Origin of the sequence: Marinobacterium sp. LSUCC0821 (assembly GCF_012848475.1) — a bacterium.
In the GTDB taxonomy this organism is placed as follows: Bacteria; Pseudomonadota; Gammaproteobacteria; order Pseudomonadales; family Balneatricaceae; genus Marinobacterium_E.
The window spans coordinates 606,056-663,056 of record NZ_CP051666.1; the positions used below are offsets into that span (position 1 = coordinate 606,056).

Genomic DNA, 57,001 nt, shown 5'->3' on the forward strand with positions numbered 1-57,001 from the left:
GTTGGGAGTGCTAGTGCTTGTGGTGCACAAGGGCCTATTTTATCCCAGTGGTTGGAGCGTCTAGTACCAGACAATGAACTACGTAATCGCTTGATTACACAGTCTGTGATGATCTCTGCTGATAACGCACACGGTATTCACCCTAACTATGCAGATCGTCATGACGAGAACCATGGGCCATTACTCAATAAAGGGCCTGTGATTAAGATAAACTCTAATCAGCGCTATGCAACCAACAGCGAAACCTCTTCGCTATTTCGTGATATTGCGCAGGAAGAGTCTGTTCCAGTTCAAGCATTTGTTGTGCGATCTGACCTGGGCTGCGGAAGTACGATTGGGCCGATCACTGCATCTGAAGTGGGTGTACGCACTGTTGATATTGGTGTTCCCCAGTTTGCAATGCACTCAATCCGTGAAATAGCAGGCAGTGAAGATGCTCACTATCTGTTCCGCATTCTTAAACGTTTTTATGTACGCGCTAAGGTTTAACAGTGATTCAGACAGTTGAAGGTTTAAATCAGTTTCTAACCGAACATTTTCCACAAGGTGAGGGGTTTGGTTATGTTGAAGAGGCTGGTGATGGTTGGGTATTAATGCGCCTTACTGTTGCCGATAGCCATCTACGTCCGGGCGGTACAGTGTCCGGACCTACCATGATGGGTATGGCAGATGTCGCTATCTGGTCGGCGCTCCAGACTAAAATTGGGCCATCCCCCATGACGGTTACGGGTAACTTGAATATCAACTTTTTGAGTAAGCCTGAGCCTGTTGATATGTTGGCTCGAGCACGTGTGCTGCGAGTTGGTCGTCGCAATGGTGTGGGCGAGTGTTATATCTACTCAGGCAGTGAAGACTCAATGGTAGCGCATGTTACCGCGACCTATTCGATTCCTGCTAAATAGTCTTCACACGATCTCTCGCTCTCTCCCAAAAGCCGCCAATCTGCTCTAGAGATTGGTGGTTTTTATCCCTCTTATACTTAGGTTTCAAATTACCTCGGTTTTATAGGCGTAACGCTGCTTAACATGCTAACGTTACGCGCCTTATTACACGCTATAGAGATTCAAGATATGCGCCCACATTCGCAGCAAAAAACCAACCAGAAACCAGTAGTTATAGCCGGCGCTGGTATTGGCGGTTTATCGCTGGCATTAACCCTTCAACAGCTCGATGTTCCTTGTTTGATTTTAGAGTCTGTTTCAGAGCTAAAACCTTTAGGTGTTGGTATCAACCTACAACCCAATGCTGTTCGAGAACTGTTTGAGATGGGCATCACTGCTGAACAACTTGATAAGGTTGGGGTGAGAACCCAAGAGTGGGCGCTGGTGGGTCGTAACGGGCGTGAAATCTATGCTGAGCCGCGTGGCGAAGCCGCCGGTTATAACTGGCCGCAATACTCAGTTCATCGTGGTCAGTTGCAGATGCTGCTTCACGATACCTTGATCAGTCGCGGGGGTGCAGATTCGCTTAAACTGGGTTTTAAAGTTGTCAGTTACACAAATCATACTGAAGGTGTATCGGTTATCGCAGAATCGAAAAGTGGCGAGCGTTTAGAGATAGAAGCCTCGCTTCTTGTTGGTGCAGATGGTTTGCACTCAAATGTGCGTGCTCAGATGTACCCTAATCAACCAGAGCCTCACTGGAGTGGTGCGATTATGTGGCGTGGCGTCACTATGGGTAAAACACTCCGTACGGATGCTTCATTTATTGGTCTTGGTCATCACGATCACCGCTTGGTTGTCTACCCAATTTCACAACCAGATGAGAATGGTCTCTCTGTCATGAACTGGATCGCAGAGATTACAGTCGATACAAAACAGGGCCTACCGACCGGCGACTGGAACCGTAAAGTTGAGCTTGAAGATTTCCTGGAGCACTTTGCTGATTGGGATTTCGATTGGTTGGATGTGCCTGCAATGCTTAAAGGTGCAGGGGATATCTACGAATACCCAATGATTGACCGTGATCCAGTACCAAGTTGGGTTGATGGTCGTGTCGTATTAATTGGCGATGCAGCACATGTTATGTACCCGGTGGGTTCAAATGGTGCGAGCCAGGCGATTGTTGATGCGCGTGAATTAGGTGCTGCGTTTATTGCACATGGTGTCGGTGTTGAGGCGATTAACGCTTACGATCAGAAGATGTGTGGTCCTATTTCAGCTCTAGTGCTGCGCAATCGTGGGTCAGGTCCATTTGGTCTGCTGCGTGAAGTAGATGAGCGCTGTGGCGGTGATTTTGAAGAGATCAGCGATGTAATTAGTCAGCAGGAGATGGATGAGTTCATGCATAACTATAAATCTGCTGCGGGTTTTGCCATGGAAGCGCTCAATGCTGCTCCATCAATCATTCCTGAAGGGGCGAAGGTTTAAGATGTTACAGCACTACATCACACTGAAGTTTAAAGAGGGTACACCCGAAGCACATCGCGATGAGTTTTGTCGTCGCATGTTGGCTTTGCAGGAGAGTATCGATGAGGTTAAAGAGATTCAAATAGGTCGCGATATCGTCAATGAGGCGCGCTCTTGGCATCTACTTATAAAGTTAGTTGTAGCAGATATTGATTCTCTTAAACGTTATCAAGCGCATCCTGAACATCAGGCACTCATTGCATTTAATGGTCCATATGTGGATGTGATAGGCGTAGTTGATTTTAATAACTTTATATAATTTCAATAATTTAAGCTATCTTTCTATTCTGATTTATGAGCAATACGATGTCCTTGGATACAATTAAAAATAACAAAATCAATGTTGAGACCTATGGCTCAGGAGATCGTAAGGTCGTTGCGCTCCATTGTGCGCTTGGTCGCGCAGCGAGTTGGAAACAGTATGGTGCAATGTTCGATAGCGAAATTACGCTAAAAGCTCCTGATTGGCCTGGTCATGGTAAAAGTGCACCTTGGCAAGATACAGGACTAATGCGTATGACCGCTCGCGATATTGTTGCAGAGTTGGTCGGCGATGAGTCTGTTGATCTCGTTGGGCACAGCTATGGAGGAATGGTCGCACTCGAGTATGCTGCACGCAATCCAGAGAAAGTGCGCTCGCTAACACTCATTGAGCCAATCTATCTTGCTGTTGCTGGTGAAGATGACCGCCCTGTATTAGATGACTACCTAGCTCAGATGCAGCCCCATTTTGATGCCCTTGCAGAGGGTCGCAATAAGGAAGCTGCTGAAATCTTTATGGATATCTGGGGTGGCGGTACACGCCTAGCGGATCTTCCCGAACCTGCACAGGTTGGACTGTCACATCAAATTCCAGTTGTAGATGCCTGTAAGCCTGGTGATGAAACAGGGGTAGAAGAGCGAGATACTTTAGCCCGTTTATCTTCACTCGAGATGCCGATGACTATGATCTATGGTGAGAAAACTCTGCCTGTTGTTAAAACAGTAATGACGGGATTGAAGGCACGTATGCCTCACGCGGCACTCGTTGAGGTGGCGGATGCTGCCCATATGGCACCAATGACGCACTCAAAAGAGATTAGTGAACAACTACAAGCGCTATGGGCATCTGACGTCGCTTAATAGTTGTTTTAATTGGTCTGAATAAAAAATGGCGTGCAGCTCTTCACTGCACGCCATTTTTGTTTTTCTATAGGTTTTTCTAGAGAGTTAAGCGAACTCTTCAGTATCTATCTCAACCTGTTGTGCTGCGCTGTAACGCTCACCCGCAATAGTTGATCGGTTAATAAGCTGTTCCAAATCTGCGACTATATCAGCACCTAGCGTAACCTCAGTAGCGCCAAGGTTATCACGCATGTGAGATACGAAACGGGTACCAGGAATAGATACGATCGATGGGTCTTTAGCGCGGATCCAAGCCAATGCAAGTTGAGCTGGTGTGCAGCCAGCGCGCTCAGCTATCGCTACGTACTCTTTCAGTAGCGCTTTGTTCTGGCCGAAGTTCTCAGGATAGAAACGTGGCATTGCACGACGAATATCCTTATCCGCTAGTGCGTCCACATCATCGATAGTCAGACTTAGGAAACCACGCGCTAGAGGGCTAAAAGCGACAAAGGTTACATCTAGCTCACGGCAGGTATCGAGTACTGCGATCTCTGCGTTACGAGTCCAGAGCGAGTACTCAGTCTGAATAGCAGCTACTGGGTGCTCTTTGTGAGCGCGACGCAAAGTTTCAGCAGACATCTCTGATAGGCCGTAGTTGGCAATCTTACCTTCAGCAATGAGATCCTTCATTGCGCCTGCGCTCTCTTCAATTGGTACATTGGCGTCCAAGCGGTGAAGGTAGTAGAGGTCAATCTGTTCTGTCTGAAGACGGCGTAGGCTCGCTTCACACTGTGCTTTAATTGTCTCTGGACGGCCATCTAATGCTTTGCCTGTTTGTGGGTCTACGTAGAGAACACACTTGCTGGCTAGGAATACTTCATCGCGGAAGCCTTTAATCGCTTCACCAACCAGTTTCTCATTCTTACCGCCGCCGTATAGTGTCGCTGTATCGTAGTGGCGGTAACCCATTTCAAATGCTTCACGGAATCCCTTAATTGCTTCATCGTCTGCAACAGGTGTGTTGTAGGCGTGGGACATATTCATACAGCCGAGGCCAATTGGGTTATTTCGTAGCATCGAAAGCTTGCTCATTGGAATTCCTTAAAGCGTTATAACAATAGTGGGTGCAAGGGTAACAGGGAATGGGGAATTATTGTAGAAGGGAGGTAGCAGGGAGGTGACTGTCCCAGAGGGGGAGTCACCTAAAGATCTTATCCTGCAGCTTAAGATTGCGCTGCAGCTAACGCAGCTTCGTAGTTAGGCTCTTGCGCAATTTCAGGGACTAGCTCGCCATGAATGATCTTGCCATCACGAATAACAACCACTGCACGAGCTAGCAGGCCTTTCATACCAGAATCGATAATCTCAACACCAAAGGTCTTGCCGAAATCGCTGTTACGGAAGGTCGATGCATTGCTGACCTTCTCTAGACCCTCTGCGCCACAGAAACGTGACTGTGCAAAAGGTAGGTCTGCAGATACGTTTATCACTTCAACACCAGCAACGTCGTTTAGTTTTGCATTAAAGGTACGAACAGAGGTCGCACAGGTTGGTGTGTCGATGCTTGGGAAGATATTTAACACCACAGTTTTACCGCTAAGATCAGCAAGGCTGAAGTCCTGGAGGTTTGCACCTGTGAGTGTGAAGTTAGGGCATGCGCTACCGGTTGCTGGTAGGTCGCCACAGGTATTTAACGCTTCGCCGCGTCGTGAGAGTAGTGCCATGGTAGAGCTCCTTTCTTAAATAACACTTTGTGTACGCAGAGCTTGCCAGCAAAGATCTCACAAAGCGACGAATAGTTGTTTCGTTGAGTGATTTTATTCACTCGCGCCCATCGCTTGTTTAATTTTCTGGTCTGTTTTGTATTGGCTGAGCGCATATACGGACCAAATGGCTGCTGGAATCCAGCCGATTAGAGTTAGTTGTAATATGAGGCAGATGATGCCGGCAAAAGGGCGACCGATGGTAAAGAATTGGAGCCAAGGTAGTAGAAGGGCGAGTAACAGTCTCATAAGTTCTCCTTTGTGTAATGGATATCTTAACTGTAGTTCATGGTTAGAAATTTGCGCGAAAAAAAACCGGCTGCTGCCGGTTTTTTTAATGGATCTTTGATTAAACGCGTTCGAAGATAACTGCGATACCCTGACCACCACCGATACACATGGTTACAAGTGCATACTTGCCACCAGTACGGTGAAGTTCGTAGATCGCTTTAGTTGCGATAAACGCACCAGAACAGCCTACTGGGTGACCAAGTGCAATTGCACCACCGTTAGGGTTTGTCTTATCTGCTGGTAGACCTAAGCCTTTAGCAACTGCAATAGCTTGAGCCGCAAATGCTTCGTTCGACTCGATCACATCCATATCTGCAATTGTTAGACCCGCTTTCTCTAGGGCTAACTTAGAAGATGGAATAGGACCTTCACCCATTACATCGTTTGGTACGCCGGCAACTGCGTAAGATTTGATCTTAGCGATCGCTTTCTGACCATTCTTTGCAGCAGTCTCTGCGTCAGCAAGTACAAGGAATGCCGCGCCATCGTTAACGCCTGATGCGTTACCCGCAGTCACTGTGCCATCTTTTTTGAATGCAGGGCGCATTGCACCAAGCTTCTCTACAGTTGCACCTGGTTTTGGATGCTCGTCGGTATCGAAAACCACATCGCCTTTGCGTGTTTTGATAGTGATAGGAACGATCTGCTCTTTGAAGCGACCCTCTTCAATTGCGATCGCTGCACGACGCTGAGACTCAGCAGCAAATGCATCTTGCTCTTCACGAGTGATGTTCCATTTTTCAGCAAGGTTTTCTGCAGTGATACCCATGTGGCCAGCGCCGAATGGGTCGGTAAGTACTGCAACCATCGCATCGATCATTTGAGTGTCACCCATGCGCGCACCGGAACGCATAGCTGGTGCCATGTATGTACCACGTGACATCGATTCAACACCGCCACCAATACCGTAGTCACAATCACCAAGCATGATCTGCTGAGCAGTTGATACGACAGCCTGTAGGCCTGAAGAACAAAGACGGTTAACCGCCATCGCCACAGATGACATAGGGAGACCCGCCTGGATAGAAGCGACACGCGCTACGTACGGGTAGCGGCTCTCAGTAGGGATACAGTTACCTACAGTCACATAGTTGATCTGGTTAGGATCTACGGCTGAACGGTTAACTGCTTCTTTCATTACCTGGCCAGCTAGCTCAGCAGGCTCGATAGAGCTAAGGCTGCCACCGAAGGCACCAATTGCTGAACGAACAGCACTAAGAACGACTACTTCACGTGTCATTTGCATATCTCCTTATGCGTAATTTATTTCGCGTAACACGAATATAGCTAGAAAATGCGACAAATGCATGAATATGTCGATTAGACTTGAGCATTAGAGAGGTGCACAAATGGCGCAGTTATTGGACCTTTGCTTGGGTGTTAAGACGGCGCATCTCTGCGTCAAAAGCCACCTGAAGCGCTTCACGAACGTGGCGGACATGGTCCATTGCTGCAGTTCGCGCCCAAGCTGCTTGCCCTGTACTCACCGCTTGGTAGATCTCACGGTGGTGCTTTTCAATGAGGTGCTTAAAGCCTTCCTCTTTGTCGAAGTGGTCTACCGATGCTTCAACACTAATAAGAGTCAGCTCTTTTAAGCTTGAGAGGGTATGGATCAATACTGAGTTGTGTGAGGCTTCGATTATACGCCTATGAAAATCGTGGTCGAGTGAAGCGTCCCATTTGGGTGATAGATTCTCCATCGCTTTAAACGCTTCTCGAATTCGGTGCTGATCACGGGCGGTGGCACGCTGTGCTGCAAGGAAACAGGCCTGTCCTTCTAGCTGTTCACGCACTTCAAGAATCTCTATGACGGCCTTTGGATCATGCCCAAAAAGGTTCATGACTGCTGAGTTCGATCTCTTATCGGTGAGGGCACATGAGACGAATGAGCCGCGGCCATGGTGGGTCTCAATAATTCCTTTGCCGGAAAGGATATGGAGTGCTTCACGCACAATAGCGCGAGATACTCCAAGGCGAGTTGATAGGGCGCGCTCTGATGGAATCTTCGCTTCCGGACCTAATTCGCCATCAGTAATCATCTTGTGTAGATAGTTGGTTACAGAGGCTACTGCTGTTGAGCCATGTTCGATCATAGATTTCGCCATTCGAAAGGTTTTGGTCAGACCAGTTTGCACTTTTTCTCGTTGATCCCCAATGTTTACTTGGGGTTGAATATCATTTCCTGAGAAACGGCGCTTGCTTAATCAAATTTGTACTTAGATTACTGCTGGTCATACCACTATGTAAAGCGATCTTTAATACTGTACAAAGTCCGAAAGAACGGATGTGTTATCCGGTCTAACCACTGTTAGATGGAGTTGTATGATGATTGAGATTAAGCGTTTAGATATATCAGATGCACGTTTGTTAATTGCTGGTGCCGCTCAGAAGGCTAATGAGATCGGAGTGCCGATGTGTATAGCTATTACCGACGAGTCGGGCAACCTGGTCGCCTTTGAACGTATGGATGGCGGTAAGATTACCAGTGTAACGATTGCACAGGACAAAGCGTTTACGGCTGCAGCAGCGCGTAAAGCAACTCACGAGTATAACGCCGCATGTACGCCGGGCTCTCTCGTGTTTGGTATTCATACTTCTATGGGTGGTCGTCTATGTGTAGTAGGCGGTGGATATCCGGTAGAGATTGATGGACAGGTTGTGGGTGGTATCGGTTTAAGTTCCGGTACCCCGATGCAAGATATGGAGTGTGCGCAAGCCGGACTTGAGTATTGGCTTGCAAACCGTGGAGCGTAAAGTTCCTTATTAAATTGTTTGGAGAGCGTAATGGAAGCATTGAACCAAACTAGCCGTTTAGCAACGCGTCAGCGATTGGCTAAGCAGTTTAGTTCGATCATTGATCCACATTATGTCATCAGTGATTCAGAGACCCTGAAGCCTTATGAGTGTGATGGACTTTCAGCTTACTGCGAAGAGGCACTGTTGGTTGTTCTGCCAGAGACGGTAGAGCAGGCGCAGCAGGTATTAAAAGTGTGTCACTCTGAGGGTGTGCCAGTCGTGGCGCGCGGTGCAGGTACCGGTTTGTGTGCTGGGGCCATGCCACATGGTGATGGTGTTGTACTCTCCATGGCAAAGTTCAATCAGATTCTTGAGATTGATACCGATGCTCGAGCTGCTCGTGTGCAGCCGGGTGTGCGTAACCTTGCCATCAGTGAAGCGGCGGGTGAGTTTGGTCTCTACTACGGTCCAGATCCATCCTCACAGATCGCTTGTACGATTGGCGGTAACGTTGCTGAAAACTCAGGTGGTGTTCACTGTCTGAAGTACGGTCTTACTGTTCATAACCTGCTTAGCATTCAATTTCTAACCATGGAGGGCGAGCTGCTCACGATTGGTTCTGAGGGATTGGATAGCTGTGGTATGGACCTTATGGCGCTGTTTACTGGCTCTGAGGGTCTTTTGGGTGTGGTAACCGAGGTTAGGGTTAAGTTGCTCCCTAAACCAGAGCGCGCTCAGGTGGTTGTGGCAGGTTTTGATTCTGTTCCTAAAGCGGGTGATGCTGTTGGTCGTATTATTGCTGAGGGGATTATCCCTGGCGGCCTTGAGATGATGGATGGCTTTGCGATTCAAGCTGCTGAAGATTTTGCTAAAGCTGGTTATCCCCTGGATGCTCAAGCACTTTTGCTATGTGAGGTTGATGGTACGGATGAAGAGGTATCGGAACACATTGCAGCAGTTGAGAGTCTATTCCGTCGATTAGGGGCAACCTCTGTACGTACATCGCAGAGTGAAGAGGAGCGAGCGCGTCTATGGGCGGGCCGAAAATCAGCATTCCCAGCGGTGGGTCGTATCTCACCAGACTACTACTGTATGGATGGCACGATTCCACGTGGCCAGCTTACCCATGTGTTGTTAGAGATGCAGAAGATGTCTGATTATTACGGTCTTCGCGTGGCGAACGTATTCCACGCTGGCGACGGTAACCTCCATCCTCTGATTCTATTTGATGCAAACGTACCGGGTGAACTCGAGCGAACTGAGGAGTTTGGCGGGAAGATTCTTGAGCTATGTGTTGAAGTTGGTGGCTGTATCACCGGTGAGCATGGTGTCGGCTACGAAAAGCTTCGTCAGATGCCTGCGCAGTTCAACGATGCAGAGATTGCACAGTTCCATAAAGTTAAACGTGCATTTGACGCTAACGAGCTGCTCAACCCAGGTAAAGGTATTCCGACGCTTCGAAGCTGTCAGGAGTATCGCTCGCTTGATATGAACATTACGCCAAACGCGGCAGTACAACAGACTGCTGAGGGGCACTCACATGACTGATTTAACGCAACAGATTATTGAGCAGGTTAAAGATGCTCAGGCCGCGAATGAGACAATCAGAATTCGTGGTGAAGGTACCAAAGATTTCATGGGTCGTGCTGTTGAAGCAGACCGTGTTCTAGAGGTTGGTGGCCACAGCGGTATCGTGAACTATCAGCCTGTTGAGCTGGTTTTAACCGCACGGGCAGGCACTCCGTTGATTGAGCTTGAATCAGCTTTGGCTGATGAAGGGCAGATGCTTGCGTTTGAACCGCCTCGTTTTGGCGGTAAAGCGACATTAGGTGGTACTTTGGCTACCAACCTCTCTGGTCCTGGTCGCCCTTGGTGGGGTTCTGTACGTGACCATGTGTTGGGTGTGAATCTAATTAATGGTGAAGGCGAGCGCCTTCGCTTTGGTGGCCAGGTTATGAAGAACGTGGCGGGTTACGACATGTCTCGTCTTCAGGCTGGCGCTTTTGGTGCACTTGGTGTGATGACTGAGATCAGCCTTAAAGTTCTTCCAAAGCCAGCAACGACTCGCACTCTGAAGTTCGCTATGGATCAGGCAGATGCGATTGCACAGATGAATAAATTTTCTGGGCAGCCTAAGCCGATTACTGCCGCGTTTTGGGCTGATGGACTACTTCATGTTCGTCTAGCAGGTGCGGGTTCTGCTGTTGATGCTACCGCTAAGTCTTGGGGTGGCGAGGAGATAGATTCGGCTGAAGCCACTAAACTTTGGCACAAGCTTCAAGATCGTCAGCTGGCGCTTTTTGAGAGCGACACTCTGTGGCGTTTCTCTGTTCGCTCTAATGCCGAGGCGTTTAAGCTCGACGGCGACAGTCTTATCAACTGGGGCGGTGCAGAGCGCTGGTATAGCGGTGATCGTGATTTTGCTGAGATGGTCAAACTTGCTGAAGCAGCAGGTGGTCAGGTTTCGCTCTACAAAGGCGGTGATCGTCAGGCTGAAGTGATGCACCCGATGGCGAAGCCGATCGAAGCGCTACAGCAGCGTATTAAACACTCAATTGATCCAAATGGTCTGCTAAATCCAGGCCGTGCTTACAGCTGGTTGTAGGAGTTGCCCAGATGAAAACGGATATCGTTCAACACTACTTGGCAACACCAGAAGGGCAGGAAGCGGAAGATATTCTGCGTACCTGTGTCCATTGTGGCTTCTGTACAGCAACCTGTCCTACCTACCAAGAGCTTAACGATGAGCGAGATGGCCCGCGTGGGCGTATCTATCTCATTAAACAGCTGCTTGAAACTGACGAAGTGACTGAGAAGACTCGTACGCACCTTGATCGCTGTTTGACTTGTCGTAGCTGTGAAACAACCTGTCCATCAGGGGTTCAATATGGTCGCCTTATTGATATCGGTCGTGGCATCGTTGAGAAGAAACTGGATCGCCCAATTGGTGAAAAGATGTTGCGTTGGGGGCTGCGCCAAGTGCTTCCGTACCCAAACCGTTTTGGACCTTTGCTCAAGATTGGACAGGTGTTTAAACCTATAGTTCCAGGTGCTTTAGGTAAGAAGATTCCTACCAAGCGTACCGCTTCACCTTGGCCGGCAGAGCGTCATGCGCGTGTCATGATGGCCTTGGCGGGTTGTGCACAACCGAGTGCGGCACCCAATACCAACGCGGCTACTGCGCGGGTTTTGGATAAGCTTGGAATTACTCTTGTTGAAGCGCCACAAGCGGGTTGTTGCGGTGCTGTGAATTATCACCTCTCTGCTCATGAGGCAGGACTCAACCAGATGCGTCAGAATATTGATGCATGGTGGCCAGCCATTGAAGCGGGTTGCGAGGCGATAGTTATGACAGCTTCAGGTTGTGGTGCCATGGTGCAGGATTATGGCCATCTGTTACGTGATGACCCAGCTTATGCAGAGAAAGCCAAGCGTGTGAGCGAGTTGACCAAAGATATTGGTGAGATTCTTCTTAATGAGGATCTTTCGCCGCTTGCCCCCAATACTGGCAGCGAAAAGATCGCTTTCCACTGCCCATGTACACTTCAGCACGCTATGAAGCAGAGTGGCGTGGTTGAGAAGGTGTTAGCGCGTGTCGGATATGATCTTGCTAAAACTAAGGATAAGCACCTCTGTTGTGGATCGGCGGGTACCTACTCGATTTTGCAGCCAGAGATTAGCCAGAAGCTTTTGGCTAACAAAGTGAAAGCGCTGACTATCGATGAACCTACTCAAATCGTGACAGCTAATATCGGTTGTCAGCTTCACATCGAGACAGCTTCACCTGTTCCTGTTAATCACTGGATAGAGCTACTCGATCGTTAGCCTATAGAAGGGCTATGCATTTCTAACGTGACTCTTCAGTCTCTGGATTGACCAAGTGGTCTCTATTCCAGAGACTGGGGAAGAGCGGAATCCAAATAGCGACCATCAAAAGGGTGCCAACGCCTCCGAGAAGAATGGATGGAACGGCACCGATCCAAGCGGCTGCTAAACCTGATTCAAATTCACCCAGTTCATTCGATGTAGAGATAAATAGCGCATTTACAGCGCTTACTCGGCCACGCATCTCGTCAGGTGTCTCATCTTGCACCCAGGTAGCGCGAATAATCACACTGACCATATCTGCAGAGCCAAGCAAAAAGAGCATGGCTAGTGATAACCAAAGTTGATCTGAGAAGCCAAAAACAATTGTTGCTAAGCCAAAAACGCCAACAGCGTAGTAGAGAATGCGACCTGAGTTACGTTTGATTGGATATCGCGCGATTAGCAATGACATCAAGACTGCACCTACCGCAGGCGCACTTCGAAGGAGACCTAGTCCCACTGAATCTGTTTCAAGAATATCGCGCGCAATCATTGGCAGTAGGGCAGTAACACTGCCGATCAGTACAGCAAGTGTGTCCAAAAGCAGCGAGCCGAAAATCAGCTGGTTGCGCCATACAAATCTGAAGCCATCAAATAACGCGTTCTTTTTAGCGTTGCTCTGAAGACGTTCAGGTTGAGATTCGATAAGTCCTGCAAAGGTTAAAACAGATAGTAGGGATACAAGTGAACATAAAAAGTAGAGCGTTTCAGAGCCAAAGATGTAGATAACACCGCCCAGAGCTGGGCCGATAATAGTCGTAGCTTCTCGTCCAGAGGCGGTAATTGTCTGCGCTTGGGCATGGTTGGCACGTGATACCAGATTGGGAACAATGGCTTGTGAGGCTGGCATGTTATAGGTCTGGGCGATACCTAAGAGTACACAGGCAAAGTAGATCACATACTCATTAATTGAGTTGGTGTAGCTCGTATAACTGAGCATCAGCATCGCAATGATGGTGATGCCGCGCCCCCACATTATGATCTTAACGCGATTGAAACGGTCGGCTACTGATCCCGCATGAAGGGTCAATATTAGTTGAGGTAGGTATCTCGCTAGACCAACCCAGCCTAGCGCCATCGCACTTTCAGTAATTAAATAGACCTGCCAGCCGAGCCCGACAAGTAGCATTTGAATCGCAAGTTGAGAGCTTATCTGTCCGAGTAAGAACTTAACAAAAAGAGGTGTTCGTAACAGAGATGTATGGGTCATTTATCGCTGTCCGAGCGGGTGTTACGAGCCTCTTCGTTACTCTCAAGTCTATGTCCGGCATCAATGAATTTAGGTAATCGAAGGTTGCCGAAAATGGCAGCTAATCGAGTTATAAATATGACTGCCATTGCGATGTAGGTGAGCATAACAGGGTTGATGTGGCTCTGACCCAAGACTAAAACTGATGCACCTAGAATGGTGCAGGTTGCATAGAGTTCGCCATCTCCGCCACCAAGTACCATTGGGGTTTCGTTTGTTAGTACGTCACGAATCAATCCACCCACTACACCAGTGATACACGCCATCATTACTACAATAACCGGCTCATATCCGAGCATCTGCGCTTTTTGCGCACCAATAATCGCAAATAGAGACAGCCCGGCAGCATCGAGTATGAGAAGTAGACGTCTCGGGTAGCGAAGGTATCGTGCCAGGATAAAGGTCGACAGCGAAGCGATAACTGCTGTCCAAAGATAGCGTGTGTCTTCTAGCCAAAAAGTTGGGTTAGGGGAGATGGTAAGGTCTCGTACAGTACCGCCACCCAGTGCAGTGACCACCCCAAGCACTATGACTCCGAAAATATCGATGCGTTTACCGGTCGCAGCTAAGGCGCCAGTTATTGCAAACACCACGGTACCTAAAAGCTCTGCTGTAAAAAGTAGATTTTCGAACACACCAACATCCTGTTTAGTTCGGAATGGGATGAAGCAGAGATTACCATCTGCCTGATCGTTGAAGCTACATATTATACCTGCTTTGGCGAGGGGTAGAGCAAGGCAAGAGATGTTTGAAAATAGAAGGGACTTGCAGCTTTTATATCACTCTAAGCAGCAGTGTGCGTTATGATGTGGCCCAGTTCTAAACGTTCAGTTTTGTAATTATGGCTGCAGTATTGGTACGGTTTGTGCATAGATGAGAACCTGTACATGAGTGTAATTGTTACAAAATTTGATAAAACTGCAGAAATGAGTGATTTGAGATGCAATTTAAGATTTCAGAAGCGGGTGTAAAATTTGGTACCTCGGGTGTGCGAGGGTTGGTTACGGATCTAACTGATCGCGTCTGCTATGGCTTTGCTAAGGCGTTTTGGCAGGCCTGTGGTGAGGGGGAAGTCGTCGTTGTTGGGCACGATTTGCGCCCTTCAAGCCCTGAAATAACACAGGCTGTCATTGCAGCGCTATCTGCTGAAGGATTGCGTGTTATCTATGTTGGTGCGCTTGCAACCCCTGCAATTGCATACTATGCGGCTACGTTTAATGCCCCAGCGGTTGTAGTAACAGGTAGCCATATTCCATTCGATCGTAACGGCATCAAGTTCTACAACGCTAAAGGCGAAATAGGTAAGCGCGAAGAGCAGGCTATTGCGACCGCAACTGTTGATGTTCCTGAAGCGATCTCCTTGAAAGCGCTTCCTGCTATCGATGCTGGTGCAGAACAAGCCTATTTGGCTCGCTATCTCGACTTCTTTGGATCAGATCTTTGTGATGGGTTACGAGTTGCTATATACCAGCATTCAAGTGTTGCACGAGATTTAATTGCCAAGCTATTTGAACAGATGGGTGCTGAAGTTATAGCCCTTGGTAGAACAGAACAGTTTGTCCCTATTGATACAGAGGCGGTGCGAGCAGAAGATCGTAAACAGGCTAAAGTATGGGCCAAAGAGGGTGACTTCGATCTGCTCGTCTCTACCGATGGTGATGCGGATCGTCCTCTTATCGGTGATGAGCGAGGAGATTTTTTACGCGGTGATATCGTCGGTGTCTTAACGGCTTACTTCTTAGGTGCGGATACTGTTGTAACCCCTGTGAGTAGTAACACAGCGCTTGAGAAATCTAACTGGTTTAAAGAGACGCTACGTACGCAGATTGGCTCTCCTTATGTGATAGCGGGTATGGAGCAGGCCGAAGGGGTAGTGGCAGGTTTCGAAGCGAATGGTGGCTTTTTGCTTGGCTCAGATTTGAGTATCAATGGTAATTTACTCAGCGCACTGCCTACGCGTGATGCGATACTGCCAATGCTAGCCATTATCGCACTCGCTATTCAACATGAGACACCTGTTAGTCGACTGACTAAGTTACTGCCGGCGCGTTTTACAGCAAGTGATCGTATCCCAGAAATTCCTACTGCGTGGAGTCAAGAGCTGCTTGCAAAGCTTAATGCAGGTGATGTTCATTTTAGCTCTCTTGTAGAGGGTGAGCAGAGTGGCATTCAAACGGTTGACCAGACCGATGGCTACCGAGTTACATTCACTTCTGGAAATGTGGTGCATCTTCGCCCGTCGGGCAATGCCCCTGAGCTGCGTTGTTACGCGGAGAGTGATAACGAATCAACTGCTGAAGCCCTTTGCGCAGGCACTCTAAACTGTGTTGCTGAGCTTTATAAATCCAGTATTTAAGGGGATAAGCTGTGCTTAAATTTGCTGCAAACCTTTCGATGATGTTTAACGAAGTTGAGTTCACGGAACGGTTCGCTCGTGCGGCAAATGCCGGCTTTGAACAGGTTGAGTACCTGTTTCCTTATGAATACTCAGCGAGTGAGATTAGGTCTCGTTTAGATAACGCGGGTTTAACGCAGGCGCTATTCAATGCAAGTGCGGGCGATTGGGAATCGGGTCAGCGCGGGTTTGCGGCGGTTGTTGGTACTGAAGATCAGTTTCGCTCAACCATTGAGGAGGCTTTAACTTATGCTGAGGTACTGGGTAATGAGCGTATCCATGTTATGTCGGGCATCCCTCCAGAAAATCAGGCTCCAGAGGCATCTTTAGAGTGCTACCTAAATAATCTGCAGTGGGCAACTGAGCAGGCTCAATCAGTTGGTGTGCGTCTGATGATAGAGCCTATAAATAACCGCGACATGCCTGGTTATTTTATGAATCACCCAGACTTAGCTATCAAGGTGCTTGAACAGTTAAATAGTCCAAATGTAGCGCTACAGTTCGATTTTTATCACACGCAGATTATCTGTGGCGATATCGAGACACGCCTCAAAGCCTACTGGTCATATATTGATCATATTCAAATCGCATCTGTGCCATCGCGCAATGAGCCAGACAGGGGAGAGCTTAACTTTGACTACCTGTTCAAGTTGCTTGAAGCAAAAGGGTATAAGGGCTTCGTCGGATGTGAGTACCGGCCTGCTGGTGATACTGAAGCAGGATTAGGTTGGTTCAAAAATCTTAGAGTGAACAGTCATGGCTAAAGTTAAAGCACTGCAAATTGCTGGGTTAAGTAAAGATCTGCAAGGCTGGTTGGCAGAGCTTGTAGATCTCACAGTGCTGCATAAACAACCTGATAGAGAGCAGTTTCTTAAAGAGCAGGGTCAGCAGTTTGAAATAGTCATTACCAATGCTGGGCGTGGTTGTTCTGAGGCACTCATGGCAGCACTGCCTAATCTTAGGGTGATATTTGGTTGGGGTGTTGGTTACGACAAAGTAGACCTCCCCGCCGCCAAGAGCCGAAACATTGCCGTTACAAACACACCCGATGTTCTGAATGAGTGTGTTGCTGATATGACCCTGGCCATGATTTTGACGCAAGCGCGCCAATTGATTGAGTCAGAACGTTGGCTACGTGCAGATCAGTGGGCTGCCACAGGCCAAACACCTATGGGGCGCAAGGTGACGGGTAAAAATCTTGGAATTGTTGGTCTGGGTCGTATAGGGGTTGAAGTTGCTAAGCGCGCAGAGGCCTTCTCTATGCCTATTCGATATCACAATCGCTCGCCACGCCAAGATGTTAATTATCCCTATGAGAGCTCGCTCCTAGAGTTAGCTAGATGGAGTGACTACCTTGTTCTGCTCTGTCCGGGTGGTCCTGAAACAGATGGTTTGATTGGTCGAGAGGTTCTTACAGCGCTTGGTAAGAGTTCAGTTCTAATCAATATCGCTAGGGGATCTGTGGTTGATCAAGATGTGTTGGTCGAAATGCTACTAGCAGGAGAGGTTGGCGGTGCGGCACTGGATGTATTTACTGATGAGCCAAACTACCCGAAAGAGTTGCTAGAGCTAAGCTCTGTGGTGATGTTTCCACATATAGGAAGTGCAACTGAAGAGACCCGTACAGCGATGTCGCGTTTAGTAGCGGATAATTTGGAGAACTATCTTAAAACCGGCGAACTGTTAACGCCTGTCGAGTTTTAGTTTTATTTCACATAAAGGTCACCGCCCCTGCGGGGAGGTTCCTACAGGCACATAAGAGAATCATAAGGTTTTAGTGTGTAGGAGGTTTCCCAAAGGGATGCCGACTTCCTAGGGAACCTGCGAATAAGTCCATGGCATCTCAGGCTTACAGTCAAATACATCATCAAGGCGTGTTTTCGATGGCCTAGCGGGCTAAGTCGAGAAAGCACAACACAGAGGATGGATTTGACTGTAAGCCCCGAAGGGCGGGCCCTGCAATAGGCATCTACGGCGTTGCTTCTCTTGCTAAGGGCTACAGCCATTAGCGGCGAAAAGCGCCTTGTATCTGCACATTTCAGGTCTCGCTGAGATACTGTGGACTTGTTCGCAGGTACCCTAGCCTGCAATAAAGAAATAACCAGTAATGCCAGTACTTGCGACAATGATTGCCCTGCGCACCCAAATTTGTGGCAGTTTGCGCGATAGGTGACCCGCTAAATATCCACCAATTAATGTGCCGACTAGTAGTGTCAGCATCTCTGGCCAGACAATTAAATCATTCCAGATAAAAAGCACAATTGCACATAATGAAATTGAGCTAGAGTAGAGTAGTTTAAGAGCATTCATCTCGTTGATGTTTTTAAACCCAGCAAGGCTCAAATAGCTCAACGTAATAATCCCTAATCCCGCATTAAAGAAACCGCCGTAAATAGATACGCCAATAAATAACCCCATAATTAATATGTGTTGTATGGTTGATGCGTGTTTATTTTTGTTTGCCCAGTGCTGCAAAGTGGCATTCATTTGATTGCCAAAAATAAAGATGACCGTAGCAAAAAGAAGAAGCCAAGGTATAGCGCCTCTAAATTCAGTATCACTGGTTTGGGTTAATAGATAAGCGCCAACACCGCCGCCTACTGCTGATATGAGTGTAAGTTTCAGTAGTTCACTTTTAGACTGGGTAAACTCCGAACGCAGTGCCCAGGTACCAGAGATATAACCGGCGCAAGCTGCAAAGGTATTACTAGCGTTTGCAGCAATAGGTGGGACACCGACAAAAAGCAGAGTTGGAAAGGTGATAAAACTTCCGCCACCCGCTAGTGAATTGACCACGCCGCCTAAAAGGCCTGCAGCCAAAAGGGTAATTAAATCTGAAATGGGCACTATTTTCTCAATACAATAAATAGGTTGTAGATGGCAGCAAGTATGCTCGTAATTGAGATTATTACTAATGCTTCTGCCATGGTAATACCGCGAATAATTTCAGGGGTATAACCGCAAAGTTCCCAAGGTTCGAATACTGATGGTATCCATTCGTGGAGTGGCAACCAATTCGGAAAAGGAGCGTCCATCGTGCAGCTACCCTCAAACCAGTATCGCTCTATACCAAGAACCATAAAACTCTGGTATGCGAAAACTCCTGTGATACCTACCAGGGCTAAAGATAGAAGCTTTTGTGCAGCTTTGCAGCTAACAGATATACCAGCTATACCAGCGATGAACATCGCTATCAGTGTTGCTCGGATCTGAACACATAGAATGCATGGGCCATAATCTAAAACATACTGGAAGATAAGTGCTGCAGGCTCCAATACCAAGGGAAGTGCGATTGCGAGGTACCAAATTGGGAGTCTTTTAGTGTTGATGAACTTGAACATGCTTGACCAAGGTTGATTGCTAAGATGCCGATTCTACGTTTTCTCTATGTACAACTCCATACCTGAATTCTTGTTTAATGTGGTTCTCATATTTCGTTTTATAGGTTTAGTTGGCTAAATAAGTTTTAATTTATAAACTTATATTGGGATTGGTATTTTAAATATTAAAATCTTATGGTTGTTTTTATTTAAATAATATTATTTCGAGTGTTGATTTATTTTTAAATAAAAGCATAATTCACAGACTAATTTAATATTAATGGATGTGTAATGAGCGATTTTATCAAAACTCTTCTACGTAAAAATTCCCTTCGTAAACAGTGCCAGGGCGCATCTGTTGCTGAATTAGAAAAAGCAGTTGCGGATCTAACTGATCTTATTGAAGAACGTCGTGTTGAAGAAGCGGCACGTGCTGAACAAGAAAAAGCTAAAGTTGAAGCGATCGAAAAGATCCGCGAAACAATGCGTGCTGCAGGCGTTCAGCTGGACGATCTAGTAGGTAATGTTGAAGCACCAGTTCGCAAGAAAGAGGTTAAGGCTAAGTACCAGATTACTGATGCACAAGGCCAGACTCACACTTGGACAGGTCGTGGACGTACTCCTGCAATTTTTGCACAGTACATGTCGTCACGCGGTATCTCAAAAGAGCAGCTACCTAGCGCGAATTAATTTATACTTCGCTTAGGGAATCTGTGAACAAGCCTATTCATGGGCTTATCCGTAGGCTACCTATAGAGGCTCTTCCTCGGAAGGGCCTTTTTTATTTGCTAAAAAGGTTGCGTCACATGACAGATGAAAAGTTACAAAAAGTGTTGGCGCGCTCCGGATTGGGCTCACGTCGTGAGATGGAGCGTTGGATTGAAGAGGGTCGTATCCAGATCAATGATCAGGTAGCGACACTTGGAGATCGAGTTACAGAGAGAGATCTAATTAAGGTGGATGGTCGCCTATTAGAGATCGAATCTGGGCGGCATAAGGCAGCTCGAGTGCTTATCTACAATAAGCCTGTTGGTGAGGTTTGTACGCGTCACGATCCAGAAGGTCGTCCGACGGTATTTGATAACTTACCTAAGTTAAAACAAGAGCGCTGGGTGGCTATTGGTCGCTTAGACATCAATACATCAGGTCTTCTTGTCTTTACGACTGATGGTGAAATCGCCAATAAGATGATGCATCCATCAAGTAACATCGACCGTGAATACGCTGTGCGTGTTCTAGGCGAAGTGAACGATGATATGTTGCAGCGCCTTAAAGATGGCGTATTGCTTGATGATGGCATGGCTAAATTCAGCGATGTACAGTACTTCGATGGTGAAGGTGCCAACAAGTGGTTCCACTGTGTGGTTATGGAGGGTCGTAATCGTGAGGTTCGCCGTCTATGGGAGTCGCAGGGACTGCAGGTTAACCGCTTGAAGCGTGTCCGTTTTGGTCCAGTATTCCTGCCAAGCGATGTGAAAGTGGGAACTTGGAGAGCGCTAGGTCAAAAAGAGGTTAACGTTCTAACAGATGAGTTGGAACTAGAGCGTCGTGTAGTGCCTGCAATTAAACCGGAAGATCTTGAGAAGGTTAAACGCGAATATAAGCGCCAGCGTGCTCGTCAGAACACCGATAAGCCACAAGAGGCGCCTGTTGCTGAGCGTCGCCGCCGTAAGGTGCGGTACGTAGGTAAGCGCGGTTAATCAAGTTTGAACCGTAAATAAGGGGCTATCAGCCCCTTTTTGTTACTTAGCGTCGCTTAGTTGTTCGCTAGTTCAAGCATTTCAGATAAGCGATCCTGACCCCAGAATGGTTCATCATTCACAATGTAGAAAGGGCTACCAAATACCCCTGCATCAATGGCAGCCTCAGTTTCACTATCTAGTTGCTCATCTAACCCTTCAGATGTGCTAAGAAGTTGGGTATCTATATTCAGTGACTGTAGTAAGACAATCAGCGTTTCACGGTCTGAGATATCTAGCTCATCAAGCCAGACTGCTTTTAGAATTGCCTTTGCTAGCGACCCTACATCTGCGCCTGCATCACGCACGGCTAGCAATAGTTTACTTGCTGGGCGGCTATCGACTGGAAAGTGTTTTGGCTGAAAGTTAATGGCAAGGCCGCGACGCGCGGATATACGTTTCAGCTCTGCCATTCGGTAGTCACGGCGCTGTTGTGAGCGTTGTGGAACTGGGACGCCGCCAGTGGCTGCGAACACTTTACCAATATCAAAAGGGTGGTAAACGATCTTGCCCTCTGCTTCGTTCTCCAGTTGATCACCTGCAAGATAGGTGAAGGGAGAGATTGGTGAGAAGTAGTAGTGAATAGTATGACTCATGGTGGGCGTCCTGCCGATAATTGTTTAACTCAGTATACGCTCGCTTTCGTTCTTTTGATCAATCATTTCTCAATATGAAAACCCTCTAGTTTTCGAGTCTTCCCAACATTTCCACCCATAGGCTCAATCGATCAGAACTTCCAACGAACTGGCCTGTTCCGCGCTCTTTAGCAAGCCATAGACCGGTAGCATTGAAGCTGTAGACTGGGATTAGATCCGTACGCAGGTTAGCTGGAACTATCTCTGATTTAAGGTTATCCAGTACTAAGGGCATCTCATTGGGTGCAGGGGAGTAGGTGAGTACCATGTGCGCTTCATCCCAGTTAAGGGCTTTTACGTAGGTGATTCTTAGTTTGCCATCATCAATGCCTAATTCGCGCAGAGTGAAGTACTTTGCTATTGAGTAGTCTTCACAATCGGCCCCGAAGCTCGTGAGCATTTCAAAGGGGGTGGCCCAGTAGTCCTTAGCGTTCCAGTGGTCGATATCGCTCTTATAGGGGATGAGGTTAAAGAACTCATTTACGATCTTGAGTTTCTCATTTTCAGTTTTTAACTGGTTCTCCTCTATGATCGCTTTCATCGCGTTGAGTCGTTTTACAGCACCTTGCCCCCATTTAGATTCGACACGCTGAAGCAGCTCCGGTGAGAACTCAACTAAAGAGGTGCTAGCGGTCACCCAGTGAAGGGTGAGGGTGCTCAATACAATTAGAGCAAGGCTAGCTACATAGCGTTTGGCAGTGTTCACTTAACGTCCTAGTTGAAACCGTTTAGCCCTAGGGATTTTGCAGTATCTCTGTCCGCTTCATTATTGAGCGACTCTGCAAGAATAGGTAGCTCAATAATGTTTGCCATAGAAACAAGTGCCTCAACAAATGACTGTTTGCTGCTATCGCTACTTATCTCCTGGGTATAGTCGCGAGCCAGGCGAACGTAATCGATGTTCGATTGTTTCAGCTGCTCCATGTCGATGAAGCGCGCTTCAAAACGCTTTATCTGTACCTTAGAGTTGAGGCGATGGGCTAGGGTTACAAAACTTTCAAACATCTCGCCTGCCTGGTGGGCAACATAGGAAGAGATGCTAAAGATAATGCGCTCAGCAATGTCGGGACGCTCTTGAAGGGCGTTGAATATCTCGCTGCGAAAACTGTTTGAGTTAATGCTGGCTAGGCTTAGATTTGCTGTTATCTGGGTGTTTTGGTGCTCTTGGCGACCTAATAACTCAATGATCTTGTGCAGTACCTGTTTATCTACCTGCTCAATTACTCCTAACTCTTCGCTCATCGCAATGAAGCTACCCAGTTGTATATCGGTATCACTTGGAAATTGAATTACTGACTCATAGAAGAGTGGCTCATGTGTATTATTGAAGTTATAGGTTGGAAATGCCGTTTGAATGGTAAAGCCGCCTGTACCCAGTAGGTTTTGAATAACCTTGCTCCAAGCTTCCCGTGATCGAACGCTTTTAACCTGAGTGGATAGGGTAAAGGCGTTAGGTCCAATTAGCTTGGCATTCTCATGGGCTTCGCTAGCAGCGGCTATTAGTTCTGATGCTGAGAGCTCGCTCTCAATCTTTAAACAGCCAATATGAGCAACATTGTCGATACCGCGGCCAATGCCAAAAGCGTTAAGTTGTTTGGATAGGTCTTCAAGGAGTGCTTGGCACTGCTCATCTGAATGGAGTTCAGCAATTGCAATAAACTCAGAGCCCAAAAGGCGATAGAAGGTCTCGGTTGATAGCTTATGGTTCAACAGCGTAGTTTGTACAACGGAGACAAACGCGCGAATGTAGTTATCGACCTGTTGAGGTGTTGAGTGTTTTGATATGGCACCAAGCTCGTGAAGTTTTATCAGCATTAGATAGCGTGGATTACGACTTAAGAAACGCTCCTCCATCTCCATCTCAAGTGATACTCGTGTCTCAAGGCCGGTAAGGCTGTCTGTATGAAGTCGTCGTCCAGCCTGATCTAGCTGCTGTTTCAAACGATTAATGGTCTTGCGAACTTTGTTCGACATCTCATTCATAGTTAGTGCCACTTGGTGCATCTCGGGCGAGTTTGGCAGAGGTGTTATCTGCTGGTAGTCACCTTTAGAAATGCTATTAGCCAGCGATTCGATGCGGTTGAGTGGGCGAAGTAGCCATTGGATAAACATTGAGGCGATAAATATCGCTGCCAGCAGTATGGCTAGTGAATAGGTTAGTGTCTCTTTTGCTTGGTTCCATAACTTGAAATAGCCAAGCCCTGGGTGTGTAGTGACGCTTACCACACCGCCAATGACCCAGCCGGTGTTTATTTCTGAACGAGCCTGCATGGTTTGCATCGGTAAGAGGTTGATAAACCAGCTTGGAACAGTTTCAACAGTTGATGCGTTCTGTTTCAACACTAGGTTGTTACCTGCGATATCATCTAGGCGTATCTCTTGATAGAAGCCAGCATCAAAGATTGAATTGACCATAGTCTCTAAGATTGTGTCATCTTTAATGCTGATGTATGGGCTGAGCGATAGGCCAAGAGAAGTGGCTGTATCCTGAGCGTGTATCCTCGACTCATTCTCAAGATAGTCCTTTATATTATTAATACTTAAATAAAAATTAATGGAAAATATTAGGGCGAATATCGCGGATACAAGCAGGATTAGCTGCGAACGAAGGGGCATGATGGCTCCAAACACTTACTTTAATTACAGCGTAGTTCAGTAATTAAGAAATTGTATAATTTTGGATAGCTCTGCATATTAGGTGCCAGAGGTCATAAATAAGAATGAGAAAACTAGTTGTACCTGTTGAGTTGAGTGAGCAGCTCAATACTGATGGTTTTAATAGCTTTGTTGATTACTTTGATCACCAGCTCGCTAAGTACCCCTTTAAGCCCGCTTTTACCAGTCTCGGCGTAACTCTCACTTTTAGAGATGTCGATAGATATAGCCGTGCTTTTACGAGTTACATACAGAATCACACCAATTTAGAACCTGGTGATCGCATCGCTCTGCAGATGCCTAACATCCTGCACTACCCAATTGCGATCTATGGTGCGATGCGAGCTGGGTTGGTGATTGTGAATACCAATCCGCTCTATACCCCTCAAGAGATGCTCTACCAGTTTAAGGACTCTGGCGCTAAGGCGATTGTGGTCTTTTCTGGTATGGCTTCGAAACTTGAGTCCATTATCGATCAGACAGATATCGAAGAGGTTTTTCTGGTACGCCTTGGCGATTTCATGCCATCTCTTAAGGGCAGGCTAATCAACTTCGTTGCTAAGTACCTCAAGAAGATGGAGCCAGAGTTTGGCTTGCCAACGGCTAAGCAGTTTATCGATACATTGAAAATCGGCGATGATATGCCAGTAAAACAGGTTGATCATCATCTGAATCATCTTCTCTGCCTGCAATACACTGGGGGTACTACGGGTGTGCCGAAAGGAGCTATGCTGACTCAGGGTAATCTGCTGGCTAACTCGTTACAGGGGCATGAGCGCCTCTCTAGATCAGATCAAGCTTGGAGCGACAAGGTTATCTCTCCGTTACCGCTTTATCATATCTATGCATTTACCGTATCGCAGATAGTCGCTTCAAATGGTGGGCACTCTATACTTGTTCCTAATCCACGCGACCTAAAGTCACTTACCAAGCTGTTTAAAGCGGGTGATGTGACGACCTTTATCGGCCTTAATACACTGTTTGTGGCTCTCAGTCGGTTGCCAGCGTTTCGTGCTCTAGATTTCTCAAGCCTGAAACTAACTCTCTCGGGTGGTATGGCTCTGACTCATGCAGCCACTTCAGCTTGGGAAGATATTACCGGTCTTAAAATTGTTGAGGCTTATGGTCTAACAGAGGCATCTCCCGCTATATCGGCAGATAGACCTGAAGATCCGATTGGCGGAACCATAGGGACTCCTCTATTTGATACTCAAATATCGGTTCGTGATGACCACAATCAGTCGTTACCACTCGGTGAGTCGGGTGAGCTTTGGGTGAAAGGTCCACAAGTGATGGCTGGATACTGGCAACGCCCTGAAGCTACGCAAGAGGTCATGGATGCCAATGGATGGTTAAGGACAGGGGATATCGGATATTGCGATGATGCGGGTTTCTTCCATGTGATTGATCGTGCAAAGGATCTAATCATTGTATCGGGATTTAATGTCTATCCTAACGAAGTCGAGGATCAGATTACCGATCACCCTGAGCTTATCGAGGCGGCCGTTGTAGGAGTTCCTGACGAGCGCACTGGTGAGCAGGTAGTTGCCTTCGTAACCGGTACTGATAATCGTCCCTCAGAAGAAGAGGTCATTGCATGGCTTAGGGAGCGATTGGCAGCCTACAAGTTACCTCGAAGAGTTATCTATCGTAGGCATCTGCCGAAAACACCTGTCGGAAAAGTGCTTCGTAGAGCGCTAAGAGATGAGTTGCTGTTATAATCGCTCCTCCTAAGGAAGGGCTCTATGTTATTTGCATTTATCTCTGCTGTTTTCCCTGTCTTCTTTGTGGCGGGAATCGGTTTTATTCTCGCTAAGCGTACCGATTATCTAGAGCATCCTGGCCTCAGTATGCTTTCTAGCCAAATTGCGCTTCCAGCTCTGGTCTTCTATTCCGTGGTAAAAATGCAGGTGCCGCCTGGTGATCTACTCTATTTGATGGGGGTCACAGCGCTTTGTCTGGCAATGGGTGCGAGCTTGGTTGCCATCTTCTGTAAGGTCCGTAATATTTCGCCAAAGTTTTTCATCTCTACGCTGGTGAATCCCAACACCGGTAATCTTGGCATACCCATTGTTTTTGCGCTGCTTGGGCCAGAAGCGTTAGCCCCTGCGATTATCATCTCGACAACTGTTTCACTCAGCCACTTCACCTTGGGTACAACCGCAATGTCGGGTGCTTATCAGTGGCGCAAACTCTTAACTAATATGCCTTTAATCGCGCTTCTATCAGGAGTGCTTGTGGTCTTCTTGGGTATTGAATTACCTAAGCCTGCATTTAAGTCGCTTGAGATGATCTCAGGAATTGCCCTGCCTATTATGCTGATGCTGTTGGGGCGATCTCTGGCACGCTTGAAAGTGAATGATGCATCCCAAGTGCTACAGATATCTCTGCTGTCGCTATATCGACCAATATCAGGCTTCCTTATCGCTTTTCTAGTGACTCGTTTTGTCGGCCTAAACGATTTAGAGACCCTGAGCCTGTTGATTCAAATGTCGATGCCGGTTGCGGTTATGAGCTACATACTGACGGTCCGATACTCAGGTCCTGCAGACCTTGTTGCTGCGTTAACAGTCACCAGTTTGCCTGTGATGTTGGTCATCGTATCGTTGATATATCAATACCAAGATCTGTTGGTTTTATAGGGGTTAGCGATCAAAATTGGTGTTATACTCATCCCCTTAATTTTTATCGATGCTCAGTGTCGAATCTACAGTTATACCGGAGAAATAGATGAGCGTTCGCGTTGCGATTGTGATGGGCTCTAAGTCGGATTGGCCGACGATGGAAGAGGCTGCCAATATTCTTGATACCCTAGGTGTTGAATACAGTGCTGAAGTTGTTTCAGCTCACCGTACACCGGATAAGATGTTCCGCTTTGCTGAGCAGGCTGCTGATGCTGGTATTCAGGTGATTATTGCTGGTGCTGGTGGTGCTGCGCACTTGCCGGGCATGATCGCAGCGAAAACGATTGTTCCTGTGCTAGGTGTGCCTGTGCAGAGTAAAGCACTGAGTGGTCAAGACAGTCTTCTTTCTATTGTGCAGATGCCACGTGGTATTCCTGTTGGTACCCTTGCGATTGGTGGTGCAGGTGCCTTCAATGCCGGTCTTATGGCCGCTCAGATGCTAGCGACTCAAGATAAAGCTTTGGCAGAGCGTCTCTCTGCATGGCGTGCTGAGCAGAGTCAGGCTGTTTTAGATAATCCTGATCCACGAGGTTAATCAATGCAGTTACCCCGTATAGTAGTTGCCGGTAACGGTCAGCTAGGTCAGATGCTCCAACAGGCTGGTGCGCCGATCCAGTTAGAAGTGGTACCGGTTCATCCAGTGGGTGATGACCTTGTAGAGCTACGTGATGATGATGTTGTAACCGTAGAGATCGAACATTGGGCGGAAAACCCTGTGGGTAATCAGCTTAAGTCTCATCCGAACTTCCGTAATGAGTCTACGCTGCATCAGGTTATCGACCGTCAGCGTCAGAAATCTTTATTAGATCGACTTGAGATTCCAACTGCACCCTGGGTCAATCTTAATAGTGAAGAGGGGGATATCACTGCCGCTCTGAACTCATTGGGTAGTGCTGCTGTCGTTAAAGCTCGAATGGGCGGTTATGACGGTCGTGGCCAGTGGCGCTGGAAGCAGGGTGATGCCTCGCTGCCAGAGTGGGATGGAATCTGTATCGCTGAAGCGATGATTCCATTCAGTCATGAAGTATCAATCGTCGGTGCACGTAACGCAGCGGGAGAGAAGGTCTTCTACCCACTTACTCGTAACTGGCATCAAGATGGTATTTTGCGTGCAAGCATCCCATGTCTAGATCTTGATCCAGCACAGCAGCAGAGCGCTGAAAGCTGGTTGGGTCGTGTCATGGACGACGGTGAGTATATTGGCGTCATGGCGATGGAGTGTTTTGTTGTCGATGGCCAACTGCTTGTAAATGAGCTAGCACCTCGTGTTCACAACTCAGGACACTGGACGCAAGAGGGAGCTTCAATCAGTCAGTTTGAGTTACACCTTCGTGCTCTTGCTGGTCTACCGTTGATCAAACCTGAGGTTCGCGGCGCGCCAATGATGTACAACCTTCTTGGTCGTGATTGGAAGATGGATTGGTTAACAGTGCCTGGTGCTTACGTGCACTGGTACGGCAAAGAGATTCGTCCCGGCCGTAAAGTGGGTCACCTAAACATTGTCCGTTCGACTCAAGAGCAGCTTATCGAAAGTCTGAATCAGCTTGAATCAATGGTTGATGCAGGTGAAGAGGTAGTGACTGTTTGGGCGAAACAGCAGTTGGTTTAAACTACTAGCGTTTTACCACCAAGTAATAAAAAAGGCCGCAATAGCGGCCTTTTTAGTGACTGAATGATTACTCAGCTGATGCAGCTTTTGGAGCAGCAACTTTGCGAGTAGCAGGCTTCTTAGCAGCTGGCTTAACAGCGTCTGCTACGAAAGCTGGAACGACTTTAGAAAGATCGAATTTAGCTAGATCGAACTTAGACATGTCGAAAGCTGCAGCGTCGAAAGAACCGAAATCTTTCATTGCTTTCTCAGCAGTTTCAGTCATCTCTGCAACGCTTTTCTCTAGAACTGCAGTTAGTTCGTTACGAGCAGTGTTAAGAGTAGTGATCTCTTCTTCTGCAACAGCAGTCAGTTTAGCTTCTAGGTTTTTGAAGTAAGCAACCTGAAGATCAAGAGCAGCTCTAGGTTCTTTAACTTCTACTAGTGCTTTAGCCTGTGCAACACCAGTGTTGAATAGTTCAGTTGCAGCTTCCTGCTGGATAGCTACAAGCTTTTCTACTGCTTTCTGGTTGATGGTAGCCATCTGAGTGAATGGAGCCATCTGTGCTTTGAAGTTGTTAATCATTTCGTTGTACATGGTAGGTTCCCCTGCAAGTTTAATTTTGTTGCACTGCAACATTTGTGCAAATATTAACCAGTCACAACCAGTGAGTCAACAACTTTTTTGTGCACTGCACAAAATAAATTTTCTCAACAAATACAGTGCTTGTGGAGTGAAAGCTGGGGAGTAAAGTTGTGAAGTTTAAAGTGAAGGGTGGCCATGATTGGGACTGACCAATTGTATGAATTACGTTAAGATGCATTCAAACTTGTCCGGAACCAAAGCGTAGATGAAATCCAAAAACTGTTCGCCCATCGGTCTATTTGATTCTGGTGTCGGGGGCTGGAGTGTATTAAATGCAGTGCATGAGCTCATGCCGCATGAGTCACTTATCTATGTTGCTGATAGTGCGTTTGCTCCCTATGGAGATAAGAGCCCAAAACAGATCATTGAACGTTCATTCTCTATCGTTGATTTCCTCGTTGGTGAGGGCTGTAAAGCGATTGTAGTGGCCTGTAATACTGCTACTGCAGCAGCCATCTCACATCTTAGAGATCACTATCAGGTACCAATTATTGGCGTTGAGCCTGGTATTAAACCTGCTGTGGAGCAGAGTTTGACAGGGCGGGTTGGTGTTATGGCGACTCAGTACACTGTTGAGAGTGAGAAGTTTCAACATTTGCTTTCACGGTTTGAAAATAAGCAGATTGTTATTCAACCCTGTCCAGGTTTAGTTGAGCTTATAGAAGCTCCTGAGACATTGGATCAACAGCTACTTGAGTATCTCTCTTCACAATTGAGTTCGTTTAGGAGGGAGGGCATAGATACTCTAGCACTTGGGTGTACCCACTATGGGTTTGTACTCGATCAGATCAAAACAGTGCTAGGTGAGGCTGTGCGTATTATCGATACCCCTAGTGCTGTAGCGCGTGAGTTGAAGAGGCGATTAGATAGTGAAGATCTTGTCTGTGATGATTCTACTAGCTCGGTTCAACTTCTTACGACCAGTGAAGATCTAGTGCGCGCCCAGAATCGGGTCGAAAAGCTTTTAAAGAGAGATTGGGTCGTTACACACCAATCCATAGGAGATAAAGATGCTAAAAGCGTTATTTAACAAGTTGTTTGGTGAAAGTGTTACATCTTCTATTGAAGAGTCAGTTGAGTACAAGGGTTTCACCATTAGCCCCGAACCGCGTAATGCGAATGGTGGTTTCGGTGTGGGTGCAACCATCAGAAAGGAGATTGATGGCGTTTCTCAAGAGCACCAATTTATTCGTGCAGATGCAGTTGCGACGCGTGAAGGATGTATTGAGCTGACCCTAAACAAAGCGCGACAGACTATTGATCAGATGGGTGACTCAATATTTAACCCGCGTTAAAGCTCTGCATCGAGGATTTGACTCTCATCAAGATCGGTGTGGCGACCAGCATTTTTTGATTCCAAATGGTCAGTGAGTTCGACTCTGTTTCGCCCGCCATTTTTTGCCCTGTAAAGCGCTGCATCTGCATCAGAAATGAGGGTTAAAAGGGTAGATTTTATTGACCCTGGTTCACCTGTGTATTGTCTAATGCCGATACTTACTGTGATCTCTAGCCCAAGATCATCTTTAAGAAATGGTGTCTCTGCGACTGCTTTTCTAAAGCGTTCGAAAACCCTTTTAGATTCCTCCTCTGGGATTGAGCAGGCAACCATAAACTCCTCACCACCATATCGACCCAGTAGGTCGTATGGCCTGAATGTGTCCCTCATGCGTTCAGCAAACTCTTTCAAAACGCGATCACCGACAGGGTGGCCGTAGGTATCATTAATGCGTTTGAAGTAGTCTATATCCAGTATTCCTACCGCAAGGTTCTCTCCAGTTCTCTGGCTTCTCGCTATTTCTGTATCTAGACGGTCGATTAAAGAGCCGCGATTTCTAAGGCCAGTTAACTCATCATGTTCAGCTTTATAGGCCAACATATGGTTTGCGAGATTCAATCGACGTTGCAGTTCAAGCGTTCGCATGCCTACGCCAAGGCGAGCACGCAGCTCTATCGGCTTTGTAGGTTTGCTAAGGAAATCGTTAGCACCTGCTTGCAGTGCTGTGGCGATGCGGTCTGAATCTGTATGGCCTGTCACTAGGATAATGTAGGGAGGATCGTTAGATTCAGAGGATCTAATTTTTTGACACAGCGCGATACCGTCCAGTTTTGGCATCTCCCAATCAAGTAGGACGATCCTAGGCGGATCCTCTTGCTCGGTTATGATATTAAAAGCCTCTTCACCATTGCTGGCTGTGACAGTATCAAAACCCCAGGATTGAAGCTGTTTCTCCAAAATCATCCTGAGTACTTGGTCGTCGTCGGCGATCAAGGCTTTCATGTAGATCCTCAAATTTTTTCTAAATTAACTTCAGAGTAGTCGTTCTTTTTGTTTTTTCCAGAGAATGATCAATTTTTTTCGTTTTACGCTTCAATATTAGGATTATCTAATATATTATGCCTGCCATTATTACCAAAAATGAGTAGGACTCTTTTCGATGATTAAACAGCGATTGACTCTGGCATTGGCTATCAGTGCTGCAATGACAGGCCTAACAACCCTTAGCTCGTATGCGGCTGATCTTGATGTGGTTGCTGCAGAAGTGAAGCAGGTTGCACAGCAAGTACAGTTTGACGGTACAGTTGAAGCGGTAAACCGCGCTGTTGTGGCTGCGCAAACATCAGGTCGCATACTTGAGCTGCCATTTGATTATGGTGATGTTGTAGAGCGGGGTGCGGTCATTGCTCGTCTTACTCAGAGTGAACAGCGCGCAGGGCTAGATGCTGCTAAAGCTCAGGTTAATGAAGCACAGACGGCATATGATGAAGCAGTTCGTCAGTTTGATCGCCTTACGTCACTGTTCGAACGCAAACTTGTAGCGATTGCACCAGTTGATACTGCTCGCCAGCAACGTGATGCTGCTCGTGCACGTCTTGATGCAGCTAAAGCGATGGTTAACGATGCTCGAGCTCGATTCCAGTACACTGAGGTAGTAGCACCCTATACTGGCATTGTGGTGAATAAGCTCGTATCTGAGGGTGAGGCTGTACAACCGGGTACCCCTTTGATGGAAGGCATTGCGCTAGACCAGCTGCGTGTTCGTGTTCAGATTCCACAAGCAAATGTGAATGAAGCACGTAACAGCCAATCGATTCAAATTCAGATTGGTGATGAACTTGTTAAGCCTGTTGCGACCAAACTTATTCCCACAGCGGATCAATTGAGCCATACCTTCAATCTACTTCTGGATCTTCCTGCTGCACAGTTTGCCGCTAATCCACTACCTGGCCAATTGGTACGTGTTCTATTCGCCACAGACAATGAGACCCTGCTTGTACTGCCAGAGAGCGCTATAGCTAAACGTGGTGAGATCAAAGGCGTTTACGTTCAAAAGGACGATGGTGCTATTAATTTCCGTTATATCCGTACGGGCGCCAATACAGTTGCTGGTGTTGAGATCATCTCTGGCCTAGCAGAGGGTGAAACTGTACTTGCAGACCCAACCGCCGCTGCAGTCGCTTACAAGGGGGTGCAGGGTGGAAACTAATCAAACCGAAAAACTTGGTATTTCGGGGCGTATCGCTAAGAGTTTCCTGACTACTGAGATTACGCCACTGCTTGCAGTTGTTGGTCTTCTATTGGGTCTGTTTGCCGCGATGGTGACGCCGCGCGAAGAGGAACCGCAGATCGACGTTACCTTCGCAAACGTGATGATTCCTTTTCCAGGTGCGAACGTCACTGAAGTCGAGTCGCTCGTTACAACACCGGCAGAGCAGGTAGTTTCTGAGATTAAAGGGGTTGAACACATCTACTCAGTCTCAAGCCCTGGTATGTCGATGCTGACGGTAAGATTTGAAGTAGGTGAGCCGCGTACTGATGCGATTGTTCGCCTCTATAACGCCTTCTACTCGAATCAAGATATGCTGCCTCACAACCTAGGGGTTGGGCAGGCGATCATTAAGCCTAAGGGTATTGATGATGTACCTGTGGTTGCAGGCACACTTTGGAGTGAAGATCCTGCGATTAGCAGCTCAGACCTGCTCCATGTAGCTCGTACCATTCAATCAGAGCTGCAGCGAGTTGATGGCACTCGTGATATCACAGTGTTAGGTGGTGCAGCCCGCGCTATTCAGATCGATTTTGATCCAGCTCGTCTAGCATCGTATGGACTGAGTCTTGCAGACGTTCGCGCTAAGCTTCAGTTTGCAAATATCACGGCTGATGTGGGTGATCGAGTTAAAAATAACTACGCCATTCGGGTGCAGGCAGGACAGTTACTTGCGGACGTTGCAGAAGTTGAAAGTCTAGTCGTTGCTGTACGTGGCGGAGCACCAGTCTACCTGCGTGATATTGCAGAGATTACAGATGCCCCTGTGCAAGCAACTCAATACGTTACCTACGGGACTGGACCGGCTGCGGAGCAGGGAGCTTCAGTTTTAACGACTGCGGTGACCATTGCTGTAGCAAAGAAACCGGGTGAAAACGCTGTAGACGTGGCAAACGCGGTTATTAATCGTTTTGACCAGATTAAAGGTATCTATGTCCCTGATGGTGTAAACGCAACTATTACCCGTAACTACGGCGCAACTGCAGATGATAAAGCACAAACGCTAATCAAGAAGCTGATCTTCGCAACCCTGTCGGTTATCGTGCTGGTTCTTTTTGCACTAGGTAGGCGTGAAGCCTTAGTTGTGGGTATTGCTGTTATTGTGACTCTGGCTATTACGCTGTTTGCCTCATGGGCTTGGGGTTTCACGCTTAACCGTGTTTCTCTGTTCGCTCTAATCTTCTCTATCGGTATTCTTGTCGATGATGCAATCGTTGTTGTAGAGAACATCCACCGTCATATGAGCATGGGTAAACAGTCGCTTCGTGAGGCGATCCCTGTCGCGGTAGATGAAGTAGGTGGCCCTACGATTCTTGCAACCTTTACGGTTATTGCTGCACTGCTTCCAATGGCATTCGTATCGGGTCTTATGGGTCCATATATGCTGCCAATCCCGATTAACGCCTCTACGGGTATGTTGATCTCGTTAGCGGTGGCATTCATCCTAACGCCTTGGTTGTTCCTAAAGCTTTTCCGCAACCATATTGATGGCGATCACGGTGCACACAGTGGAGCTGAACACGAGCCTCGCTTCAGCGGTTTCTTTAAGAAGATCCTAGTACCTATGCTTCGCAAGGGTGAGGGTAACAAGAATCGTTATGGTCTGTTGGTGGGTATTCTTCTGCTGATTGGGGGTTCTGTCTACCTAGCAGTGAACCAGACGGTCATCCTGAAGATGCTGCCATTCGATAACAAGTCTGAGTTCCAGGTCATCCTTGATATGCCTGAGGGTACCACCCTAGAGCAGACCCAATTGGTACTTGCTGAACTTGCTGATGATCTGCAAGCACTGCCTGAACTGAAAGATTTCCAGATCTACGCGGGAACTGCTGCACCAATTAACTTTAACGGTCTGGTACGTCAGTACTACCTACGTAGTCAGCCGAATCAGGGTGATATCCAGGTCAATCTGGTAGATAAAGATCTACGTGATCGTAAGAGCCACGCTATCGCTCTAGAAGCGCGCACGCTACTTGCTGAAACAGCTAAGACCTACAACGCCAACGTCAAAGTTGTTGAGATGCCACCTGGCCCGCCGGTTATGTCACCGCTTGTAGCCGAGATTTACGGTTTGGATAAAGATCGTCAGTTTGAAGTCGCTAAACAGGTACGTGAAGCCTTTGCGCAAACCTCTGGTGTTGTTGATATCGATGACAGTGTTGAAGCTGCGCAGAATAAGGAGATCTTTGCAATCGACCGTGTTCGTGCAGCGCACTTTGGTGTAGCTGAAGCTAACATCGTTGCTGCTATTAATAGCGCGATTCGTGGTGAAGACCTTGGTTATCTCCATGATCCGCAAGCCCGTGTTGCTGTGCCGCTTAAGCTTCAGCTAGCACCTAAGGATCGTGCTGATCTGAATAAGATTGAAACGATTCAGGTTCGTTCAAATAGCGGTAACCTTGTTGCTCTATCGGATGTAACAGAGCGCATTGATACGCAAACTAATCCAAGTATCTACCACAAAGATCTTCTTCCTGTTGTTTACGTAATGGGCGATGTGGCTGGTGATACTGATAGTCCGCTATACGGTCTATTCGCGATCGATGCAGCCCTAGATCAGGTAACACCGGATGGTCATCCAATCGAACGCTTCTTCTTCTCTGAACCAGAGAATCCATACCAATGGAGCTTAAAGTGGGATGGAGAGTGGCAGATCACCTTTGAGACCTTCCGTGACATGGGTATCGCATATTCTGTGGGTCTCATCATGATCTACCTATTGGTCGTTGCGCAGTTCCGTTCATACGGTATCCCGTTGATCATCATGGCGCCGATTCCATTAACGATTATCGGTATCATGCCAGGTCACGCACTACTGGGTCAGCAGTTCACAGCGCCTTCAATGATCGGCATGATTGCCCTTGCGGGTATCATCGTCCGAAACTCAATACTGCTGGTGGATTTTATTCAGCAGCAGGTGAGGGAAGGCGTTGGCTTCCAAGAGGCAACTATCAATGCAGCGGCGGTTCGTTCACTACCAATCGCACTCACTGCGGTAGCAGCGATGATGGGTGGTTTCTTCATCATTGATGATCCAATCTTTGGTGGCTTAGCAGTTTCGTTGATCTTCGGTCTGATGATCTCGACCATTCTAACCCTTGTGGTTATCCCAGTGGTCTACTACCACTACCACTGGAAGAAGCACGCTTAATCAATCTGTTATTTGAAAAAAACCCGGCACTTGCTGGGTTTTTTTGTGCGTTTTAAGGGTAAGGGAGCTTGGGGAAGTGACGCTATAAGGTCAGGCTTCTCGTTTCAATTGAGCTATACCCCCTGGAAGACCGTTGCAATACATACAAAACTGTTTTGGCAGTTTGATCGCGGCTTGTCGCTACGCGCCAATGCGCTCCTACATTCGAGCTACGCACAAAGTCAGCTACAAGCTCCGGCTGTAGGAGCGAATTCAGCGTAGCTGAAACCGTGATCGATTCGTATCGCGAATCGTATTTCTAATTACGCTAGAGACTCTGGCAAACTGTTTAAAGAGTGGGGACAGAGCGCAGATAGTAGGTTCACGGGGTTTTTTATCTGATCTGAGTTGTGTGTTTTTTCAGGCAAAAAAATCCCCGCATAAGGCGGGGACTTTTTTGAATGCTTTAGCGATTAAGCTTTAGCAGCCATGAACTTCTGAAGTTCAGCGAAGTATGGCGCAGAAGAAAGATCTTCTAGGCTAGACTCAACAACTGCAGTTAGTTCAGCTTTAGCAGCTGCAAGAGCAGCGATCTCTTTTTCAGCAACTTCAGTCATTTTAGCTTCAGCATCTTTCAGGAAAGCAACCTGAAGTTCTAGAGCTGCTTTAGCATCTTTAGTTTCAGATAGAGTTTTCATCTGAGCTAGAGAAGCGTTAACAACTTCAGTTACGTAAGAAGACTGTAGGCTGATAAGAGCTTCAGCAGTTTTCTTGTTGATCTCAGCCATAGCCATAACTGGTTTCATGCTGTCTTTGATTTCGTTCATCATGGGATTATCTCCTGATTTAATTAATTGTGCAGTGCAACATAAGGCCAATTATAGGCATAACAATGGTATTGTCAATTATTTTTGTGCACTGCACAAAAATAATTTTATGCCATTAAAAGTGATAAGATGTGCTGGTTAATTTCTATAGAAGATAAAGGCAATGGAACTCACCATACTCTATGAAGATGACTACCTCGTTGCGGTAGATAAGCCTTCAGGTCTGCTAATGCATCCAAGTTGGATATCACCTGCAGATGAACCCAATATGATGGGGCTCCTTAAAAGCCAGCTTAATGCTGAGAAGTTACATACCATCCATCGATTAGATCGAGGGACCTCGGGGGTTATTCTCGTAGGCAAGGAGGTTGAAAGTTCAAAGTTACTGCAGGCTCAATTTCAAGAGAGAGATGTTCAGAAGGTATACGAGTGTGTGGTGCGTGGTTGGGTATTAGAGGGAGCGGAGCTCGATTATCCGTTGGTTCCTAAAAAGGACAAGTTTGCCGACCCCTTCGCATCAGAAGATAAAGAGGCAAAAGAGGCTGTCACCATCTATGAGCCGCTTGATCGTATTGAGCTAGACATACCAGTGGGTCGCTATCCACAATCGCGTTACTCAAGAGTTAGATGCAAGCCTAAAACAGGCCGCAAGCATCAAATTCGTCGTCATATGAAGCATATTCTCCATCCAATTATTGGGGATACAAAATACGGGGAGGGGCGTCACAATAGGATGTTTCGTGAATCTCTAGATTGTCACCGCATGTTGCTGATGGCGCGCTCTATTGAGTTTAACCATCCGATTTCAAATCAACGACTAACTATCGAGTCACCGCTATCCCAAGAGGTGGTTGCCCTTTACCAAAAATTTAATTGGTTGGCTTAGGAATTTTTCTCGAGAAAACAGCAATATAAGTACAGTTAGTGATACCATACTCGCAATCTATTTGAACCCTACACAAAACCGATTTTAGAAGAGTTTTTATGAGCCGCCCAGATGATCTTAACGCTGCAATTAAAGCAGAAGATACTGACCCTAATAGCTTAATCAACCGCATCAAAGCTGATCTTCGTATCGGACTTATCGGCGCTATGGATCAGGAGATTGAGCGCCTCAAAAGCTCAATGTCTGATGTGGAAGAGCGCACGATTGCGGGCTTCACTCTGTTTTTCGGTACCATCGATGGTGTTGAAGTTGTGCTTCTTAAATCGGGTATTGGCAAGGTGAATGCTGCAGTAGGTACAACACTGTTGCTGGATCACTTTAAACCGACCTGTGTAATTAACACAGGTTCTGCTGGTGGTTTTGATCCATCGCTTAATGTTGGTGATGTGGTTATCTCTGAAGAGGTCCGCCACCACGACGTAGACCTAACTGTTTTTGGTTACGAAATAGGTCAGATGGCCCGTATGCCAGCGGCTTACCAAGCGGATAATCTGCTGCTGGATATCGCTGAGCAGTCTATTGCTAACTTTGCAGGTATTGGTTGCCAGCGTGGTTTGATAGGTACTGGCGATAGCTTTATGAGTAATCCGCAGCATGTAGCACGGGTTCGCTCGCTTTTCCCAACAATGAAGGCTGCAGAGATGGAAGCTGCTGCGATAGCGCAGACATGTTACCGCTTTGAAGTACCATTCATTGTTATCCGTTCTCTATCGGATATTGCAGGGCAGGAGTCTAACGTTAGCTTCGATCAGTTTATTGAGACGGCGTCTGAGAACTCTGCTCAGATGGTTCTAGCGATTGTTCGTCAGCTTATTGCTCTGGGTCGCTAAGCGCTTTTATCGCCCTAACCATCTTCGGAGAGTCCCAATGGCGCTCTCCGATCACTTTGTCCAAGATATTCCCATCTCTATCGAGTAGCAGCGTCATTGGAAGGCCCTCGATTCGAAGCTTACTGAAGCTTTCGCCTGGCTCATCTAACCAAATCTCTGGCTCTTTGCCCTCAAAGTTTTCCAATACAAAAGCTTCAACAGCCTCGGCTTCATCGCCAACATTGATGGCAATGACCCGTCCATGATTGGGTTTGAGTTCGTTGTTTAAGCGGCCAAGTGCTGGCATCTCACGAATACAGGGAGGGCACCAGGTCGCCCAAAAGTTTATAACACGTACTTCGCCGCTGGACTGGCTAATCGTGACTGGTTCACCCTCAAGCGTCTTGTAGGCGATCACTGGAAGGGATTGCGCATATCCGAATGGTGAAATGATCGCAGTGATTAGTAGTAGCGTAAGAGATAGAAGAGTGTGTACTCTGGTACCCATATTAACTCACCTTAAACAGTAGGATTATGTAATGGCAAAGGTTGCTTTCATCGGTTTGGGCGTCATGGGTTATCCCATGGCTGGTCACTTAGTAAAAGCGGGTCACGAGGTTAAAGTTTATAACCGAACTCAAGCTAAAGCGGAAGCCTGGGTTGCTCAACATGGCGGTTCATTCGGTAAAACACCTGCTGAAGCTGCAATTGATGCTGAGATCGTGTTTGTCTGTGTAGGAAATGACCAAGACCTTTATCAAGTTACCATAGAAGCAGAAGGTGCACTTGCCGGTATGAAGAGCGGTGCTGTTCTTGTGGATCACACAACTGCATCTGCAGAGGCTGCTCGTAAGTTGGCTGAGGTATGTAATTCACAGGGCTATGGTTTCATCGATGCCCCAGTGTCGGGTGGTCAGGCTGGTGCTGAGAATGGTGTTCTAAGTGTAATGTGTGGTGGTGAAGCTGCTACTTACGAAAAAGTTGCCCCAGTAATTGATGCCTATGCAAAGTCACAGCGACTATTGGGTGCAGCAGGCGCAGGCCAGCTGGCGAAGATGATGAATCAGATCTGTATTGCAGGGTTGGTGCAGGGTCTTGCTGAGGCGATTCACTTTGGTCAGCAGGCAGGTATGGATGTTGCCGAAGTGATTGACGTGATTCAGCACGGTGCAGCAGGCTCGTGGCAGATGGTTAATCGCCACAAGACAATGATTGAAGATCATTACGACTACGGCTTTGCAGTCGATTGGATGCGTAAAGACCTGGATATTGTCCTAAGTGAAGCTCGTCGTAATGGAGCACGTCTTCCGGTTACAGCAATCGTTGATCAGTTCTACGCAGAAGTTCAGGCAATGGGTGGTAACCGTTGGGATACCAGTAGCTTGCTTAAGGTGCTTCAGAAGGCGAGTAGTTAATCTTTAGGGACTCTACGAATAAGTCCATGACAACTCAGGTATACAGTCAAAATCAGCATCAAAGCGTGTTTTCGAAGGCACCCTAGCTTATAGCTTGCAGGAATTGATCTAGATCAATAAAATGTCTGGATCAAGTTAACTAACTCGGAGAGCAACTATGTCTGCTATCGATAAATACAACATGATCTCTTTGGCTCCAAGCCTTCTGATTATTGCTGCGATGATTGTTATGGGTATCGTGGGTGGCCGTCTACTCAAAAAAGCGATCGTTCGCGATGCAGAGAAAGCTTCTAAGTAATTAGTTCGTTTTCCGATGAAAAAAGCCGCAAATGCGGCTTTTTTTGTCTCTAACACATAGCTTTTGTGCGCCAATCAGCCGATACCACAAAGATCCGCTGTAGCATTTGTCTTGAAACACCTTCACCCATTACTGCCCATATTTGCGTTGGCTTCATCCTATCATCCAGCATCGCAAGGATCTCAGAAGTGCTGTAACTGATGGCTCGTTGCCTGCTTGCCGGTATCAACCACTCTGAACGGTGCGGTACTAAAAATCGACAACTTTGGGGTAGGGTGCTGATAAAAGACTCAAATTCTGAAGTTTCACACCAGGCTCCTCGTTGGGCGTTAGGGCTTAACGCCTGGTGATGCGGGCTGTTCAACTCACTGATATGGTAGAAGAGCCAGCCATAGATTAACCCTAGTTTGTTTATTGGTGTGTCGGGACTTAAAGCTATCCCTAAGCTCTGGAGCTTGACGATGGCTGCTGGTTGGTTGAACAATTCGAGTTGGTGGTCGACTAGATGGGATACCTTACGACCTAAGGTATCGCTTAGCGAAGGGCCATGATAATCAAACAGGCTCCCAGTATCAGTTGTCTTTAAATAGAACTTTATGGCGATCTCTAAGTGGGTTAATTCGCCATTTTGACTCAGTAAAAAGTCCGCTTCACCGAGGGTTTTTCCGGTCTCATTTATCTGTATATGATCATATATATCAGTCACTTCAGGTGTGTTTTCTAAGTAAATTCTATACAGCTCTTCGAAATGAATCCCTAGGCGGTGCAACTGCTTTAATGGGGTGCCAAAGTATGAGGTTTTAGGACGATTAACTGACACAAGACTAGCGCTTGGATTCGAGCTATAGATTAGAGGTGCGCTGGCAAGCCAGCTCAGCTCAGCAGTCGTTTGTGCTTGTGTGTAGTGCGAATCGAATGGCGGTCTCGCGCTTTTGTCTAATTTCATTGGCTAAAGCTAACATCCAGCGAATTGATGGGTTACTCTAACACTTAATCCAGTATCTGTAGTGTTAATCAGGGAGTGAATAGATGGCTTTGATGACTAAACGTCAAATGTTAGAGGCTGAAGCGGAACAGCGTGCCGCAAGGACAACTCGCCATCCGATGATGTCTGATACTGATATCAACTACATTCTTATGAACGGCGCGCAGATAGCGTTAAGCAAGATGAAGCGTGCTGAAGCTTATGATGATCGCCTCTACTATCACGCTCAGATTAGCGCCTATCTTGAGGTGTCGCTCTCTCGCGGTGCTGCAATTACTGATGATACTCGTGATGATCTAAACCGACTCTATGAAGAGGCGACACATCTATATATGGAGGCGCGTCGTCAACACTCGAAGGTAGAGGCGTAATCCTTGTCTCAATTCGACTCCTCAGCACTGATTAAAACCCTGCCACAATCACCCGGCTGTTATCAGATGTATGACAGCAAAGGGGAGCTTCTATATGTTGGCAAGGCTAGAAACCTCAAAAATCGAGTCAGTAGTTATTTTCGATCTAACGGTCTGAGTATCAAAACCCAGGCGCTGGTTGCAAAAATTGCATCTGTTGAGATAACCACCACAGGGTCCGAAACCGAAGCGCTTCTGCTAGAACAGAACCTTATTAAGAGCAATCGTCCTCCCTACAATATATTGTTGCGTGACGATAAGTCGTACCCCTATATCTTGATTACAACAGGTGATGAATTTCCTGCTGTTCGATATCAGCGTGGTAAAAGAACCGGTAAGGGTGAGCTGTTTGGGCCTTTCCCTAGTGGCGGTGCTGTGCGTGAGTCACTGAATCTACTCCAGAAACTTTTTATGGTTCGCCAGTGTGACGATAGTTTTTTTAGGAATCGCTCTCGTCCCTGTCTTCAACATCAAATAAAACGCTGCAGCGCCCCCTGTGTAGGCCTCGTTAAGCCTGACGACTACTCCCGTGATGTACGCCATACCATGATGTTCCTACAAGGACGCAACCCATCGGTGATGAAAGAGCTTGCTGATGCTATGGAAGATGCAGCAAGTAAATTGGAGTTTGAGAAGGCTGCAGAGCTTCGTGATCAATTGGCTCGTCTTCAGCATGTTCAAGAGCAGCAGTTTGTTACTGGCCAGCAGGGTGATGCAGATGTTTTCGGATGTGCACAACAACCCGGCGGGGTCTGTGTACATGCCCTATTTGTTCGTCAGGGACGTGTGATTGGTTCAAAAGTGTTTCATCCTAGAATTTCGATTGAAGAGTCGCCAGCAGAGGTTCTCACGGCCTTTATCGCACAGTTCTACTTAGGCGGTGGTCGTGAGATTCCGTCGAGCATTATTACTTCAGAGGCGCTTGATGATGCTGATGTGATTCAAGATGCGCTCTCTGAAGTGCGTGGCGCTAAAGTTAGCATCTCACACTCGGTACGAGGCGATCGGGCAGGGTGGCAGCGTCTTGCTCAGATGAATGCAGAGCAGAACCTCCAAGCGCAGTTGGCGAACAAGCAGAATATCTACAATCGCTTCCTAGCGTTGCAAGAGGCGTTATCTTTAGATGATATACCACAGCGCATGGAGTGCTTTGATATCAGTCACTCAAGCGGTGAAGCAACGGTCGCCTCCTGTGTGGTGTTTGATCGTAATGGCCCTCTGAAGCGTGATTATCGTAAATTTAATATTGATGGAATCACGGGCGGGGATGACTACGCCGCCATGCATCAAGCGCTGGAGCGACGTTTTGGTAAAGCGAAGTCTAGCGATGCTATTTTACCAGATCTATTAATCATAGATGGTGGTAAGGGGCAGGTCACGCAAGCGGTTGATGTGCTAGAAGAACTCGGTATTCATGAGGTACGTGTAATCGGGATTGCAAAAGGACCCACCCGTAAAGCTGGCTTCGAGATTCTAATTGATGCTGAGACTGGTGAAGAGAAGATACTTCAATCAGACTCTTTAGCTCTTCATCTCTTGCAGCATATTCGTGATGAGTCGCACCGCTTTGCTATCACGGGGCATCGCGCTCGGCGTGACAAAGCGAGAAAACAGTCTATCCTAGAAGGCATAGATGGCGTTGGCCCTAAACGCCGTCGCGAACTGTTGAAACATTTCGGCAGTGCGCGTGCTGTTGAGTCTGCGAGTATTGAAGAAATCGCAAAAGTCTCTACTATTAGCCATAATCTAGCGCAAGAGATCTACCGTGCGCTTCACCCCGAATAGCCCAAGGATGTACAAGGCTTAATGAATCTTCCAAATATTCTAACGCTGCTGCGAATTCTTCTGATTCCGGTATTTGTTGTTGTCTACTACTGGCCTAGTGAACATTCACGCTGGATTGCAGCAGCCATCTTCGCCATTGCTGCTTTCACTGATTGGCTGGATGGCTATCTAGCCAGAAAAATGAATCTTGTAAGCGGCTTTGGTGCCTTCTTAGATCCGGTCGCAGATAAACTGATGGTAGCTGCGGCTCTTGTCATTATTGTTGATACCTACAGTCGTGCCTTGGTCGATTGGCCTGCACTGCTTGCTACCCCGGCAATTGTGATTGTGGGGCGTGAGATCGTAATCTCAGCACTTCGCGAATGGATGGCGGAGATTGGTAAACGCACGCAAGTAGCTGTTTCCATGATTGGTAAGGTTAAAACCGCACTTCAGATGCTCGCTATATTCCTTCTAATTGGCACCGATCCGAGTGATAGCCTAGTCTGGATTGGGGTAGGGGCGCTCTACATTGCTGCACTTCTTACGCTCTGGTCTATGATTGTCTATCTGCGAGCCGCTTGGCCCTATTTGAAAGAGGGACTTTGAGTCCCTTTTTTATTGTCTAAGTGGTTATTTTTTAAGCAGAAGTAATTGTGATTGGAAGTGCAATTAGTGGTGTGTTTCGATTGACAGAGTCTGCTGAAGCTCTATAATACGCGCCACTTGTTCAGCAAGTGCGGGAATAGCTCAGTTGGTAGAGCGCAACCTTGCCAAGGTTGAGGTCGCGAGTTCGAGCCTCGTTTCCCGCTCCAAATTGGCGAGTTGGCAGAGCGGTGATGCAAATGATTGCAAATCATTACCAGGCCGGTTCGACTCCGGTGCTCGCCTCCATTTGGACAAGCTCCTCACCGCGCGAGTGGTGGAATTGGTATACACAAGGGATTTAAAATCCCTCGGCTTCGGCTATACGGGTTCAAGTCCCGTCTCGCGCACCATCTCCCGACTTCTAACTCTTAAAAGATTCGGGATTCATATATTCTATCTAGCCGTTCTACTTTCGTTTATCAACGGGTTCTCTTTAGTAGAAAATATCGTTTCATTGTTTTTTGTAATCATCGGTTGAACTGGGAAATCACACGCCTTTAGTGGTTTGTAGAAGAGGTATCCTTGAGCTATCTCACACCCCATATTTGTAAGCATTCTAGCTTGCGGTTCTGTTTCTATCCCTTCTACAACAACCTCTAGTGAAAACGTGTGTGCCAGGGCAATCATCCCTTGTATCAATCGTTTAGGTTTTTGATCTTCAAGCATATGATTTACGAATGAACGGTCAATCTTTAAGACATCAAGAGGAAGATCTTGTAGATATGAGAGTGACGAGTAGCCTGTTCCAAAGTCATCCATTGCAATGCTTAAACCCAAAGACCGTAACTCATGCATTACATTTATAGTCTGTTCCATTGAGGTCACCATCACTGTCTCGGTCAATTCAATTTGCACTTGATATGGTGAAACTTGGTACTTCGCTAATGATTGTTTAACGAAATCAATGAAATTGGGTTTTTTGATTTGTAAGCTAGATACATTAATAGCTAACTTAAAATCAGCACCCACTTTTCCGCTCACTACCCATTGGTTAAGTTGTTTTAACGACTCTGCAAACACCCAAGATCCAATATCCACAATAAGACCTGTGCGTTCTGCAATTGGAATAAATTCATCAGGACCTACAAAACCTAAGGATCTACTGTTCCATCTAACCAGTGCCTCTGCACCGACTATCAATCGATTGAGCAGACTTATTTTGGGTTGGTAAACTACAAAGAGCTCATCCTCTGATAGAGCCCTTCGAAGTTCATTCTCGATCTGTATTGAACGATTATTAGCTACATCCATCTCAACAGTGTACTCATTGATGGTACAACTTGAATGATGATCTGGAATTGCTAGTGATGCGCGACGAATCAGTTCATTACCCTGGTTCATCACGTCATCACATCGGCATATTCCGATTCGGACACTTACGTAAAAATAGAACATTCCAAGGTCATGATCACCTTTTAATAGACGCTCAATTCGTTCTGCTAAACGGCTTGATTCCTCTTCGGTCAAATCCTCTGCAATACCAACTAATTGGTTGCCATTCCAAATACCAATCATTAATTGCTTGTTGATAGGGGATTGTTTAATGACCTTAGCTATTGCCGCCATAGCTTTATCTGCAAGCTCATGTCCGTAGCTTTTTGATAACTCTGTAATGCCATCTAACTCTATGAAATAGCTTGTTAATTTGCGTCGTTCGGCCAGTCTTTCAAAGACTGTTTTTATGAGTGAGCGACGGTTAGGTAGCCCCGTTACTGAATCGGTAAGACTGAGTTTTTTTAAAGATTCAGGGTTGCTTGTGTCAAAAAACTCGGCAATATCTGGATTGCCACTCTCGAATGAATGTTTACCCTGATATTGGCTAAGAATATTTCTAATCCTTTGTGTCACTTCGAAGTGATCAAAGGGCTTATTCAGAAAGTCGATAGCCCCTAAAGCAAGAGCTTGTGTTTTAGTAGCGAGATCTGTCTGTGCTGTAAGAACCATAATGGGTGGGCAGCTTTCCTTAAATGTTTCTTTAAGCTGTTCCATTACTTCAAAGCCACTTAGATAAGGCATTCTGATATCTAAGAGAATAATGTCTGGTCGTTTCTCCTGACATAAGGGTAGAACTTCTCTTGGATCAGTCAATGAGGCTATATTCGTGAACTGTGCAGCTTCCAGAAGGTCTTCCAGAAGCATAACGTTAGCCTGATTATCATCAACAATAAGTATGTTAGCTGCTGATATATCTTTAGCTTGCATCACTTAATCCTCGTCGAAGTATGTATCTAAAATCTCAAAAAAAATCGGGATGTCTATAGGTTTAGTCAGGTAATGATCAAAACCCTCTCTTAATCCACGCGTTACATCGCTCGGCATTGCGTTAGCAGATAGTGCAATACATGGAATGTTCGCTGTTCGCTGATCGCTCTTGAGTAGTCTGAGTAATTCGAATCCGTCCATGCCTGGCATATGGATATCTAAGATAATTAAATCCGGTATATGCTCACGAGCAAGATCTAGGCCTAAATGGGGTTCGTGAGCGACGGTTAGATCGAGATGATCGATGTCTTCAAAAATGTCCTCCATGAGTCGTTGATTTGCAGGGTTGTCTTCGACATAGAGAACACGCTTGTTGAGTGAAATATTCGACCCAGAGTCAGGCTCGTTAATAGTATCTTCCGATTTGAGATTATTTGTTGCAGTTACGGCTTTAGAGAGTGGTAGAGATACGGTAAAGCAACTTCCAGATTTATCGCTATTAACACTCAACTTTCCGTTCATGTACTCAACAATTTTAAGCGTCAAGGCGAGTCCAACCCCTGTACCTTCGACTGCAGACCCTTCGGCTTTACCACGGTTAAAGGGTTCAAATATGGTCTCCATATGAGCCTCATCAATGCCAATGCCTGAATCGCGAATTTCAAGATGGACGAGTTCGTTTTCTACGCGAGAACTTACACTTACCCAACCATTCGGGCGGTTGTATTTAACAGCATTGGAAAGGAGATTAATCATAACTTGCTTTAATCGGGTGTAATCTGCAATCGCATAGATATCTAAGTCCGAATCTACCACTCGCAATTCAATGCCAGATCTATCAGCTAATGGCTTCAGGGTCTCATAGGACTCGTCAATAACATTCCCCAGGTTTGTGGGTTCAAGTGAAATTGTGAGCTTGCCAGCTTCAATCTTAGATAGATCCAATATGTCGTTAATCAGGGTAAGAAGATGCTTACCACTAGAGTGGATCTGATGTACCTGCTTAGCTTGCTTGTCGTTCAGAGGATTTTTTGGACTCGATGTGAGGAGTTGTGAAAATCCAATTATAGAATTTAGGGGTGTTCTAAGTTCGTGACTCATGGAACTCAAGAATTCGCTTTTGGCCTTGTTAGCTGACTCCATTTCATCACGGGCCTTCGCTATTTGAACCATGAATGCTTCACGTTCGTTCATTTGACGGTAAAGCTGGATAAGTAGGGAGCAGGTTCCAACAAAGGGCTCTAGCAGCTCTACCAGTTCATCATCAATTTTTAGTGAAGTGTTTGATATGGCGATCATGCCAAGGACTTCTCCTTGCTTCTTAATCGGCAAGGCAAGTAGGTTGTGAAGGGGGGGGTGCCCTGGTGGAAGACCGCGTGCGCCTGGTTCCGTACTTGGTGATTGGGTTTTTACAATTTCACCTTTGGCAAATACTCTGCCTAGGAGAGATTTTTGGTTAGAGACTTTACCATCACCTAGAACTAGGTCATTCATCAGTTTACGCGAATCTTCGTCCCAGGAGAGATCTGTCAAAGCATGCACTTTTAATTCAACGCCTGCATCACCAGGAACTACTTCACCGATAAGCGCATACTCACTTTCGGTAATTTCACGCAGTGATTGCTGAAGGAACTGCCAAATCGTGTCACCCGCAATTAGCTGTTCATAGTCTGTAATACCTGTGTGCAAGGTATCCATTAAACGTTTTTGCTTTTGGAGTTTGTTTTCGAACTCTTTGATTACCGTAAGGTCTGTGATGATGCCTATGAATTCATTTATTCCTTCGCCATCTACCACGACTTCACTTACGGCTAAATGTATAGGTACTTTGCGGCCACTCATATGTTTTGCCTCTAGTTCTCGCCCTACACCGATAACTGAGCTTTCATGGCTTGCGTTCTGTCTCTTATCACGATCGTAGTTACTGAGGTAGTGGTCGTGATTTCGTGCAATTGAGGCAGGCATTAGGATAGAGACGTTTTGCCCAATTAGATCATCAACTTGATATCCCAGAATCTTTGTGACCATAGGGTTTGCAGATTCAATAATGCCTCGAGCATTGATATGTACAATTCCAGCTGCGGCATTTGTAAAAATGGCTTGGTGGCGTGCTAAGGATCTATGTAGGTCTTTTTCTTGATGTACTGGCTTGTTCATGATCTTTCCTTGTTCTTGAATCTTAGAATCTCTCTGCATTTTTTATGCCAGCTTTATTCAGACCATTTCAATTTGAGCGCTATAGGTTTTAATTAGTTCTTTAATAGGCATTGGTTTGTGGTGTAGATAACCCTGTTGGTAATTACATCCAAGCTCATTCAGTGTCCTAGATTGAGCCTCTGATTCAACACCCTCGGCGACCACATCAATATTGAGACTGTGGGCCATTTGAATAATGGCCTTACAAATCGATAAATTTCTATTGTCATTAGGAAGTCCATCAACAAATACCTTATCGATCTTAAGGGAGTTAATTTGATATTTAAGAAGATAGGATAGGGCTGAGTAGCCTGTGCCAAAATCATCAATCGATAGCTTTATTTGATTCCTTTTCGCAAAATTAAGGAGCTTGTTGAGCGTATCGCTTGAGATTAGAAGTGAACTTTCTGTTAACTCGATTCTAAGCTTCATTTTGTGGGGTTTTAGCTTCTCTATCAGGGATGGTATATCGATAGTCCCTTGGCTATCTGCCCGCAAAGTTGCGGGTGAAAGATTGATAGAAATAGAGCAGTCCGGAGCTAGCTCAATCAGCTCAGAACACTCATTAAACGCATTGTTAAGAACCCAGTGATCTAGTTGAGATATCAATCCAGAAGTCTCCGCAACACTGATAAACTCATCTGGAGAAATGACGCCAAGGCTCGGGTGATGCCACCGCGTTAAAACTTCAACACCTTGAAGCTCAGAAGTATGGCTAGCAACTATTGGTTGATAAACAAGCGACAATTGATTCTCTTGTATTGCCTTACGAAGGCTAGTAACAAGTATCAACCTACGCTGAGCATCTTCCGCCAAATCTGGCGTGTAGAATACGTAATTATTCCGTCCTAGGTGTTTAGCTTGATAGAGTGCGTGCTCTACATAGCGAAGCAGATCATCAGCGTTGTCACTATCATCTGGATAACACGCAATACCTATACTTCCTGAAATAGTAAGAGCTTTATCTCCAATTAAAATTGGCTTTAAGAGGCTTTCAAGTATCTTTGAAGCTAGAACTGCATTGTCTTCAATTGAAGTACTATCGTTGATCAGAACAACGAACTCATCGCTTCCAAGGCGTGCAATTTGATCACTGCTTCTTAGGGCACTCTTTAATCGATTGGCAACTTCAACCAAAACTTGGTCGCCTGTATGGTGACCGAGGTTGTCGTTAATCTCTTTAAAATGGTCAATGTCTAAAGCTAAAAGTGAAATTCTATCTTTTCTCGGATTCCCCTGATCAACCTGAAGACGAAGTTTAGTTATGAAATTATGTCGATTCGCTAGGTTAGTTAGATTGTCATAATTCGCTTGTTTCCAAATAAGATTTTCTCGTTCCTTTAGCCTAGTGATGTCGTGTGATATTCCGACTAAGCCAATTACATCCCCGGCAGAGCTGTAGAGCGGAACCTTAGTGGACAAATTCCAACTATCATTGCCGTCACTCCATATTTCATGATGTAACTTGTCGTAACTAGGTTCTCCTGAAGCCATGATATGTACTTCTTCACTCCTAGTTTTTTCGGCATGATCTTTTGAATAAAAATCAGCATCACTCTTTCCTATAGCATCGCTTGGTTTCTCTAGCCCGTACCGTTCAGCAAGTGCAGGATTTATCCTAATAAAACGGGAGTTTAAGTCTTTAAAATAGATTTGGTCCGGAACGTTGTTGACCAGTGTTTGTAGAAGATTGTGCTCCTCTAATAATTTATCACTAAGCGCTAAGGGCCTTGTCACGTCAGTCCAGCGAATGATTCGATAAGCTGAATTATTTGTTTCGATCTCTTGCGTATACCGTTGCAGTTTTTTGCCATTAGGACTTTCGATGTATTCAAAACTAATCTCCCCGCCAAATATTGCGTCACTCTCAGCCGCCGACCTGTATAGGTTACAGCAGGGCTCAACAAGTTCTCTTGCCGAATGAGGGGTAGCAGCAGTCAACTCAAGGTCACTTAAATCCCAGTATTCCAAAAAAAGTGCATTCCACAGGAGGGGGTTATCCTTAAAGTCTGTAATTAGGATGGCGTTGGTGCTGGTCTCTATTAACGACTTAGAATCTATGGCTGCTGCCATTGCTGACTCCTAAAACATATTGATTCTAAATTTCAGCGTAGACGCTATTTTTGAGAATGCTTAATTAAATCCAATTTATTTTGTAAAAATTTTCTAGATAAATAGCATCTGTAATGGGTAGATTTTTTGTTAGGAAGTTTCACAAGGTGGCATCGCTATTCGCTGTTTTGGATAACTCAGTTAATATCTATGAAAAATCTATTAGGACTTCTCATGAAAACGGTATCGATGTTGGGCATAGGCTTGATGGGCCTACCAATGGCTGCACGGCTTTTGGATGCTGGGTTTACAGTGCGTGTATGGAATCGCACAGCTGAGAAATGCGTTCCCTTGGTTGATAAGGGGGCTTATGCATGCAGTGATTTAAATGAGGCTGCTCGATCAGATATTTTGATTACTATGCTTGCTAATGGGCAGGTGGTGAAAGAGGTGGTTGAAAGACTGGTTGCCGAGAACCAACTTACTGAAGGGAAAATTGTAATTGATATGAGCTCTACCTCCTTGGATGAGGTGAAAGAGATAAGTGAGCTTGTATTATCAGCTGGAGCGAGCTTTATCGACGCACCCGTTTCAGGCGGCGTAAAGGGGGCTGAAGAGGGCACTTTAGCAATAATGGCTGGTAGCCATACTGCTAACCATTTTAACGCTGTCGAGGATGTTTTAAGAGCCATGGGGCGTCCCGTAAGAGTGGGTGATGTTGGTGCTGGTCAAGTATCAAAGCTCGCTAATCAGGCTATTGTGGGTGGCACCATCGGAATTGTTTCTGAAGCTATTCTTCTTTTAGAGCGCGCCGGTGTAAATTCAGATGCATTTCGCGACGCACTTCGCGGCGGGTTTGCGGATAGTTCAATCCTTCAGCTGCACAGTAAGCGAATGAGTGAACGTAGCTTCGTGCCGGGCGGCAAAGTGACAACACAGCTGAAAGATGAACGCAACATCCTCGATGCTGCCAAATCATTTGGGATAACGCTTCCAATAACGCAATCAATTTACAATCGTTATGAGCTGCTCGCTAATGATCTCGATAAAGGGGCGCTAGATCACTCAGCATTATTTCTAGAGTTATTAGCTCAAAACGGGCTAGACTAAGGGTAGTGAGATCATAAGGGGTCTAGATGAGCACTAATAATCTGCAAATCCAAAAACACGCCCGCAAAGTCTATGTCCGCATGCACGACGGTAGTCGTTTAGTTGGAGCAATGTACATGGGGGCTGAAGAGCGTCTCCAAGATGTTATGAACGATTTGCGTTCATTTATCCCTATCTACCTCGATGATAATAAAGAGCACCACCCTGTGGTGATGGTTTCAAAACGCTACATACAACAGGTTGAAGAGATTAGAGGCAATCGTCTCTCATCGCAGGTTCTCAGTAGTTCTGCTGAGCAGGTAACAACCGAAGCTGATATTAGAGAAGCAGCAAAAGTCTCGCTTGACGGAAAAAAATTCGAGCTCGAATAGCGATTGGCACAATTCCTGCTATGTTTAATTCAACAGAAACGTTTGAATTGAAGATAGATGGAATCAAAAGTCGATTACACAGGCCTCTCTGAAGAGCTCAAAAACTCCTACGACGCTATGTTTGCTTGTCATCGTGAGCATCGAGCAGGAACGCCGGGCGAGCTCTGGGTGCTACTTGATCACGAATTAAACCAAGTTCGCCTAAATCCTGATGCTCAGCTGGCATTTAACCAGCCAGCCTGTGTCGATCTTGCTGTATTCGCAAAGCACTTCACTCCAAGTGAAAAGATCTTTAATAACCTTCAGCTCCGAGATGGTGCTGAACTAAGGTTTCAATCCATCGATAGTGAAGAGCAGGGGGATGCAACCCACTTCTCCGCTTGGGGCTTTCAGTATGAGCCACACCAGTCACTTCGCCTTCTTAACTTTAGAAAGGTCGATCTATTTGATCCAAATAAGTTATCCGCGATTGATGAGCAGCTTTTTAATCAAAGGCATTTGTTTGGGATCATTTCTCATGAGTTGAGGACACCGGCAGCAACCTTAAAGATGTTGATCGATGATTTAGAGGATGGGGCCTCACTGCCAGGACACCTGCCTCAACTCAGAGAGACCGTGGATCATCTTCTCGCTGTTTTGCAGGATATGAACCAAGCGGTGAATCCATCGCGTGCATTACCTGCAACAAAAACACGTTTCCATCCCAACCGACTCCTGGAAAATGTTCATGCACAGATGCGTAGAATGGCAGAACTTGCCGATATCCAACTACACATCACGCTGATTAAAAATGAAAAACTACTGCTTGAAAGTGACTTACAACGCTTAAAAATCATAGCTTTAAATCTGATTAAGAATGCAATACTTCACTCTCGAGGAACTCAGATATGGCTTACTGCTGAATGGCAACCAAGAGCTGGATGTGGCTATTTAAAGATCCGTGTGGATGATGACGGCCGAGGCATACCCGAAGCTGAGCGGGAGAAGGTATTTGAGCCGTTTGAGCGACTAGATACGGAAGCAGATGGGTCTGGATTGGGTCTATTTATCGTGAGGCAGTCAATAAATGAGCTTAATGGTAGTGTAGCGATTACACGCAACGCCAAGGGCGGAGCGTCGTTTGAGGTGAGCGTTCCCGTTAAGAACATATCGGAAGCACCAGTTACCCCTGTGTTTCGTCAGGAGTCGCCAGATACCCGAAGATTGCTTGAGAAAATGCGTATATTGGTTGTAGAGGATGATCCTGTCATACGGATGGTCTCAAAAAGCCTGCTAAGTAAGTGTGTCGAACATGTCGACGTCGCTGAAGATGGCTTGGTGGGTTATAACAAGGTTAGGGCAGGTGACTACGATCTAATACTCTCGGACTACTTTATGCCCGTCTTAGATGGTCTTGAGATGATCAAGAAAATACGTGCTGATGGAATTCATACTCCAATCGTATCGGTAACAGCTGCTGTGTTAGGCCAGGAGGCTGAGGCACTACTGGATGCGGGTGCAAGCCGCGTAATAGCAAAGCCAATCTCAATGAAAGCCTTTATAGATTTAGTAGAGCAGCTAAACATTACGGACTAGAGTCTTTCAGATATGATCTGTATAGTACGTATTTTTAATATGTACTATGTATTTTATGAGCACAGAAAAACGCAGCCAAATATATGAGATTGCCGATCAGTTACTGCGTGAGGGTGTAAAACCAACCCAGCAAAACGTTCGCGAACGCCTTGGTAGTGGTTCTTTAACGACTATAAATAGAGCGCTCAATGAGTGGTGGGGGCAGCTAGGCTCACGCTTAGAGGCGCAAACGCAGGGGTTTGATCTGCCTGATCCTGTGGTAAAACAGGTTAATCGCCTATGGAATGAGGCGCTGGCATACGCCGACAAAGCCTCAAATCAGCGAGTGGAAATCCTGCAAAAGAAGCATGCAGATGCGCAGGCAGAGCTTGATTCGATAGATTCTAAATATACCTCACAAATAATTGATTTAAATAAGATTGTAATTCAATTAAGGAGCGATATCTCATCCGCAGATGCTGCAATAAAAGAGCTGAGAGCTGAGTTAAAGAGTGAGCAGGATTCGCTATTTAAAGCCAATCGAGAGCTGGATTCACTTTTAAGCAAATCCGCTCCTGGTAATGCGTTAGAGCAAAAACAGACCGATAAAGACTTGCTAGAGGCGCGCGTACGGATAAAAATACAGGATGAAGAGATAACTCGGCTCAGGGCCCAAAATGCCCAATTGTCTGAAGATAATGCACAGCTGAAGTATCAAGTTAAGAGACTCCAAGAGATCTAGCTTTTAATGCTCATACATGTAAAACCTGGCGCAGACCAAGAGAAGCTGCAGAAAATCATTACTAACTGCAGTGCTGGCGACACAATCAACGTAGCAAGTGCTGAGCAGTTTGAGGATCTCAAAAAGCTTCTTGTTGCAGCGAAAAAGATAGATATTCGCTTAGTTATGATTGATGACGAAGGTTACGTATCGCGTCAGATACATACTAAAAAGCGCTCTGAATCGGCCTGCGCTTCAAGTCTGGGCGAAACATACACTCAGCAGCAATCTGGCTTTAATGATCGCCAAATGAGCGTTATACGTGCCCTGGAGCGTGTTCTGGCGCATTGTAAGAAGGAGGGTGTCTCGCTCGTTGGCTATAGTGATGAGCTTGTAGCTACCCCCGCGCAGAGTGTTGATCAATTTGAATCTACAGTTGATAGCTATGATCTAGATACGCAGGGTGTATACACAGGCGCTGACAACAATCGCTAAGAAACTTAGATCGTCGTTTAACTTATTAAAGGTAGCTTAGGCTGCCTTTTATTTTGGCCGTCATTAGGTGGCTACAAACTGCTATTAACAGCGTGTTTCTTTTAAGCTGAAGGGCATGCTGGGATTTACTCAACTCTAGATACAGCACTGCATTAATAATTAATTTATTTAACATAATATATATTATACGTATCTATATAGATCGATATTAAGGCCTCTACGTACCTGTTAGTATTCACTTATATGATATAAACCAAGACTTTTAGATAAGCATATCTACGCCCTGCGTTTTGACTGTAGATGCTCTACGCGCTCATAATTATTGGCGACTTCATGCGTGCACTGATGTTTAAGCTGATCAATTGTTTAAGGTTATGTGAATTACCTACTTCGACTCGCGATTCAAGTTGAGCCTTCAGATACTGATATCCTCGTCTGGCTTTAAAAGCTCTACATACTCTATCTATGCTTAATCTTTTTTATGAGTGACTCTCTAGCTGCTTATCCTCGAGTTTCATACTTTATTGATGGATTTAATGCTTTTAAGTGTCTGTTGATAGCTGTGTGGAAGTATTTTCTGATATCCCAGCTTGCTGGGATCTGTTTTTGATCTTAAGCGAGATTGCGCCAATAGCTATGCTGTTGACTGGTTTTCGGTGAATGTAACTCACCAATCAAAATTTATATCTGTTATTCGTAATAATAATTGTTATTAATCAATAATTTACATTTGTATTATAAATTAATTTATCACTTAAGTTATCGCTATTTATCAGGCTAATTCCTGGTGTTTTATGCCTTATTTTGATCAATATGAGTGCTATTCATTACACATATTAACCATTATTTTGGGCTCTCTTGCCTGTGGATAACTTTTTCGCAGGTGCGTTATAGGAGTTATTGATGTAGGATTATGCACACTTTACACCTACAGATGAGATGAGAAATGAGCAGCTACCCTCCTTGCCCTAAATGTGAATCAGCATTCGTATACGAAGACCAAGGCAATCTTATGTGCCCAGAGTGTGGCCATGAGTGGGATCCAAATGCTGCTCCAGTAGATGAAGATCAGTTGATTGTAAAAGATGCTAACGGTAATCAGCTTGCTGAAGGTGACTCTGTTACGCTGATTAAAGATCTTAAAGTTAAAGGTGGCGGTACTGAAAAGGTAGGCACCAAGTTTAAGATTCGTCGTCTTGTTGATGGCGACCACAATATTGATTGTGGCGCATTGATGCTTAAATCGGAATTCGTTAAGAAGGCCTAAGAGATCAAAGGTGTCTGGTCTTCAGCCTGACACCTTCTCTTTCAGAGTAATTACTCCCCTGTCGCTACACCTCTATTCGCATCTCTTATCCACTCAGACCAAGATCCTGGGTAAACAGAAACGGCCTCAAGGCCTGCAACTTCTATAGCAAATCGTCCTAGACATGCAGTTACGCCTGAGCCACACATAAATACAGGTTCATTAGGTTCGTAATCACCTAGTGTATTTCTGTAGCTTGCTACCAATTCGGCTGGCGATTTGAATAGACCGTTAGCTGCATAGTTTTCAGAAAGAGGAATATTGAGAGCACCTGGGACATGCCCAGCAATAGGGTCGATAGGTTCTACCTCACCTCGGTAGCGCTCAGCTGCACGGACATCTATAACAGTGCCCTGCATTTCGCCCGCTACTATAGCTTCAACTTCATTTACACTAAGCACATTCTCAAGTGAATCCTTAAGTTGAATGTTGCCTGTCGAGTTTGTAATTGGTTTTTCTAGCGACGGAGTGACTCCTAGTTTTAGCCATTCTGGATATCCGCCATCTATGATTGCAACCTTGTCGAATCCTATCCAGCGACACATCCACCAAAAACGCGCTGCAAAAAGCCCTGCAGAGCTGTCATACGCAACTAATTGATCCCCTTCGTTAACACCAGCATCTGCTAAGAACTGTTTGAATGACTCGCGTGTTGGTAGTGGGTGGCGTCCGCTTGTGGCGGTTATAGGTGAAGACATCACCTCATCTAAATTTACATAGATCGCACCAGGTATGTGCCCTTCTGCATATTGCTGGGCTCCCGCTTCTGGATTAGCCAGGTCAAATCGACAGTCAAAGATTTTAAGAGAGTTGAGTGCTGTAAGAGTTGAAGCTTTGATGAGTGTTCTCTGTCCCATTAAATAATCCTAAATAAGAATTGAATGAGCGGTTGCTCTTATTGACCCAGATGTTAGATTAAAACCCTTCCAGTAACTACTGTAGGTTCTAGCTCATGGATATCTTTAGCGGTCTCTTTACTATTCTGTTTAACTTCCTTCCAAGTCTGATTCTGCTAATTGTTGTTGCAGGGTTGGTATTTCTCTATCTCATAGATCGCCATCAAGTCGACCATACTATCCGTCGTAACTACCCTGTCATTGGGCGCTTTCGCTATTTTCTTGAAGATCTGGGTGTTTT

The 57,001-nt window shown here is 46.1% G+C and carries 57 protein-coding genes and 3 tRNA genes (2 of these 60 cut by a window edge); 39 read left to right on the forward strand and 21 right to left on the reverse strand.

Features of this window, described 5'->3' with window-relative positions:
* The 5 genes from HH196_RS03020 to HH196_RS03040 form a co-directional block, all read left to right on the forward strand.
* Positions 1-489: the 3' end of a M18 family aminopeptidase gene (locus HH196_RS03020; protein WP_169450609.1), read on the forward strand. It extends 789 nt beyond the left edge of the window; 489 of the gene's 1,278 nt are visible here — the last part of the coding sequence; the start codon falls outside the window, past its left edge; its stop codon occupies positions 487-489.
* 2 nt (positions 490-491) lie between these two features.
* Positions 492-902, forward strand: coding sequence for a PaaI family thioesterase (locus tag HH196_RS03025; protein ID WP_169450610.1), 411 nt, complete (start codon positions 492-494; stop codon positions 900-902).
* A gap of 123 nt (positions 903-1,025) precedes the next feature.
* Entirely contained in the window at positions 1,026-2,369 is a 1,344-nt protein-coding gene (locus HH196_RS03030) for a flavin-dependent oxidoreductase (protein WP_248276880.1), read from the forward strand.
* A gap of 1 nt (position 2,370) precedes the next feature.
* Entirely contained in the window at positions 2,371-2,667 is a 297-nt protein-coding gene (locus HH196_RS03035) for a Dabb family protein (protein WP_169450611.1), read from the forward strand.
* A 47-nt stretch (positions 2,668-2,714) separates the two neighbouring features.
* Positions 2,715-3,530, forward strand: coding sequence for an alpha/beta fold hydrolase (locus HH196_RS03040; RefSeq protein WP_169450612.1), 816 nt, complete (start codon positions 2,715-2,717; stop codon positions 3,528-3,530).
* Between the two features lie 87 nt (positions 3,531-3,617).
* Here the strand turns inward: HH196_RS03040 and HH196_RS03045 are convergent, their stop codons facing one another.
* The 5 genes from HH196_RS03045 to HH196_RS03065 all read right to left on the reverse strand — a co-directional run bounded on the left by HH196_RS03045 (position 3,618) and on the right by HH196_RS03065 (position 7,701).
* Positions 3,618-4,604 carry an aldo/keto reductase gene (locus HH196_RS03045; RefSeq protein ID WP_169450613.1) on the reverse strand — a complete coding sequence of 329 codons (987 nt, stop codon included), beginning with the start codon at positions 4,602-4,604 and terminating at the stop codon, positions 3,618-3,620.
* 131 nt (positions 4,605-4,735) lie between these two features.
* Complete coding sequence (tpx, locus tag HH196_RS03050) at positions 4,736-5,236, reverse strand: thiol peroxidase (protein ID WP_169450614.1); 501 nt, start codon at positions 5,234-5,236, stop codon at positions 4,736-4,738.
* A 93-nt stretch (positions 5,237-5,329) separates the two neighbouring features.
* A complete protein-coding gene (locus HH196_RS03055; RefSeq protein ID WP_169450615.1) occupies positions 5,330-5,524 on the reverse strand; it encodes a YqaE/Pmp3 family membrane protein in 195 nt (64 codons plus the stop codon).
* 100 nt (positions 5,525-5,624) lie between these two features.
* Positions 5,625-6,806, reverse strand: a complete 1,182-nt coding sequence (locus HH196_RS03060) for an acetyl-CoA C-acyltransferase family protein (protein ID WP_169450616.1) — start codon at positions 6,804-6,806, stop codon at positions 5,625-5,627.
* A gap of 118 nt (positions 6,807-6,924) precedes the next feature.
* Entirely contained in the window at positions 6,925-7,701 is a 777-nt protein-coding gene (locus tag HH196_RS03065) for a FadR/GntR family transcriptional regulator (RefSeq protein WP_248276881.1), read from the reverse strand.
* Between the two features lie 187 nt (positions 7,702-7,888).
* On the opposite strand from HH196_RS03065, the gene HH196_RS03070 reads away from it, so the two are divergent.
* The 4 genes from HH196_RS03070 to glcF are packed head-to-tail and all read left to right on the forward strand — an operon-like array spanning position 7,889 to position 12,127.
* Positions 7,889-8,320, forward strand: a complete 432-nt coding sequence (locus tag HH196_RS03070) for a heme-binding protein (protein WP_248276882.1) — start codon at positions 7,889-7,891, stop codon at positions 8,318-8,320.
* 30 nt (positions 8,321-8,350) lie between these two features.
* Positions 8,351-9,850 (forward strand): FAD-linked oxidase C-terminal domain-containing protein, encoded by a 1,500-nt coding sequence (locus HH196_RS03075; protein WP_169450617.1) that lies wholly within the window; start codon positions 8,351-8,353, stop codon positions 9,848-9,850.
* Positions 9,843-10,907 (forward strand): glycolate oxidase subunit GlcE, encoded by a 1,065-nt coding sequence (glcE, locus tag HH196_RS03080; protein WP_169450618.1) that lies wholly within the window; start codon positions 9,843-9,845, stop codon positions 10,905-10,907. Before HH196_RS03075 ends, glcE begins: the two co-directional genes overlap by 8 nt.
* Positions 10,908-10,918: 11 nt before the next feature.
* On the forward strand, positions 10,919-12,127 hold the full coding sequence (glcF, locus tag HH196_RS03085) for a glycolate oxidase subunit GlcF (RefSeq protein ID WP_169450619.1): 1,209 nt from the start codon (positions 10,919-10,921) through the stop codon (positions 12,125-12,127).
* Positions 12,128-12,149: 22 nt separating this feature from the next.
* Here glcF and HH196_RS03090 read toward each other — a convergent pair whose 3' ends face one another.
* Together HH196_RS03090 and HH196_RS03095 are read right to left on the reverse strand one after the other, a co-directional pair.
* The gene (locus tag HH196_RS03090; protein WP_169450620.1) at positions 12,150-13,379 is read right to left on the reverse strand and encodes an MFS transporter; all 1,230 of its coding nucleotides are present in this window, start codon (positions 13,377-13,379) and stop codon (positions 12,150-12,152) included.
* A complete protein-coding gene (locus tag HH196_RS03095; RefSeq protein ID WP_169450621.1) occupies positions 13,376-14,053 on the reverse strand; it encodes a trimeric intracellular cation channel family protein in 678 nt (225 codons plus the stop codon). The genes HH196_RS03090 and HH196_RS03095 overlap by 4 nt, the downstream gene beginning before the upstream one ends.
* Positions 14,054-14,358: 305 nt before the next feature.
* Here HH196_RS03095 and HH196_RS03100 point away from each other — a divergent pair, with 305 nt between their 5' ends.
* The 3 genes from HH196_RS03100 to HH196_RS03110 are packed head-to-tail and all read left to right on the forward strand — an operon-like array spanning position 14,359 to position 17,517.
* The gene (locus HH196_RS03100) at positions 14,359-15,774 is read left to right on the forward strand and encodes a phosphomannomutase (protein ID WP_169450622.1); all 1,416 of its coding nucleotides are present in this window, start codon (positions 14,359-14,361) and stop codon (positions 15,772-15,774) included.
* An 11-nt stretch (positions 15,775-15,785) separates the two neighbouring features.
* Positions 15,786-16,577 carry a 2-oxo-tetronate isomerase gene (gene otnI, locus HH196_RS03105; RefSeq protein ID WP_169450623.1) on the forward strand — a complete coding sequence of 264 codons (792 nt, stop codon included), beginning with the start codon at positions 15,786-15,788 and terminating at the stop codon, positions 16,575-16,577.
* Positions 16,570-17,517 carry a 2-hydroxyacid dehydrogenase gene (locus HH196_RS03110; protein ID WP_169450624.1) on the forward strand — a complete coding sequence of 316 codons (948 nt, stop codon included), beginning with the start codon at positions 16,570-16,572 and terminating at the stop codon, positions 17,515-17,517. Before otnI ends, HH196_RS03110 begins: the two co-directional genes overlap by 8 nt.
* 375 nt (positions 17,518-17,892) lie before the next feature.
* Here HH196_RS03110 and HH196_RS03115 read toward each other — a convergent pair whose 3' ends face one another.
* Positions 17,893-18,660: a sulfite exporter TauE/SafE family protein gene (locus tag HH196_RS03115; protein ID WP_169450625.1), complete on the reverse strand. Its 768-nt coding sequence runs from the start codon at positions 18,658-18,660 to the stop codon at positions 17,893-17,895.
* Complete coding sequence (locus tag HH196_RS03120) at positions 18,660-19,154, reverse strand: disulfide bond formation protein B (protein WP_169450626.1); 495 nt, start codon at positions 19,152-19,154, stop codon at positions 18,660-18,662. The genes HH196_RS03115 and HH196_RS03120 overlap by 1 nt, the downstream gene beginning before the upstream one ends.
* 270 nt (positions 19,155-19,424) lie before the next feature.
* Here HH196_RS03120 and HH196_RS03125 point away from each other — a divergent pair, with 270 nt between their 5' ends.
* On the forward strand, positions 19,425-19,823 hold the full coding sequence (locus HH196_RS03125; protein ID WP_169450627.1) for an H-NS family nucleoid-associated regulatory protein: 399 nt from the start codon (positions 19,425-19,427) through the stop codon (positions 19,821-19,823).
* 116 nt (positions 19,824-19,939) lie between these two features.
* Positions 19,940-20,833 carry a 23S rRNA pseudouridine(2605) synthase RluB gene (gene rluB / locus HH196_RS03130; RefSeq protein WP_169450628.1) on the forward strand — a complete coding sequence of 298 codons (894 nt, stop codon included), beginning with the start codon at positions 19,940-19,942 and terminating at the stop codon, positions 20,831-20,833.
* 56 nt (positions 20,834-20,889) lie between these two features.
* On the opposite strand, the gene HH196_RS03135 is transcribed toward rluB, so the two are convergent.
* The 3 genes from HH196_RS03135 to HH196_RS03145 all read right to left on the reverse strand — a co-directional run bounded on the left by HH196_RS03135 (position 20,890) and on the right by HH196_RS03145 (position 24,123).
* Positions 20,890-21,468: a 2-hydroxychromene-2-carboxylate isomerase gene (locus HH196_RS03135; RefSeq protein ID WP_169450629.1), complete on the reverse strand. Its 579-nt coding sequence runs from the start codon at positions 21,466-21,468 to the stop codon at positions 20,890-20,892.
* 85 nt (positions 21,469-21,553) lie between these two features.
* Complete coding sequence (locus HH196_RS03140; RefSeq protein ID WP_248276883.1) at positions 21,554-22,213, reverse strand: transglutaminase-like cysteine peptidase; 660 nt, start codon at positions 22,211-22,213, stop codon at positions 21,554-21,556.
* Between the two features lie 8 nt (positions 22,214-22,221).
* A complete protein-coding gene (locus HH196_RS03145; protein WP_169450630.1) occupies positions 22,222-24,123 on the reverse strand; it encodes a LapD/MoxY N-terminal periplasmic domain-containing protein in 1,902 nt (633 codons plus the stop codon).
* A 104-nt stretch (positions 24,124-24,227) separates the two neighbouring features.
* Here HH196_RS03145 and HH196_RS03150 point away from each other — a divergent pair, with 104 nt between their 5' ends.
* The 4 genes from HH196_RS03150 (at position 24,228) to purK (ending at position 28,455) form a co-directional block, all read left to right on the forward strand.
* Complete coding sequence (locus HH196_RS03150; RefSeq protein ID WP_169450631.1) at positions 24,228-25,883, forward strand: AMP-binding protein; 1,656 nt, start codon at positions 24,228-24,230, stop codon at positions 25,881-25,883.
* A 24-nt stretch (positions 25,884-25,907) separates the two neighbouring features.
* A complete protein-coding gene (locus HH196_RS03155) occupies positions 25,908-26,804 on the forward strand; it encodes an AEC family transporter (RefSeq protein WP_169450632.1) in 897 nt (298 codons plus the stop codon).
* 88 nt (positions 26,805-26,892) lie between these two features.
* The gene (gene purE, locus HH196_RS03160; RefSeq protein WP_169450633.1) at positions 26,893-27,381 is read left to right on the forward strand and encodes a 5-(carboxyamino)imidazole ribonucleotide mutase; all 489 of its coding nucleotides are present in this window, start codon (positions 26,893-26,895) and stop codon (positions 27,379-27,381) included.
* Between the two features lie 3 nt (positions 27,382-27,384).
* Positions 27,385-28,455, forward strand: a complete 1,071-nt coding sequence (gene purK, locus HH196_RS03165; protein ID WP_169450634.1) for a 5-(carboxyamino)imidazole ribonucleotide synthase — start codon at positions 27,385-27,387, stop codon at positions 28,453-28,455.
* 67 nt (positions 28,456-28,522) lie between these two features.
* Here the strand turns inward: purK and HH196_RS03170 are convergent, their stop codons facing one another.
* A complete protein-coding gene (locus tag HH196_RS03170) occupies positions 28,523-29,032 on the reverse strand; it encodes a phasin family protein (protein WP_169450635.1) in 510 nt (169 codons plus the stop codon).
* Positions 29,033-29,285: 253 nt separating this feature from the next.
* Here HH196_RS03170 and murI point away from each other — a divergent pair, with 253 nt between their 5' ends.
* Both murI and HH196_RS03180 read left to right on the forward strand, forming a co-directional pair.
* Positions 29,286-30,110 (forward strand): glutamate racemase, encoded by an 825-nt coding sequence (gene murI, locus HH196_RS03175; protein WP_169450636.1) that lies wholly within the window; start codon positions 29,286-29,288, stop codon positions 30,108-30,110.
* Positions 30,091-30,375: an HlyU family transcriptional regulator gene (locus HH196_RS03180; protein WP_169450637.1), complete on the forward strand. Its 285-nt coding sequence runs from the start codon at positions 30,091-30,093 to the stop codon at positions 30,373-30,375. Before murI ends, HH196_RS03180 begins: the two co-directional genes overlap by 20 nt.
* Here HH196_RS03180 and HH196_RS03185 read toward each other — a convergent pair.
* Positions 30,372-31,358, reverse strand: coding sequence for a diguanylate cyclase (locus HH196_RS03185; RefSeq protein WP_169450638.1), 987 nt, complete (start codon positions 31,356-31,358; stop codon positions 30,372-30,374). The genes HH196_RS03180 and HH196_RS03185 overlap by 4 nt on opposite strands.
* Positions 31,359-31,515: 157 nt before the next feature.
* Here HH196_RS03185 and HH196_RS03190 point away from each other — a divergent pair, with 157 nt between their 5' ends.
* Both HH196_RS03190 and HH196_RS03195 read left to right on the forward strand, forming a co-directional pair.
* Entirely contained in the window at positions 31,516-32,565 is a 1,050-nt protein-coding gene (locus HH196_RS03190; protein WP_169450639.1) for an efflux RND transporter periplasmic adaptor subunit, read from the forward strand.
* On the forward strand, positions 32,555-35,776 hold the full coding sequence (locus HH196_RS03195; RefSeq protein WP_169450640.1) for an efflux RND transporter permease subunit: 3,222 nt from the start codon (positions 32,555-32,557) through the stop codon (positions 35,774-35,776). The genes HH196_RS03190 and HH196_RS03195 overlap by 11 nt, the downstream gene beginning before the upstream one ends.
* Positions 35,777-36,228: 452 nt before the next feature.
* On the opposite strand, the gene HH196_RS03200 is transcribed toward HH196_RS03195, so the two are convergent.
* Positions 36,229-36,585, reverse strand: a complete 357-nt coding sequence (locus HH196_RS03200; RefSeq protein WP_169450641.1) for a phasin family protein — start codon at positions 36,583-36,585, stop codon at positions 36,229-36,231.
* 160 nt (positions 36,586-36,745) lie between these two features.
* Between HH196_RS03200 and HH196_RS03205 the strand changes: the two genes are divergently transcribed.
* Both HH196_RS03205 and mtnN read left to right on the forward strand, forming a co-directional pair.
* Entirely contained in the window at positions 36,746-37,468 is a 723-nt protein-coding gene (locus tag HH196_RS03205) for a pseudouridine synthase (RefSeq protein WP_169450642.1), read from the forward strand.
* A 206-nt stretch (positions 37,469-37,674) separates the two neighbouring features.
* Complete coding sequence (mtnN, locus tag HH196_RS03210; protein ID WP_371807850.1) at positions 37,675-38,358, forward strand: 5'-methylthioadenosine/S-adenosylhomocysteine nucleosidase; 684 nt, start codon at positions 37,675-37,677, stop codon at positions 38,356-38,358.
* Here mtnN and HH196_RS03215 read toward each other — a convergent pair.
* On the reverse strand, positions 38,339-38,845 hold the full coding sequence (locus HH196_RS03215; protein WP_169450644.1) for a TlpA disulfide reductase family protein: 507 nt from the start codon (positions 38,843-38,845) through the stop codon (positions 38,339-38,341). The genes mtnN and HH196_RS03215 overlap by 20 nt on opposite strands.
* A gap of 31 nt (positions 38,846-38,876) precedes the next feature.
* Between HH196_RS03215 and HH196_RS03220 the strand changes: the two genes are divergently transcribed.
* Together HH196_RS03220 and HH196_RS03225 are read left to right on the forward strand one after the other, a co-directional pair.
* Positions 38,877-39,752, forward strand: coding sequence for an NAD(P)-dependent oxidoreductase (locus HH196_RS03220; RefSeq protein ID WP_169450645.1), 876 nt, complete (start codon positions 38,877-38,879; stop codon positions 39,750-39,752).
* Between the two features lie 157 nt (positions 39,753-39,909).
* Positions 39,910-40,050, forward strand: a complete 141-nt coding sequence (locus HH196_RS03225) for a hypothetical protein (RefSeq protein ID WP_169450076.1) — start codon at positions 39,910-39,912, stop codon at positions 40,048-40,050.
* A 49-nt stretch (positions 40,051-40,099) separates the two neighbouring features.
* On the opposite strand, the gene HH196_RS03230 is transcribed toward HH196_RS03225, so the two are convergent.
* Positions 40,100-40,996 carry a DUF1853 family protein gene (locus HH196_RS03230; RefSeq protein WP_169450646.1) on the reverse strand — a complete coding sequence of 299 codons (897 nt, stop codon included), beginning with the start codon at positions 40,994-40,996 and terminating at the stop codon, positions 40,100-40,102.
* A gap of 83 nt (positions 40,997-41,079) precedes the next feature.
* Here HH196_RS03230 and HH196_RS03235 point away from each other — a divergent pair, with 83 nt between their 5' ends.
* The 6 genes from HH196_RS03235 to HH196_RS03260 all read left to right on the forward strand — a co-directional run bounded on the left by HH196_RS03235 (position 41,080) and on the right by HH196_RS03260 (position 44,207).
* Positions 41,080-41,406: an excinuclease ABC subunit C gene (locus HH196_RS03235; RefSeq protein WP_248276884.1), complete on the forward strand. Its 327-nt coding sequence runs from the start codon at positions 41,080-41,082 to the stop codon at positions 41,404-41,406.
* Positions 41,407-41,472: 66 nt separating this feature from the next.
* Positions 41,473-43,230 (forward strand): excinuclease ABC subunit UvrC, encoded by a 1,758-nt coding sequence (gene uvrC, locus HH196_RS03240; RefSeq protein ID WP_248276912.1) that lies wholly within the window; start codon positions 41,473-41,475, stop codon positions 43,228-43,230.
* 21 nt (positions 43,231-43,251) lie between these two features.
* Positions 43,252-43,818 carry a CDP-diacylglycerol--glycerol-3-phosphate 3-phosphatidyltransferase gene (gene pgsA / locus HH196_RS03245; RefSeq protein ID WP_169450648.1) on the forward strand — a complete coding sequence of 189 codons (567 nt, stop codon included), beginning with the start codon at positions 43,252-43,254 and terminating at the stop codon, positions 43,816-43,818.
* A 130-nt stretch (positions 43,819-43,948) separates the two neighbouring features.
* Positions 43,949-44,024 (forward strand) — tRNA-Gly (locus tag HH196_RS03250).
* A 4-nt stretch (positions 44,025-44,028) separates the two neighbouring features.
* Positions 44,029-44,103: transfer RNA gene (locus HH196_RS03255), tRNA-Cys, on the forward strand.
* 19 nt (positions 44,104-44,122) lie between these two features.
* Positions 44,123-44,207: transfer RNA gene (locus HH196_RS03260), tRNA-Leu, on the forward strand.
* Positions 44,208-44,250: 43 nt separating this feature from the next.
* Here HH196_RS03260 and HH196_RS03265 read toward each other — a convergent pair.
* Genes HH196_RS03265 through HH196_RS03275 form a run of 3 tightly spaced genes read right to left on the reverse strand, consistent with a single transcriptional unit; the run spans position 44,251 to position 50,328 of the window.
* A complete protein-coding gene (locus HH196_RS03265; RefSeq protein ID WP_169450649.1) occupies positions 44,251-46,059 on the reverse strand; it encodes an EAL domain-containing protein in 1,809 nt (602 codons plus the stop codon).
* 3 nt (positions 46,060-46,062) lie between these two features.
* On the reverse strand, positions 46,063-48,216 hold the full coding sequence (locus HH196_RS03270; RefSeq protein ID WP_169450650.1) for an ATP-binding protein: 2,154 nt from the start codon (positions 48,214-48,216) through the stop codon (positions 46,063-46,065).
* Positions 48,217-48,273: 57 nt separating this feature from the next.
* Entirely contained in the window at positions 48,274-50,328 is a 2,055-nt protein-coding gene (locus HH196_RS03275; protein ID WP_169450651.1) for an EAL domain-containing protein, read from the reverse strand.
* A gap of 213 nt (positions 50,329-50,541) precedes the next feature.
* Here HH196_RS03275 and HH196_RS03280 point away from each other — a divergent pair, with 213 nt between their 5' ends.
* The 6 genes from HH196_RS03280 to HH196_RS03305 all read left to right on the forward strand — a co-directional run bounded on the left by HH196_RS03280 (position 50,542) and on the right by HH196_RS03305 (position 55,825).
* Positions 50,542-51,417, forward strand: coding sequence for an NAD(P)-dependent oxidoreductase (locus HH196_RS03280; protein WP_169450652.1), 876 nt, complete (start codon positions 50,542-50,544; stop codon positions 51,415-51,417).
* Positions 51,418-51,443: 26 nt separating this feature from the next.
* Positions 51,444-51,788, forward strand: coding sequence for a hypothetical protein (locus tag HH196_RS03285; protein ID WP_169450653.1), 345 nt, complete (start codon positions 51,444-51,446; stop codon positions 51,786-51,788).
* A 57-nt stretch (positions 51,789-51,845) separates the two neighbouring features.
* Positions 51,846-53,363 (forward strand): hybrid sensor histidine kinase/response regulator, encoded by a 1,518-nt coding sequence (locus HH196_RS03290; RefSeq protein WP_169450654.1) that lies wholly within the window; start codon positions 51,846-51,848, stop codon positions 53,361-53,363.
* Positions 53,364-53,418: 55 nt separating this feature from the next.
* A complete protein-coding gene (locus tag HH196_RS03295) occupies positions 53,419-54,084 on the forward strand; it encodes a DNA-binding protein (protein WP_169450655.1) in 666 nt (221 codons plus the stop codon).
* A gap of 6 nt (positions 54,085-54,090) precedes the next feature.
* Positions 54,091-54,558 (forward strand): response regulator, encoded by a 468-nt coding sequence (locus HH196_RS03300; protein ID WP_169450656.1) that lies wholly within the window; start codon positions 54,091-54,093, stop codon positions 54,556-54,558.
* A 946-nt stretch (positions 54,559-55,504) separates the two neighbouring features.
* The gene (locus HH196_RS03305) at positions 55,505-55,825 is read left to right on the forward strand and encodes a zinc ribbon domain-containing protein YjdM (RefSeq protein ID WP_169450657.1); all 321 of its coding nucleotides are present in this window, start codon (positions 55,505-55,507) and stop codon (positions 55,823-55,825) included.
* Between the two features lie 50 nt (positions 55,826-55,875).
* On the opposite strand, the gene HH196_RS03310 is transcribed toward HH196_RS03305, so the two are convergent.
* Positions 55,876-56,721, reverse strand: coding sequence for a sulfurtransferase (locus HH196_RS03310; protein WP_169450658.1), 846 nt, complete (start codon positions 56,719-56,721; stop codon positions 55,876-55,878).
* 95 nt (positions 56,722-56,816) lie between these two features.
* Between HH196_RS03310 and HH196_RS03315 the strand changes: the two genes are divergently transcribed.
* On the forward strand, positions 56,817-57,001 hold the 5' end (the start) of the coding sequence (locus tag HH196_RS03315) for an FMN-binding glutamate synthase family protein (protein WP_169450659.1). It continues 1,351 nt past the right edge of the window; the window shows 185 of its 1,536 coding nt (coding positions 1-185); the start codon lies at positions 56,817-56,819; its stop codon lies beyond the right edge, outside the window.

Coding starts and splice junctions, on each gene's coding strand:
- HH196_RS03030 (WP_248276880.1), top strand. CDS start 1,026: ATGCTAACGTTACGCGCCTTATTACACGCTATAGAGATTCAAGATATG.
- HH196_RS03035 (WP_169450611.1), top strand. CDS start 2,371: ATGTTACAGCACTACATCACACTGAAGTTTAAAGAGGGTACACCCGAA.
- HH196_RS03040 (WP_169450612.1), top strand. CDS start 2,715: ATGTCCTTGGATACAATTAAAAATAACAAAATCAATGTTGAGACCTAT.
- HH196_RS03045 (WP_169450613.1), bottom strand. CDS start 4,604: ATGAGCAAGCTTTCGATGCTACGAAATAACCCAATTGGCCTCGGCTGT.
- tpx (WP_169450614.1), bottom strand. CDS start 5,236: ATGGCACTACTCTCACGACGCGGCGAAGCGTTAAATACCTGTGGCGAC.
- HH196_RS03055 (WP_169450615.1), bottom strand. CDS start 5,524: ATGAGACTGTTACTCGCCCTTCTACTACCTTGGCTCCAATTCTTTACC.
- HH196_RS03060 (WP_169450616.1), bottom strand. CDS start 6,806: ATGACACGTGAAGTAGTCGTTCTTAGTGCTGTTCGTTCAGCAATTGGT.
- HH196_RS03070 (WP_248276882.1), top strand. CDS start 7,889: ATGATGATTGAGATTAAGCGTTTAGATATATCAGATGCACGTTTGTTA.
- HH196_RS03075 (WP_169450617.1), top strand. CDS start 8,351: ATGGAAGCATTGAACCAAACTAGCCGTTTAGCAACGCGTCAGCGATTG.
- glcE (WP_169450618.1), top strand. CDS start 9,843: ATGACTGATTTAACGCAACAGATTATTGAGCAGGTTAAAGATGCTCAG.
- glcF (WP_169450619.1), top strand. CDS start 10,919: ATGAAAACGGATATCGTTCAACACTACTTGGCAACACCAGAAGGGCAG.
- HH196_RS03090 (WP_169450620.1), bottom strand. CDS start 13,379: ATGACCCATACATCTCTGTTACGAACACCTCTTTTTGTTAAGTTCTTA.
- HH196_RS03100 (WP_169450622.1), top strand. CDS start 14,359: ATGCAATTTAAGATTTCAGAAGCGGGTGTAAAATTTGGTACCTCGGGT.
- HH196_RS03110 (WP_169450624.1), top strand. CDS start 16,570: ATGGCTAAAGTTAAAGCACTGCAAATTGCTGGGTTAAGTAAAGATCTG.
- HH196_RS03120 (WP_169450626.1), bottom strand. CDS start 19,154: ATGTTCAAGTTCATCAACACTAAAAGACTCCCAATTTGGTACCTCGCA.
- HH196_RS03125 (WP_169450627.1), top strand. CDS start 19,425: ATGAGCGATTTTATCAAAACTCTTCTACGTAAAAATTCCCTTCGTAAA.
- rluB (WP_169450628.1), top strand. CDS start 19,940: ATGACAGATGAAAAGTTACAAAAAGTGTTGGCGCGCTCCGGATTGGGC.
- HH196_RS03135 (WP_169450629.1), bottom strand. CDS start 21,468: ATGAGTCATACTATTCACTACTACTTCTCACCAATCTCTCCCTTCACC.
- HH196_RS03145 (WP_169450630.1), bottom strand. CDS start 24,123: ATGCCCCTTCGTTCGCAGCTAATCCTGCTTGTATCCGCGATATTCGCC.
- HH196_RS03150 (WP_169450631.1), top strand. CDS start 24,228: ATGAGAAAACTAGTTGTACCTGTTGAGTTGAGTGAGCAGCTCAATACT.
- HH196_RS03155 (WP_169450632.1), top strand. CDS start 25,908: ATGTTATTTGCATTTATCTCTGCTGTTTTCCCTGTCTTCTTTGTGGCG.
- purE (WP_169450633.1), top strand. CDS start 26,893: ATGAGCGTTCGCGTTGCGATTGTGATGGGCTCTAAGTCGGATTGGCCG.
- purK (WP_169450634.1), top strand. CDS start 27,385: ATGCAGTTACCCCGTATAGTAGTTGCCGGTAACGGTCAGCTAGGTCAG.
- HH196_RS03170 (WP_169450635.1), bottom strand. CDS start 29,032: ATGTACAACGAAATGATTAACAACTTCAAAGCACAGATGGCTCCATTC.
- murI (WP_169450636.1), top strand. CDS start 29,286: ATGAAATCCAAAAACTGTTCGCCCATCGGTCTATTTGATTCTGGTGTC.
- HH196_RS03180 (WP_169450637.1), top strand. CDS start 30,091: ATGCTAAAAGCGTTATTTAACAAGTTGTTTGGTGAAAGTGTTACATCT.
- HH196_RS03185 (WP_169450638.1), bottom strand. CDS start 31,358: ATGAAAGCCTTGATCGCCGACGACGACCAAGTACTCAGGATGATTTTG.
- HH196_RS03190 (WP_169450639.1), top strand. CDS start 31,516: ATGATTAAACAGCGATTGACTCTGGCATTGGCTATCAGTGCTGCAATG.
- HH196_RS03200 (WP_169450641.1), bottom strand. CDS start 36,585: ATGATGAACGAAATCAAAGACAGCATGAAACCAGTTATGGCTATGGCT.
- HH196_RS03205 (WP_169450642.1), top strand. CDS start 36,746: ATGGAACTCACCATACTCTATGAAGATGACTACCTCGTTGCGGTAGAT.
- mtnN (WP_371807850.1), top strand. CDS start 37,675: ATGGATCAGGAGATTGAGCGCCTCAAAAGCTCAATGTCTGATGTGGAA.
- HH196_RS03215 (WP_169450644.1), bottom strand. CDS start 38,845: ATGGGTACCAGAGTACACACTCTTCTATCTCTTACGCTACTACTAATC.
- HH196_RS03220 (WP_169450645.1), top strand. CDS start 38,877: ATGGCAAAGGTTGCTTTCATCGGTTTGGGCGTCATGGGTTATCCCATG.
- HH196_RS03225 (WP_169450076.1), top strand. CDS start 39,910: ATGTCTGCTATCGATAAATACAACATGATCTCTTTGGCTCCAAGCCTT.
- HH196_RS03230 (WP_169450646.1), bottom strand. CDS start 40,996: ATGAAATTAGACAAAAGCGCGAGACCGCCATTCGATTCGCACTACACA.
- HH196_RS03235 (WP_248276884.1), top strand. CDS start 41,080: ATGGCTTTGATGACTAAACGTCAAATGTTAGAGGCTGAAGCGGAACAG.
- uvrC (WP_248276912.1), top strand. CDS start 41,473: ATGTATGACAGCAAAGGGGAGCTTCTATATGTTGGCAAGGCTAGAAAC.
- pgsA (WP_169450648.1), top strand. CDS start 43,252: ATGAATCTTCCAAATATTCTAACGCTGCTGCGAATTCTTCTGATTCCG.
- HH196_RS03265 (WP_169450649.1), bottom strand. CDS start 46,059: ATGCAAGCTAAAGATATATCAGCAGCTAACATACTTATTGTTGATGAT.
- HH196_RS03270 (WP_169450650.1), bottom strand. CDS start 48,216: ATGAACAAGCCAGTACATCAAGAAAAAGACCTACATAGATCCTTAGCA.
- HH196_RS03275 (WP_169450651.1), bottom strand. CDS start 50,328: ATGGCAGCAGCCATAGATTCTAAGTCGTTAATAGAGACCAGCACCAAC.
- HH196_RS03280 (WP_169450652.1), top strand. CDS start 50,542: ATGAAAACGGTATCGATGTTGGGCATAGGCTTGATGGGCCTACCAATG.
- HH196_RS03285 (WP_169450653.1), top strand. CDS start 51,444: ATGAGCACTAATAATCTGCAAATCCAAAAACACGCCCGCAAAGTCTAT.
- HH196_RS03290 (WP_169450654.1), top strand. CDS start 51,846: ATGGAATCAAAAGTCGATTACACAGGCCTCTCTGAAGAGCTCAAAAAC.
- HH196_RS03295 (WP_169450655.1), top strand. CDS start 53,419: ATGAGCACAGAAAAACGCAGCCAAATATATGAGATTGCCGATCAGTTA.
- HH196_RS03300 (WP_169450656.1), top strand. CDS start 54,091: ATGCTCATACATGTAAAACCTGGCGCAGACCAAGAGAAGCTGCAGAAA.
- HH196_RS03305 (WP_169450657.1), top strand. CDS start 55,505: ATGAGCAGCTACCCTCCTTGCCCTAAATGTGAATCAGCATTCGTATAC.
- HH196_RS03310 (WP_169450658.1), bottom strand. CDS start 56,721: ATGGGACAGAGAACACTCATCAAAGCTTCAACTCTTACAGCACTCAAC.